This is a genomic window from Halanaerobium polyolivorans, assembly GCF_020711195.1.
In the GTDB taxonomy this organism is placed as follows: Bacteria; Bacillota; Halanaerobiia; order Halanaerobiales; family Halanaerobiaceae; genus Halanaerobium; species Halanaerobium polyolivorans.
This window is the reverse complement of record NZ_JAJFAT010000004.1, coordinates 1-57671: the sequence shown is the minus strand read 5'-3', so window position 1 is coordinate 57671 and position 57671 is coordinate 1. Positions and strand designations below refer to the sequence as shown.

General features: G+C 33.8%; 51 protein-coding genes (1 of these 51 running past the window's edge). 44 read left to right on the top strand and 7 right to left on the bottom strand.

Annotated features, from left to right (window positions below; genetic code table 11):
- The 6 genes from phnC to LJ207_RS03920 form a co-directional block, all read left to right on the top strand.
- Positions 1–198: the 3' portion of a phosphonate ABC transporter ATP-binding protein gene (phnC, locus tag LJ207_RS03945; RefSeq protein WP_229344267.1), read on the top strand. 579 nt of this gene lie to the left of the window's left edge; only the last 198 of its 777 coding nucleotides appear in the window; its start codon lies beyond the left edge, outside the window; the stop codon is at positions 196–198.
- A gap of 6 nt (positions 199–204) precedes the next feature.
- Positions 205–1017: a phosphonate ABC transporter, permease protein PhnE gene (gene phnE, locus LJ207_RS03940; protein WP_229344265.1), complete on the top strand. Its 813-nt coding sequence runs from the start codon at positions 205–207 to the stop codon at positions 1015–1017.
- Entirely contained in the window at positions 1017–1829 is an 813-nt protein-coding gene (gene phnE, locus LJ207_RS03935) for a phosphonate ABC transporter, permease protein PhnE (protein WP_229344263.1), read from the top strand. Before phnE (LJ207_RS03940) ends, phnE (LJ207_RS03935) begins: the two co-directional genes overlap by 1 nt.
- A gap of 84 nt (positions 1830–1913) precedes the next feature.
- Positions 1914–2885, top strand: coding sequence for a phosphate/phosphite/phosphonate ABC transporter substrate-binding protein (gene phnD, locus LJ207_RS03930; protein ID WP_229344261.1), 972 nt, complete (start codon positions 1914–1916; stop codon positions 2883–2885).
- A 233-nt stretch (positions 2886–3118) separates the two neighbouring features.
- Entirely contained in the window at positions 3119–4531 is a 1413-nt protein-coding gene (locus LJ207_RS03925) for an aspartate ammonia-lyase (RefSeq protein WP_229344259.1), read from the top strand.
- A gap of 95 nt (positions 4532–4626) precedes the next feature.
- A complete protein-coding gene (locus tag LJ207_RS03920; protein ID WP_229344258.1) occupies positions 4627–6015 on the top strand; it encodes an MBL fold metallo-hydrolase in 1389 nt (462 codons plus the stop codon).
- A 71-nt stretch (positions 6016–6086) separates the two neighbouring features.
- On the opposite strand, the gene LJ207_RS03915 is transcribed toward LJ207_RS03920, so the two are convergent.
- Complete coding sequence (locus LJ207_RS03915) at positions 6087–6755, bottom strand: Crp/Fnr family transcriptional regulator (RefSeq protein WP_229344256.1); 669 nt, start codon at positions 6753–6755, stop codon at positions 6087–6089.
- A 206-nt stretch (positions 6756–6961) separates the two neighbouring features.
- Here LJ207_RS03915 and LJ207_RS03910 point away from each other — a divergent pair, with 206 nt between their 5' ends.
- The 5 genes from LJ207_RS03910 (at position 6962) to LJ207_RS03890 (ending at position 12660) form a co-directional block, all read left to right on the top strand.
- Entirely contained in the window at positions 6962–8167 is a 1206-nt protein-coding gene (locus LJ207_RS03910) for an ABC transporter substrate-binding protein (protein ID WP_229344254.1), read from the top strand.
- A complete protein-coding gene (locus LJ207_RS03905; protein WP_229344252.1) occupies positions 8168–8869 on the top strand; it encodes a GTP-binding protein in 702 nt (233 codons plus the stop codon).
- On the top strand, positions 8862–9896 hold the full coding sequence (locus tag LJ207_RS03900) for an ATP-binding cassette domain-containing protein (protein WP_229344251.1): 1035 nt from the start codon (positions 8862–8864) through the stop codon (positions 9894–9896). Before LJ207_RS03905 ends, LJ207_RS03900 begins: the two co-directional genes overlap by 8 nt.
- 183 nt (positions 9897–10079) lie before the next feature.
- Positions 10080–11882, top strand: coding sequence for a DAK2 domain-containing protein (locus tag LJ207_RS03895; protein ID WP_229344249.1), 1803 nt, complete (start codon positions 10080–10082; stop codon positions 11880–11882).
- A 1-nt stretch (position 11883) separates the two neighbouring features.
- Positions 11884–12660, top strand: coding sequence for a DUF1295 domain-containing protein (locus LJ207_RS03890; RefSeq protein ID WP_229344247.1), 777 nt, complete (start codon positions 11884–11886; stop codon positions 12658–12660).
- Positions 12661–12722: 62 nt separating this feature from the next.
- Here the strand turns inward: LJ207_RS03890 and LJ207_RS03885 are convergent, their stop codons facing one another.
- The 6 genes from LJ207_RS03885 to LJ207_RS03860 all read right to left on the bottom strand — a co-directional run bounded on the left by LJ207_RS03885 (position 12723) and on the right by LJ207_RS03860 (position 19162).
- Entirely contained in the window at positions 12723–13892 is a 1170-nt protein-coding gene (locus LJ207_RS03885; RefSeq protein WP_229344245.1) for a glycosyltransferase family 4 protein, read from the bottom strand.
- A gap of 80 nt (positions 13893–13972) precedes the next feature.
- Positions 13973–15373, bottom strand: a complete 1401-nt coding sequence (gnd, locus tag LJ207_RS03880; RefSeq protein ID WP_229344243.1) for an NADP-dependent phosphogluconate dehydrogenase — start codon at positions 15371–15373, stop codon at positions 13973–13975.
- An 11-nt stretch (positions 15374–15384) separates the two neighbouring features.
- Positions 15385–16041: a cyclase family protein gene (locus LJ207_RS03875; RefSeq protein WP_229344241.1), complete on the bottom strand. Its 657-nt coding sequence runs from the start codon at positions 16039–16041 to the stop codon at positions 15385–15387.
- A 24-nt stretch (positions 16042–16065) separates the two neighbouring features.
- Positions 16066–17595: a glucose-6-phosphate dehydrogenase gene (gene zwf, locus LJ207_RS03870; RefSeq protein ID WP_229344239.1), complete on the bottom strand. Its 1530-nt coding sequence runs from the start codon at positions 17593–17595 to the stop codon at positions 16066–16068.
- Positions 17596–17686: 91 nt separating this feature from the next.
- The gene (locus LJ207_RS03865; RefSeq protein ID WP_229344237.1) at positions 17687–18322 is read right to left on the bottom strand and encodes a lactate utilization protein; all 636 of its coding nucleotides are present in this window, start codon (positions 18320–18322) and stop codon (positions 17687–17689) included.
- A 33-nt stretch (positions 18323–18355) separates the two neighbouring features.
- A complete protein-coding gene (locus tag LJ207_RS03860) occupies positions 18356–19162 on the bottom strand; it encodes a glutaminyl-peptide cyclotransferase (protein ID WP_229344235.1) in 807 nt (268 codons plus the stop codon).
- A gap of 200 nt (positions 19163–19362) precedes the next feature.
- On the opposite strand from LJ207_RS03860, the gene LJ207_RS03855 reads away from it, so the two are divergent.
- From LJ207_RS03855 to smpB, 33 genes are all read left to right on the top strand, one after another.
- Positions 19363–19890, top strand: coding sequence for a tryptophan transporter (locus tag LJ207_RS03855; RefSeq protein ID WP_229344233.1), 528 nt, complete (start codon positions 19363–19365; stop codon positions 19888–19890).
- Positions 19891–19967: 77 nt separating this feature from the next.
- Complete coding sequence (locus tag LJ207_RS03850; protein WP_229344231.1) at positions 19968–20456, top strand: MarR family winged helix-turn-helix transcriptional regulator; 489 nt, start codon at positions 19968–19970, stop codon at positions 20454–20456.
- A gap of 20 nt (positions 20457–20476) precedes the next feature.
- Positions 20477–23179 carry an efflux RND transporter permease subunit gene (locus LJ207_RS03845; RefSeq protein ID WP_229344229.1) on the top strand — a complete coding sequence of 901 codons (2703 nt, stop codon included), beginning with the start codon at positions 20477–20479 and terminating at the stop codon, positions 23177–23179.
- A 26-nt stretch (positions 23180–23205) separates the two neighbouring features.
- Positions 23206–24027, top strand: coding sequence for an outer membrane lipoprotein-sorting protein (locus LJ207_RS03840; RefSeq protein ID WP_229344227.1), 822 nt, complete (start codon positions 23206–23208; stop codon positions 24025–24027).
- A 55-nt stretch (positions 24028–24082) separates the two neighbouring features.
- Positions 24083–25444: a DUF1302 family protein gene (locus LJ207_RS03835; RefSeq protein ID WP_229344225.1), complete on the top strand. Its 1362-nt coding sequence runs from the start codon at positions 24083–24085 to the stop codon at positions 25442–25444.
- A gap of 155 nt (positions 25445–25599) precedes the next feature.
- On the top strand, positions 25600–25770 hold the full coding sequence (gene fdxA / locus LJ207_RS03830) for a 4Fe-4S ferredoxin (protein WP_229344223.1): 171 nt from the start codon (positions 25600–25602) through the stop codon (positions 25768–25770).
- Positions 25771–25973: 203 nt separating this feature from the next.
- Positions 25974–27206, top strand: coding sequence for a serine hydroxymethyltransferase (glyA, locus tag LJ207_RS03825; protein ID WP_229344222.1), 1233 nt, complete (start codon positions 25974–25976; stop codon positions 27204–27206).
- 69 nt (positions 27207–27275) lie between these two features.
- Positions 27276–28091: a Cof-type HAD-IIB family hydrolase gene (locus tag LJ207_RS03820; protein WP_229344220.1), complete on the top strand. Its 816-nt coding sequence runs from the start codon at positions 27276–27278 to the stop codon at positions 28089–28091.
- Positions 28092–28170: 79 nt separating this feature from the next.
- Positions 28171–28833, top strand: coding sequence for a hypothetical protein (locus LJ207_RS03815; RefSeq protein WP_229344218.1), 663 nt, complete (start codon positions 28171–28173; stop codon positions 28831–28833).
- Between the two features lie 29 nt (positions 28834–28862).
- On the top strand, positions 28863–29837 hold the full coding sequence (locus LJ207_RS03810; RefSeq protein ID WP_229344216.1) for an ROK family protein: 975 nt from the start codon (positions 28863–28865) through the stop codon (positions 29835–29837).
- A complete protein-coding gene (hprK, locus tag LJ207_RS03805; protein WP_229344215.1) occupies positions 29830–30747 on the top strand; it encodes an HPr(Ser) kinase/phosphatase in 918 nt (305 codons plus the stop codon). The genes LJ207_RS03810 and hprK overlap by 8 nt, the downstream gene beginning before the upstream one ends.
- Before the next feature lie 25 nt (positions 30748–30772).
- Complete coding sequence (locus LJ207_RS03800; protein WP_229344213.1) at positions 30773–31711, top strand: glucodextranase DOMON-like domain-containing protein; 939 nt, start codon at positions 30773–30775, stop codon at positions 31709–31711.
- 31 nt (positions 31712–31742) lie between these two features.
- Positions 31743–32717, top strand: coding sequence for a squalene/phytoene synthase family protein (locus tag LJ207_RS03795; protein ID WP_229344211.1), 975 nt, complete (start codon positions 31743–31745; stop codon positions 32715–32717).
- A 54-nt stretch (positions 32718–32771) separates the two neighbouring features.
- The gene (gene rapZ / locus LJ207_RS03790) at positions 32772–33620 is read left to right on the top strand and encodes an RNase adapter RapZ (RefSeq protein WP_229344210.1); all 849 of its coding nucleotides are present in this window, start codon (positions 32772–32774) and stop codon (positions 33618–33620) included.
- Positions 33621–33653: 33 nt separating this feature from the next.
- Positions 33654–34931 carry a gluconeogenesis morphogenetic factor MgfK gene (mgfK, locus tag LJ207_RS03785; RefSeq protein ID WP_229344209.1) on the top strand — a complete coding sequence of 426 codons (1278 nt, stop codon included), beginning with the start codon at positions 33654–33656 and terminating at the stop codon, positions 34929–34931.
- Positions 34932–34975: 44 nt separating this feature from the next.
- Positions 34976–35899, top strand: coding sequence for a DNA-binding protein WhiA (gene whiA / locus LJ207_RS03780; RefSeq protein WP_229344208.1), 924 nt, complete (start codon positions 34976–34978; stop codon positions 35897–35899).
- Positions 35900–36054: 155 nt separating this feature from the next.
- Positions 36055–37101 carry a sugar-binding transcriptional regulator gene (locus LJ207_RS03775; protein ID WP_229344207.1) on the top strand — a complete coding sequence of 349 codons (1047 nt, stop codon included), beginning with the start codon at positions 36055–36057 and terminating at the stop codon, positions 37099–37101.
- Between the two features lie 90 nt (positions 37102–37191).
- The gene (gene gap, locus LJ207_RS03770) at positions 37192–38190 is read left to right on the top strand and encodes a type I glyceraldehyde-3-phosphate dehydrogenase (protein ID WP_229344206.1); all 999 of its coding nucleotides are present in this window, start codon (positions 37192–37194) and stop codon (positions 38188–38190) included.
- Between the two features lie 122 nt (positions 38191–38312).
- Positions 38313–39500, top strand: a complete 1188-nt coding sequence (locus tag LJ207_RS03765; RefSeq protein ID WP_229344474.1) for a phosphoglycerate kinase — start codon at positions 38313–38315, stop codon at positions 39498–39500.
- Between the two features lie 29 nt (positions 39501–39529).
- Positions 39530–40294: a triose-phosphate isomerase gene (gene tpiA, locus LJ207_RS03760; protein ID WP_229344205.1), complete on the top strand. Its 765-nt coding sequence runs from the start codon at positions 39530–39532 to the stop codon at positions 40292–40294.
- 63 nt (positions 40295–40357) lie between these two features.
- On the top strand, positions 40358–41902 hold the full coding sequence (gpmI, locus tag LJ207_RS03755; RefSeq protein WP_229344204.1) for a 2,3-bisphosphoglycerate-independent phosphoglycerate mutase: 1545 nt from the start codon (positions 40358–40360) through the stop codon (positions 41900–41902).
- A 64-nt stretch (positions 41903–41966) separates the two neighbouring features.
- Entirely contained in the window at positions 41967–43253 is a 1287-nt protein-coding gene (gene eno, locus LJ207_RS03750) for a phosphopyruvate hydratase (RefSeq protein ID WP_229344203.1), read from the top strand.
- Between the two features lie 177 nt (positions 43254–43430).
- Complete coding sequence (locus LJ207_RS03745; protein WP_229344202.1) at positions 43431–44615, top strand: HD domain-containing phosphohydrolase; 1185 nt, start codon at positions 43431–43433, stop codon at positions 44613–44615.
- A 124-nt stretch (positions 44616–44739) separates the two neighbouring features.
- Positions 44740–45318, top strand: coding sequence for a TetR/AcrR family transcriptional regulator (locus LJ207_RS03740; protein ID WP_229344201.1), 579 nt, complete (start codon positions 44740–44742; stop codon positions 45316–45318).
- Between the two features lie 4 nt (positions 45319–45322).
- Complete coding sequence (locus LJ207_RS03735) at positions 45323–46648, top strand: TolC family protein (RefSeq protein ID WP_229344200.1); 1326 nt, start codon at positions 45323–45325, stop codon at positions 46646–46648.
- Entirely contained in the window at positions 46638–48110 is a 1473-nt protein-coding gene (locus tag LJ207_RS03730) for an efflux RND transporter periplasmic adaptor subunit (protein WP_229344199.1), read from the top strand. Before LJ207_RS03735 ends, LJ207_RS03730 begins: the two co-directional genes overlap by 11 nt.
- Positions 48107–51187: an efflux RND transporter permease subunit gene (locus LJ207_RS03725; protein ID WP_229344197.1), complete on the top strand. Its 3081-nt coding sequence runs from the start codon at positions 48107–48109 to the stop codon at positions 51185–51187. The genes LJ207_RS03730 and LJ207_RS03725 overlap by 4 nt, the downstream gene beginning before the upstream one ends.
- 201 nt (positions 51188–51388) lie before the next feature.
- Entirely contained in the window at positions 51389–51610 is a 222-nt protein-coding gene (gene secG, locus LJ207_RS03720) for a preprotein translocase subunit SecG (RefSeq protein ID WP_229344195.1), read from the top strand.
- 183 nt (positions 51611–51793) lie between these two features.
- Complete coding sequence (locus LJ207_RS03715; RefSeq protein WP_229344194.1) at positions 51794–53746, top strand: sodium-translocating pyrophosphatase; 1953 nt, start codon at positions 51794–51796, stop codon at positions 53744–53746.
- A 66-nt stretch (positions 53747–53812) separates the two neighbouring features.
- Complete coding sequence (locus LJ207_RS03710; protein ID WP_229344192.1) at positions 53813–54241, top strand: PaaI family thioesterase; 429 nt, start codon at positions 53813–53815, stop codon at positions 54239–54241.
- Positions 54242–54258: 17 nt separating this feature from the next.
- Complete coding sequence (locus tag LJ207_RS03705) at positions 54259–54810, top strand: HDIG domain-containing metalloprotein (protein ID WP_229344190.1); 552 nt, start codon at positions 54259–54261, stop codon at positions 54808–54810.
- Between the two features lie 85 nt (positions 54811–54895).
- Positions 54896–57043, top strand: a complete 2148-nt coding sequence (gene rnr, locus LJ207_RS03700) for a ribonuclease R (protein WP_229344189.1) — start codon at positions 54896–54898, stop codon at positions 57041–57043.
- An 18-nt stretch (positions 57044–57061) separates the two neighbouring features.
- Entirely contained in the window at positions 57062–57544 is a 483-nt protein-coding gene (gene smpB, locus LJ207_RS03695; RefSeq protein WP_229344187.1) for an SsrA-binding protein SmpB, read from the top strand.
- Positions 57545–57671 lie beyond the last annotated feature (127 nt).

Here is a 57671-nt window from a genome sequence, read left to right as displayed (position 1 = left end):
GAAAAAAATATTTCTGCAATAATTAATATTCACGAAGTTAAGCTGGCTGAATTATTTACCAAAAGAATTGTGGGCTTGAGAGAGGGTAGAATTGTTTATGATGAAGAAGCAGCTAAATTAGATACAGATGCTTTAACCCTCATTTATGGAGAAGAAGACTGGGAATCTGAACGCCCTGCAGAAGATGAAAGTGAGTGATGGCAGATGAATTCAGAAAATCAAGCAGTTGAAGAAAGAACTTGGTCTAAACCAAAGCTTATTGATTCAGCTTTTTTAAGATGGACTATTACTTTTTTAGTAATTATTTATATTATTTTTGCAGTTAGATCATTTGAAATTAATGTTGATAGAATTATTAGAGGTCTTGATAGAGCCTGGGAAATGCTTTATGCTTTCTTACAGCCTGATTTTCTGGCCAGACAGAGCCATATTTTTCAGGGAGTTTTAGAAAGCATAACTATGACTGTTGTGGCTACGAGCCTTGGGATATTATTTGCAATTCCGGTTACTTTGGGAGCAGCAAAAAATATTTCACCACTGCCTGTATATTACTTCTGTAGAGGTATTTTAGTAGTTTTTAGAAGCCTGCATGTAGTTATTCTAGCTATTTTATTTGTTATTATGTTTGGTTTTGGTCCTTTTGCCGGTGTTTTAACAATGATAATAAACAGCATCGGTTTTATAGGTAAACTTCTTTCTGAAGATATTGAAAATATAAGTGATGAAACTTTAGAAGCTATCAGGGCTACCGGCGCTTCTTGGCCACAGCTGATTATTTATGGTGTCTGGCCTCAGGTTTCTTCAAGATTTATAGGTTTATCTATCTATAGAGCAGATATGACTTTCCGCCAGTCAACGGTTATTGGTCTGGTAGGAGCCGGAGGAATAGGGGCTGTTTTGGATACTGCAATGGGACGCTATGATTTTAATACTGCTGCAGCAATTTTGATAGTAATTATAATACTTGTACTGATCGGCGAATATGTTTCAAGTGCAATTAGAAGGAGGTTAACCTAATGCCCTGGAAAAATACAGATAATAAAAGTGAGTGGGTATTTAGAAGTAGAGAAGAATCTCTAAAAAGATTTTTGTTATTTTTGGCGGGGTTGACGGTGTTTTTAATCGCCTCAAAATTCATCTCTGATGCTACAATGTGGCCTTTTGTTTTAGATGCTCCAACACAGGCAATGGATTTTGTAACAAGAATGTTTCCTCCTGATCTAGCATATACAAATAGAATATTACCTGCACTTTGGGATACAATTAATTTGGCTGTTTTTGGAACTGTACTAGCTGCTGTAATATCTGTTCCAATAGCAGTTATGGCAGCTCAAAACACAACTCCTCATCGAATTGTAAGGGGTATTGCCCTGACTATAATAGTTACTTCTAGATCTGTTAATAGTTTGATCTGGGCTTTAATAATAGTTCAAGTGGTTGGCCCAGGTTTGTTTGCCGGGATGCTTGCTATTGCAGTGCGAGGAGTTGGCATGATTTCAAAATTATTTTATGAAACTATAGAAGAAATTGATCAAGAACCTATAGAAGCTATTAAGGCAACAGGTGCTTCTAAAGCTCAGGTTTTTTTATATGGTTATATTCCCCAGCTAATGCCTTCTTTTGTAGGGGTTTCTGTTTACCGCTGGGAAATAAATATCAGAGAGTCAACAATAATTGGAATTGTTGGTGGAGGTGGAATTGGCTTTTTATTAAATTCTGCTATTAATAGGCTGCGCTGGGATCAGGCTATTATGGTACTGATTACAATTTTAATAACAGTATTTATTGCCGAGTGGGTTTCAGCAAAGGCTAGAGAAGCAGTGGCTTAAATTATTTAAGTTTAAAAGTGGGGTGATAAAAAATTATCTATAGTCTTGATCAAATCAAATAATAACAAGGAGGAGAAAATTAAAATGAGATTTAAAAAGATATTTATAATAATGCTAATAATGATTTTTGCGGCTTCCTTTTTTGCTCTAGCTGCAGTTGAGGCATCTCAATTAGATCCTCGCTATAGCGATGAAGATGGAGATATGGTAGCAGATCCACCGGCAGATGAATCTGAATGGCTTGATCCAAGTGTTATAATTTTTGCCTATTCTCCTGTTGAAGATCCTGCAGTATATGAAGAGGTATTTGCAGATTTTACCGAACATCTTTCTAATGAGCTGGATCGTCCAGTTCGCTATTTTGGAGTTCAAAGTTATGCTGCCCAGGTTGAAGCAATGCGGGCAGGAAGACTTCATGTATCTGGTTTTGCTTCAGGAGCAGTTCAGGATGCTGTTAATAAAGCTGGTTTTGTACCTCAAACAGCAATGGGTGATGAGGATGGTATGATAGGTTATCGGATGGCTATAATTACTAGACAGGACAGTGATATTGATACAGTAGAAGATTTAAGAGGAAGAGAAATTCCTTTTGTTTCTGAATCATCAGGTTCAGGCTTTTTTGCTCCTCGAGCTCTTTTATATGAAGAATTTGATATGCTACCTGGCCGCGACTATGATTATACCTTCTCTGGTTCTCATGATAACTCTATTTTAGGAGTTTATCATGAAGATTATATTGCAGCTCCGGTTGCAGATGTTGTAATTGGTAGAATGTATGAAGGGGATCGGATTGAAGATCCTTCTGGCTGGCTTAAAACCGTTTATGAGTCACCACTATTTCCATCTACTGCATATGGTGTAACCCATAAACTACATCCCGATTTACAGCAAAGAATTAAAGAAGCATTCCTCAACTTTGATTGGGAAGGAACAATGCTCACTCAACAATGGGAAGATGAAGATCGTTTTGTAGAAATAAACTATAAAGAAGACTGGGAAGTTCAAAGAACTATTAGAGCTGGTAGTGAAGCAGTAGCTGAACTATTAGGTGAATAAATCTAATTTTATACTCAAAGAAAAAGGGCTGTTAAAGCAGTCCTTTTTCTTTTTAATCATTTTAAATTTATTTAAGCTTTAAAAATTTAAATAGCTCAAATCTTGAATATTTTTTGATATTCTGTTAGAATAAATAGCAATAATTACCTTATTTAATTAAAAACCCCAATCTGAGAAAAAAATTGACTGCATTTTTTTAAAAATTATATTAAATGAATCAGGAGTGTTAATAAATGAAAAAGGATACTAAAAACAATTATAGAATTGAATCAGACAGTATAGGTGAAAAAAAGCTTGCAGCTGAATCATATTTTGGTATTAATACTATTAGGGCTCTAGAAAACTTTTCTCTTAGCAGAAAAAAAGTGCATCCTGATTTAATAAAAAGTATTGCTATGATTAAATATGCTGCTGCCCAAACAAATCAAGAAATAGATCTTTTAGAAACAGATAAAGCTGAGGCAATAAAAAGTGCAGCTCAAGAAATTATTGAGGGTGAGTTTGATCATCTTTTTAAATTAGATGCTCTGCAGGGTGGTGCAGGAACTTCAAGCAATATGATGGTCAATGAGATAATCGCAAATAGAGCTTTAGAAATTATGGGTCATCAAAAGGGAGAATACAAATACCTCCATCCTAATGATGATGTTAATAAAGGCCAATCTACAAATGATGTCTATCCTACAGCTTTAAGAATTGCTGTTTTAAACTTACTTAAAAAATTAACTGAGTCAATAGCTAATTTACAGGATGCTTTACAGAAAAAGGAAAAAGAATTTGCAGGAGTGATAAAGCTGGCCCGGACCCAACTTCAAGATGCAGTACCAATCACCTTAGGTCAAGAATTTTCAGCTTATGCAGAAGCAGTTAATAGAGATAGATGGAGATTATATAAAATTACCGATCGCTTAAAAAAGATAAACTTAGGTGGTACAGCTGTTGGCACAGGTCTTAATACTAGCTGGGCATATATTTATAAAATAGCTAAAAACATTAGAGCTGTAAGTGGTCTAAGCTTGGCCCATTCAGAAAATATGATTGATATCACCCAGAACATGGATATTTTTGTTGAAGTTTCAGGTTTATTAAAATCTGCAGCAGTTAATCTTAATAAAATCGCTAATGACTTAAGACTACTTGCTTCAGGTCCCAAAGGTGGTTTAGCTGAGATCTCATTAAGTGAAGTCCAGGCAGGTTCATCTATTATGCCGGGTAAGGTTAACCCGGTAATTTGTGAAATGATAAATCAGCTGGTAATAGAGGTAATCTCCGGTGATCAGGCTATAACTTTAGCTGCCAAAGAAGGACAGTTAGAATTAAATGCTTTTGCCCCAAGTATAGCTCATCACCTCTTAACTATGATTGAAGAAATGACAAATGGGATTGATATTTTTATAAATAAAACTATTACTAAAGTTGAAGCAAATCCGGAACGCTGTCGAGAACTTTTAGAAGGTAGTTTAGCTCAATTAACTGCTTTGGTTCCTCATATTGGCTATGATAATGCAGTTAAAATAGCAAAGAAAGTTTTAAAGGATGATAATAAAAATATTAAAGAGTTAATTGTTGAGGAGGGACTATTGTCAGAAGCTCAGTTAGAAGAGCTTCTAACTGTAGAAAAAATGACCGGTTTATATAATCTGTAAATTAATTGCAGGTATTAAGCTTCTAATATAGAATAAATTAATTAGAATTTATTATATTTTTAAAAAAGTAAGATTATAAGTCAGAGGAGGAAAAAATGTTTTATAAAAAAATTAAGTCCAAAGGTTTAGCTCACTTTTCTTATTTTATTGGTGATGAAAATGAAGCAGCTGTTATAGATCCAAGAAGAGATATAGATATTTATCTAGAAGAAGCAGAAAAAGAAGGGGCAGAAATAAAATATATTTTTGAGACCCATCGTAATGAAGATTATATTATTGGCTCTAAAGCTTTAGCTTCTGTAACAGGAGCTGAGATTTTGCATGCTGATGGAGAATTAGATTACAAATATGGTAAAGAAGTTGAGCAAGATAAAAAGTATAAATTAGGAAGGTTGAGTATAGAAGCCCTTCATACACCAGGCCATACCAAAGGTTCTCATTCTTATATTTTAAATGATTATGATGATCAGCCCTGGATGATTTTTACTGGTGATATACTTTTTGCAAATGATGTTGGCAGGATTGATTTTTATGGAGAAGAAAATATTCCAGAAATTGCAGCTCTGCTTTATGATTCTCTTTATAATAAGATAATGCCGCTCGGAGATGGAGTAATAGTTTGTCCAGCTCATGGTGCCGGCTCAGTATGTGGTAGTCAAATAGCAGATAGAGAAATGACAACTATCGGCATCGAGAAAAAGTCGAATCCTTATCTTCAGTATCAAAGCAAAGCAGAATTTGTTAGTGAAGTAGGAGAAATGGAAGCAAAACCTCAGTATTTTAAAGCTATGGAAGCTGCAAACTTAGCAGCTCCAGCAAGAACAGACTTACCATTTGTAAAAGCTTTAAAAGCGAATATATTTGAAGAAAAAGCTGCTCAAAAAGATCATGTAGTGATTGATATTAGAAGTGAAAGTGATTTTGCCAGTGCTCATGTACCATCAGCTTTGTTTTTGCGGGATAATATCCTGGCTAGTTTTATTGGTTGGTTTATAGCAACAGATAAAAAGATCTTATTGGTTAGTGATGGTAGTTATCCAGAAGAGACGATTAGAACTCTTTATAGAATGGGTTATGAGAACATAGAAGGTTATCTTTACAGAGGAATGTTAAGCTGGAATATGGCAGCTAAAGAAAGCAGTTCAGTTACTACAGCAAATATTAGTGGTTTTTGTGATTTTATAAAAGATAAAAATAAAGATCAATACTTATTACTTGATATTAGAAAAGAAGAGGAAAAAGAGGAAGAAGGATATCTTGAAAGTGCAGTAGAGATTCCATTAAATGATCTTCAGGCAGATTTAAATAATTATCTAGCTAAGCTAGATTCTAAAAAAGATATATTTATATTCTGTGGGAGTGGAATTAGATCTATGACTGCTGCCAGTTTGATCAATGCTAAGCTAGAAGCTGAGGTCAAAGTTGTTTTAGGTGGTTTAACTGCCTGGGCTGAATCTAAATGTATACTCAAAATTAAAAAATAGCAGATAATATATAAATTAAATCATTAAAAGTCCTGATATAATATCAGGACTTTTCATATTTGTGCTTGAAATTATTCTACCTCTTTTAATTTATCTAATTCAAAAATATAAATTTTTTTACGAGAAGTTTTAATAAGTTTTTGGTTTTCAAACTTAGCTAAAACTCTAGAAACTGTTTCACGACTGCTGCCTATCATATTTGCCAGTTCTTTTTGAGTTAGTGAAAGATCAAGTACTATTTTATCTTTTTTCTTTTCCCCATATCTTCTAGCTAGAAAGACAAGCAGACCTGCTACTCGAGCAGAACTGTCTTTTAAGGCTAAATCCCTCACATTTTCCTGGGCTCTCCGCAGACGGTGGCTCATTTCTCTTAAAAGCTTGACGGCTATTTGGGGGTGGTCTAAAATCAATTCTTCTAATCTTTCTTGTTCAAAAACTAAAACCCGGGTTTTAGACATGGTAACAGCGGAGGCAGGGTAATTACCCTTATCAAAGGCTACTATTTCAGCTATAATATCATTTTTAGAAAAAATATTTAATATTTGCTCATCACCGTTTGCTATCATTTTAATTAATTTAACCTGGCCTTCTTCAATTATATAAAATTTATCTCCCTTTTCTCCCTCGAAAAAAATATACTCTCCTTTTTTGAAGGTTCTTTTTATAACAATCTGGTCGATTAACTCTATTTCACTATTTGTAAGTGAGCTAAAAAAGGGTATATCCTTGACAATACTCATTTTCTCACCCCGTTTAAATTATTAGTTATTTTTAGTATAATTATATCTACGAATTTAATGATATTAAATTAGAACATTAATTGCAAGAAAACTGTACTTTTTTGTAGATTTTAAAAAATTTTAAACAGAGTGAGCTGTATCACAGTACAAACCTGAGTAGAATGCTATACTTTAGATAATGAAAATTAAAGGAGATGTTAAAAATAATGAAGAACTTAAATATTAATGTAAATGATAATTTATACCAAATAACAGAAAAGTATCCCGCAGTAATCTCTGTTTTAACTAATAAAGGATTTAATCAGCTTGATAATGAAAAGAAAAGAAAAGACTTTGGTTCTAAAATATCTTTAAAACAGGCAGCAGCTTTAAAAAATATTGATTTGGCTAAACTTGTAGAATTAATGGAATCAGCAGTTAGAGAAAACAGCCAAAATAATTCTCAGTCAGAAACAATCAGGGTTGCAGGTTCACTTCCCTGTCCTGTAAAAAATTCCCTTACTGAGGAGTTAGAGAAAATCAGAGGTGAAATAGATTATAATCTAGAACTTGATTTAAAATCTGCCTCACAGGGTTTAGAGTGGTTAAAAAATGGTTTTGAGGATATTGAATCAGAAGATGAGCTTTTTGATATTTTTATTTCGGCTGGATTTGATCTTTTCTTTGACCGTGATTTAATGGATCGCTTCCGCAGACAGGATGTTTTTGCAGATGCAACTGGAATTGAAAAATTAAATAGTGACTTCGAAGAGCAGAATATAGATCTGCTTGATCCTGAAGGTGATTATTCTGTTTTATCAATAGTACCAGCTGTATTTTTAGTTAATGAAGAAGAACTAAATGGTAGAGATATTCCCAGAAGCTGGGAAGAAGTAATGAGTGAAGAATTTGCCAATAGTGTCAGTTTACCTGTTAGTGATTTTGACCTTTTTAATGCAATCTTATTAAATATCTATAAAAGCTATGGTAAAGAAGGAGTACGAAAATTAGGACGCTCAATGCAGAAAGCACAACACCCCTCACAGATGATCAAAGAGGGTGGGCGTAAAGCTCAGAATCAGGCTGCAGTAACAATAATGCCTTATTTCTTTACTAGAATGGCTAAGCGTTTTCCCCATATGCAGTTTATTTGGCCAGAAGATGGTGCAGTGATTTCACCAATTTTCATGTTAAGTAAAAAGCAAAAGAAGCAGAAGCTGAAAAAAATAATTGACTTAATGGCTTCAGAGAAAATTGGTAGAATTTTGTCTGAACAGGGCCTTTTCCCAAGTGTTTTAGCTGGAATTGATAATAACCTTCCCCAAAATGCTAAATTTATGTGGCCTGGTTGGAAATTCTTAAGAGAAGAAAATCCTGGTCAGCTTTTAAAAGAATTAGAAGCAGAATTTAATAATGCAGTGGGAGTGGTGTAAATGAACTTAGTAACTTTTTCTGGACCTCCTTCTTCTGGAAAAACCGCAGTAATTTTAAAAACAATAGAAGCAATTCAGGAGCGGGATTTAAAAGTCGGAGTTGTAAAATTTGACTGTCTTTATACAAATGATGATGAGCTTTATGCTAAAGCAGGTGTGCCTGTCAAAAAAGGACTTTCTGGTTCACTCTGTCCTGACCACTATTTTGTTAGTAATATTGAAGAAGTAGTACAGTGGGGTAGGGAAAAAGAACTGGATCTATTGATAACTGAAAGTGCAGGTTTATGTAATAGATGTTCTCCCTATATCAAAGATATTAAAGCTGTATGTGTTATAGATAATTTAAGTGGGATTAATACTCCCCGCAAAATAGGACCGATGTTAAAAACTGCTGATATAGTTGTGATTACAAAGGGAGATATAGTGTCTCAGGCAGAAAGGGAGGTTTTTGCTTCCCGGGTCAGCTCAGTTAACCCTGAAGCGATGGTTATGAATATTAATGGTTTAACAGGTCAGGGAGCCTATGAATTTTCTACCCTGCTCTATGATCAAAAAGAAGATGTTGAAACTGTTAAAGGAAAAAAAATGCGGTTTTCTATGCCTTCTGCTATGTGCTCTTATTGTTTAGGAGAAACCAGAATTGGTGAAGAACACCAGCTTGGCAATGTCAAAAAAATAGATTTAGGTGATAAAAATGCTTAATAAAAATAAATTAAAAAAATTAACTATCAAAGAGATTTTAGAAAAATATCCATATGCTGAAAGTTTTTTTGAAGAACAGCAATTTCCGCTTAAAGATAAAGAAAATAGAATTTCTGAGATCTTCATTTCTCTAAGCAGAGAAGAAAGAGAAGATCTAGTGTATAATCTAGATGAACTTCTGAGCAGTTTAACCTCATATATTAAAAATATGCAGGAATTTTTAGGTGAAAATGATTCTACTGTTGGACTTTTATCAATCCTTGCTGGTAAAAATAAGCAGGGTGAAAAAGAAAATTATCAAAAACTTGATATTAAAAGTGGAGAAATCATTTCAATAGTAGGTCCAACTGGCTCGGGGAAAAGCCGCCTTCTTGCTGATATAGAGTGGACTGCTAGAGGTGATACACCAACTGAAAGACATATTTTAATTAATGATGAAGTACCTGATAAAAAATGGCGTTTTTCGGGGGGCAAAAAATTAGTTGCCCAGCTTTCTCAAAACATGAACTTTGTTATGGATCTTTCAGTTATGGAGTTTTTAAATCTGCATGCAGAAAGCCGCTTAATAGATAATCAAAAAGAAGTTGTGCAAAGAATATTCAAAGAGGCAAATCAGTTGGCAGGTGAGCAGTTTGCTCGTGATGCTCAGATCACCAGTTTAAGTGGGGGCCAGTCAAGAGCTTTAATGATTGCAGATACAGCTATTTTAAGTTCTTCTCCCATTATTTTAATTGATGAAATTGAAAATGCTGGTATCAATAGAGAAAAAGCACTTGAATTACTTGTGGGTGAAGAAAAGATAGTTTTAATGGCTACTCATGATCCCATTTTAGCTTTGATGGGAGATAAAAGGATTATTATCAATAATGGTGGGATAATCGATATTATAGAAACATCAAGTGAAGAAAAAGAATTGATGCAGGAACTTAAAGTGCTAGATAAAGTCTTAACAAATCTGCGTGAAGATCTCCGCTATGGGAATAAGCTAAAAAAGTTAAGTCATAAACTAACTGCAGTAAATATTTAAACAAAAAATATTATAATCACTAAACCTTATTTTCTTGCAGCTGCGCTTAAAGAAAATAGGGTTTTTTCTTTTGTAATCAAAAAAGAAATTTTTGTAATTGAATAACTTTTAATTCTTATTAAAAAAAGGTATAATATGTTTAGAGAAAAGTATCTAAAAATTTTCAATCGGGAGGGATTGAAATTGCAAATTAACTATCTTGATGGTAATCGGCTCTATTATGCCTTTTTATCAGGCTCTAGAGAGGTAATTAAAAATAGAAAAGAATTAAATGAAACTAATGTATTTCCGGTTGCAGATGGTGATACAGGTACAAATCTAAGTCAGACTTTAAATGTTGTTAAAACTGAATTGGTTAAAGATGATTCTTTGAATGTTACCTTAAAATCAATGGGTGATGCTGCATTAAAGGGAGCTATAGGTAATTCAGGCATTATCTTTGCTCAATTTATTAATGGGCTTAAAAATAATTTAGCTAATAAGGCCAGTACTGATTTAAATGAATTTGCTGCTGCAGTAGAAAATGCGGTAGATTATACTTATCAAGGGATAAGCAATCCTGTTGAGGGAACTATTTTAACAGTAATGAAAGACTGGTCTGGAGCTTTAAAAGATTTTAAAAATAAAACAGATGACTTTGCCGAAGCTATGGAAAAATCACTTGATACTGCTTTTAAATCACTGCAAGAGACCAAAGATAAACTACAGGTATTAAAAGATGCAGATGTGGTTGACTCTGGAGCTCAGGCATTTGTCTATTTTTTAGAGGGAATTGTAGATTTTATCAAGTCCGGTAATATAAAAGAAATTAGCAGTACTCAGCTAGAAAACATTGAAAAGATAAGTGAAAAAGAGCTTAGTTTAGAAGAAGATATTAACCATCGTTATTGTACAGAAGCATATCTTGCAAATCTCAGTATTTCTACTGATAAGCTGCGAGAGGAAATATCATATTTAGGAGATTCACTGATTATTGCCGGAGATGAAGAAAAACTGAGAGTTCATATTCATACAAATAATCCCGAAGAACTATTTGCTGACCTTGAGCAACTGGCAGATATTATTGATCAAAAAGCAGATGATATGCTGCTTCAATATCAGGTAAAATATAATAAAATATCAGAAACAGCAATTTTGACTGACTCTATTGCTGATTTACCTCAAGAATTTATCGACAAACATCAGATTCATTTATTACCTTTAAATATTTTAATTGATGGTAGTAATTATCTTGATAAATTAACCATCAACAGCGAAAAGTTTTTTACCATGCTTGAAGAAGCAGAAGAATATCCTAGTTCTGCTCAACCGACTATAAAAACAATAGAAAATAAGTTGGCTTATTTAGCTGATCATTATCAGTCAATAATCGTGATTACTGTTTCTCAGAAGATGAGTGGAACCTATGATAATGTAGCAAAAGCAGTAGAAAAAATTAGAGCAGAAAATGAGAAATTGGAAATAAGTGTGATTGATTCAAAAAGCAATTCTGGTGCTCAGGGATTATTAGTTATGGAAGCTGCTGAGCAGCTGAGTAATGGCAAAAGTTATCAGGAAATAGTAGAATATTTAGAGAAGATAAGAAAAAATCTATATATATATGTTAGTGTAGATGATTTTAAATATATGGTTAAAGGGGGCAGGGTTAGTCCACTTAAAGGTAAAATAGCTAATTTCCTCAATTTAAAACCCATTATTTCTATAGATCGAGAAGGTAATGGTGTTGCTTTTGCTAAGGCTTTTAGTAAAAAAGGTAATTTTAAAAAAATTAATGCTATTTTAAAAGAACATCAAGAAGAGCGTGGTATAAAAAGATATGCTATTGTCCATGGTGATGATCAAAAAAGAGCAGAAATGTTTGCTGATAGTTTCCAAGAATTATTAGGACAAAAAGCAGACTTTGTAGAAGAAATTTCTCCTATTGTAGCAATTAACGCAGGAAGAGGTAGTACAGCAGTTGCTGTTTTGATGAGAGAGGAAGGATAAAATGTTAACTTCAATTTATTTACAGGTTTTATTATTTATCTACGCATTTTTTACAGCTTTTTTTCTCTTGGCTGTTTATAAAAGTGATAATTCTATTATTGATATTGCCTGGGGCTTAGGCTATGTGTTTGCAGCAAATTTTGCCCTTTATATTACTGATAACTTTAATCCCAGGACAATCCTTATAACCTTAATTGTTAGTGTTTGGGGTTTGCGCTTAGCCTATCATATAATGAAAAGAAATTGGGGTAAAGGAGAAGACTATCGATATCAAAAATGGCGTGAGAATTGGGATAATTTTTATTTGAAATCATATTTTCGTATCTTTATTTTACAGGCAACTCTACTTTTTATAATTGCTTCACCTATTATTAAAGTTATCAATTCTCCATATCAGGCTTTGAAAATAAGTGATTTTATTGGTTTGGCTGTTTGGGGAATAGGTTTTTTCTTTGAAGCTGCTGCTGATAAACAGCTGCAGGATTTTATAAAAAAACCAGCTGAAGAAAAAGATGGCCATATTATGAAAGAAGGGGTCTGGAAATACAGCAGACATCCCAATTATTTTGGGGAGACTCTAATCTGGTGGGGGATTTTTATTATAACCCTTTCAGTCAGTGGAGGCTGGAAATTTATTTACAGTCCAATTTTAATTACCTATCTGCTTTTGTTTGTTTCTGGAGTGCCCCTCTTAGAAAAAAGATATGCAAATGATGAAGAATATCAAAAATATGCGGAAAAAACCAATAAGTTTTTTCCCTGGCTGCCCAAAGAATAAGCTTTTAAATTATTTAAGAGATGGCTTAAAAGCCATCTCTTTTTAAATGGTTAAATATTTAATTACTTTAAGATTGAGTCATAAACCTCTAATAGTTCATCAATTACTCTTGCCCAGGAAAATTTATTTAAGGCATAATCTGCTGCATATTCTCCCTTCTTTGCCTTATCTTCTTCATTAATTCCTTGCTTGATCTTAGCAGCTAAATCATCAGAATTATCCATTTCAAATAATCTGCCAACCTCTGGATTAATAAAATCCGGCAGTCCACCAGCTCTTGAAGCTATAACTGGAGTACCACAGGCCAGAGCTTCTACTGCAACCAAACCAAAAGGCTCTACTCGAGAGGGAACTATTGATAGATCAGCACTGCTGTATAAAGCAGGTAATTCATTTTGCTTTAAATTACCGAGGAAATAAAGCTTTTCTAAATTTAATTTTTCTGCCTTAGCTTTTAGCTGAGCTGAAAGTTCACCACTACCAATGATCAAGGTTGTTATACCTGGGAACTCTTTTTCATATTTTTGAGCTGCTTCAATTAATAAATCAACCCCTTTAAACTCTGTTAATTTGCCAACAAAAGTTATCAAATAAGAGGGGTCTTCTTCAATTTCAGGCACATATTTTTGCAGTAGTTCCAGTCGATCAGGCTCTAGAACTTTAAATAAATTATCATCAACTCCATTTAAGATTTTTCTTAGTTTAGCTTCAGGAGGAGAAAAATACTTTTTTACATCCTGGTGAACCTGATCAGAAATAGTTATGATTTTTTCAGCATTTTTGGCTCCTTCTAAAGCAATTTCTCGATAGCGTTGATCTTCTTTAAAACCTTTAAGGTCTGTACCATGGGCTGTAATTATATAAGGTAGATTTGTACTTTGAGCAGCATAGGGAGCAACCCAAAGATGTTGAGCGTGGATTAGATCTGCCTCAAATTCTTCTGCTGCTTTATTTATTATTTCTTCAAAACTATTTAGATAACTTTCTATTTCTGCTTTAGTTAAATTATAAAATTGATTATTGCTTTTTGGATGAGTTGTAAAACAGGGAAAATCTTCATAAACTAAAGTTTCAACTGGAAATTGATATTGATTATTCTCAACTTTTTGATTATCCACAGCAATTACTTTTACTTTGTGGCCTTTATCTAAAAGACGCTGGGCAATATTTTTAGTGTAGATACCACTACCTGAACCTTCCAGTGGAAAATGATTAACCAATAATATTCTCATAATATTTAGCTCCTTTCCCTAAAATATTTATCAATTATAAAAACCCTCTTTCAGAAAAGAAGAGGGCTTTCAAGCTTGGATTAAGCTTCCCATTCAGTATGAAAAACTCCTTCTTTGTCTCGGCGCTGATAAGTATGGGCACCAAAAAAATCTCTTTGAGCTTGAATCAAATTGGCAGGCAGGTTTTCTGATTTTAAACTGTTAAAATAATCAGAAGCTGCATGGAGAGCTGTTAATGGTAATTCAGATAAGGCGGCTGTAGTAAATATCTCTTCTAAGTCGGCTCCTGCTGCTTTTAATCTATCTTTAAAGAACTCCGCTTTGATCAGGGTGTTGAGATTATTATTATCAGCAAATGATTTTTGAATAGCTTCTAAGATTGCAGAACGGATAATACAACCATCTTCCCAGATTCTTGCTATTTCCTGATAATTAAGTTGATAATTATATTCTTTTGAAGCTGACTGCAGCAGTTTGAATCCTTCTGCATAAGCTATAACAGAAGCAAAATAAAGAGCCGATTTTAGTTTGGGAATTATTAGCTCATTTTCTACCTTTGCTCTATCTGGACTGTGAAATTCTTTTGAATTTTCTACTCGTTCTGTTTTGAGAGCAGAGAGTAAGCGAGCATTTACCCCAGCATTAATGGTAGGTACTGCCACACCTAAATCAAGCGCATTTTGCACACTCCATTTTCCTGTTCCTTTATGTTTTGCTTTATCTAAAATAAGGTTTATTAACTTTTCGCCATTTTGGGGATCTTCTTTTTTTAGAATCTTGGCTGTGATTTCTACTAAATATGACTGAAAATCTTGATTCCACTCAGCAAAAATTTCGCTCATTTGGGAGGGCTCTAAAGCCATAACTTTTCTCATATAATCATATATTTCAGCAGTTATTTCCATGATCCCATATTCAATGCCATTGTGAATCATTTTTACATAATGGCCTGCAGAATCTGGACCAAGATAACTTACACAGGCACCTTTTTCTGTTTTGGCAGCTGCATCTTTTAAAATTGCTTCAACTTCTTGATAAGCCTCCTTATTTCCTCCCGGCATTATTGAAGGCCCGTGAAGAGCTCCATATTCTCCACCACTGATACCTACTCCTAAATAACGAATACCTTTTTCAGCAAGTTTTTTTGTTCTTCTGTTTGTATCCTTAAAATGAGAGTTACCCCCATCAATTATTATGTCATCATTTTCAAGATAGGGCAGCAAACTTTCTATTACTAAGTCCACTGGCTCACCAGCCTTAATCATCAACATTATTTTGCGTGGTTTAGTAAGTGAAGAGAGGAGATCTTTTAAATCATAACTTGCTTTGATATTCTCAGTTTTAACTTTCTTTTCCATAAACTCTTTTGTTTTAGATTCTGTCCTGTTATAGACAGCTATAGAATGATTTTCAGCAATGTTTAAAGCTAAATTTTGGCCCATTACCGAAAGACCAATTAAAGCAATCTCATATTTTGGCATATTTAGCCCTCCTAATTATAGCTTTTCAAAATTTCTTCTATTTCACCTTGATCAAAAAGATGGGCTCTAGCAGGTAGGCCATCACTATTTGCTATTTTTAACAAGGAGAGTAAAAGCACATAATCTCCTGCAGGAACAACATTTAATCTTAAACCTTCAAGAATTATTACTCCATTTTTAAGTAATTTTTTATGAGTTGGATGTTCAGCTTGATTTCTTTCAATCCCATTAGAGTCAATTCCAATCCCCTGAAGATTTTTTTCTAAAAGATATTTTGCCCCAGATTCTGCTAAATAAATAAATTTTTCTGGTGTTTTTTCTAAATAATTTTTGTCTGAATTTCTAGTTTTTAAGATTAAAAAGACATTATTTTTAATCTGATACTCTTTTAAGTCAGCTGCAGTGATTTTTTCTTCAATATCGCTTAAATCTAAGAGCTGAGCCTGATAAAAAGGGTTTTGCTGTAGAAAAATATTGCTGTCTTCTCCATCTTCTAACATATGCAGAGGTGCATCAATATGAGTACCAGTATGGACATTCATCTTTATTTCACTTTCATGAGCATCTCCATCGCTGTAATCTCTGACCACTTTTAATTCTGGTCTAATTTCAGCTTTGCCCTTGTAAACAGGCATATCTTTTTTTATTGTCATAGAAATATCATACATTGTTTTGCCTCCTATAAATGCAAATTATTTTAACTTTTTGTCCCACCACTGTCTTCCATCATCGGCTAATAGATCATCTGCGGCTTTTGGTCCCTGGCTTAAAGCAGGATATTGGTGCAGCTTAATATTTTCTTCTTCACATTTCTGCATAAATTTATCTATAAACTTCCAGGAATAATAAACTTCTTCCCAGCTTGTAAATAAGGTCTTATCACCAAGAATCATGTCATGAATTAAAACTTCATAGCTTTCTGGTGAATTAAAAAGTTGTTCACAGCTGTGGCAGAATTCCATTTGAACAGGTAGAATTTTATTAATGCTGCCTGGTTTGCGGGTATTAAACTGCAGAGAAATACCTTCTTCTGGTTGGATTTTGATTAAAAGCAAATTGCTTTCACTACCTTTGTCTTTAAGGTAGGACTGGTGGAAATCATCATTAAATTCTACAGCAATAGCAGCTTCTTTTTTAGCCAGTCTTTTGCCTGACTTAATATAGATTGGTACATCCTGCCAGCGCTGATTATTCAAAAAGAGCTTTAAGGCAATAAAAGTTGAGGTCATTGAATCATCAGGGATATTATTTTCTTCTCGATAAGCTTTAATGATTTTATCTTCTTTTTGGCTGCTTGTATATTGACCTCTTACTATGTGCTTATCGAAATTATCAAGGTTAATTTCTGCCAGTTCTTTAAAGACTTCTACTTTTTTTCGAGAAATTTCCTGGGCTGATAAATCATCAGGTTCTTCCATAGTAATCAAGGAGAGGATCTGCAGCATGTGATTTTGAATCATATCTTTAATCACACCTGTATCATCATAATATTTACCCCTATTTTTTACTCCCTCTGATTCGTTTAAATAGATTTGAATGTTATCAATATATTCTTTCTTCCAGAGGGCCCTAAAGATAGGATTACTTAATCTAATTACCATTATATTTTGAATCATTTCCTTACCTAAATAATGATCTATTCTAAAAATATTTTCTTCTGAAAAAATATTGTTTAAATTCTTATTTAATTTTTGTGCAGATTTAAGATCACTACCAAAAGGTTTTTCTATAACGAGTTTTGAGTCTCTATCTTCAAAAGCAAGGTTTAATAAATCAAATTTTTTTAGCTTTTCTGCTATTTCAGTAAAAAAGCCTGGAGCAGTAGCTAAATAGAAGAGGCGGTTATGAATTTTTTCTCCAGCAGATTTCTCTTTTAGAACTTCTTTTAGAGCCAAAAAGTCTGCTTCATCTTTAAAATTAAGCTCAAAATATTCTATATTTGCAGCTAATAACTGCCAGATTCGTTTATCAAGCTTAAGCTTTGAACTCAAAGAATTTTTGATTGCAGCCAGATATTCTTCCTGGCTGTCATAACGCCTTCCTGTGGCAATAATAGTAAAATTGTCTGGAAGTATATCCTTTTTGAGCATATTATAAAAAGCTGGCAGTAATTTATTATGTGCCAAATCTCCAGTTCCGCCAAAAAGAACGAATTGAAAATAATTTTCTATATTTTTTTCTTTTTCTACTTGCTTTAATTTTTTGATTAATCTAGCATTCATTTCCAGCCACCTTCCTTAAAATAGATTGGCTTATTTAAATCAGTATTCTTAAATTAACACAAATACTAGTTTAAAACTGTAAATGAATTTACTAATAGCCTAATTCTTCTCCAATCAGGATAAGCTTTATTCTCCCTGTTTGACTTGAACGTCTGGTAATTACAGTCTGACAACAAATAGTATCTTCTACTTGACATTCATGGCAGCGAGCTGTTTTAGCACAGGGAGTTTTTTTATCTAAGCGCATTACATTTTCAGGTGCAGCATGATTTTTTACCCTTTTTAAGGCTGCAGCTTCATCAATACAGACTTTATTCATTCCGGCAACAATAATAACATTTTTAGGGCCATAAAGCAGAGCAGCTAAGCGATTACCTGTACCATCTATATTAATGAGTTTTCCATCCTGAGTAATTGCATTAGAGCTCATTAAATAATAATCTGCATTTAAAGCTTGATGATATATTTCTTCTTTTTCAGCTCGGTTTTTGGCTTTAGACCTGTCGATTAAATTCAGCTCAGTTTTTTCTAGCTCTGCCAAAAGATTAATTTCTTTTAAGCTCATTGAGCCTCCCCAGGAAACTGAAGAATTTTCTTTAATTAAGCTCATTACTTTAGCAACTGCCTCGCTTGCATTATCACAATAATAACCTTCCATATTCCTCTGCTTAAGTTTTTTGATTAGATCTTCTGCTTTTCTTTGATAAAATAGTTTTTTTGTTTCCATGATTTAATCACCCTTCTTTTTAAAATTTTTAAATTAGTCTATTAAAACAATTTCAAAGCTCTTAGGCCATAATTTCCCAGTCACTATAAAACTTCCTCTTTCTTCTAAATAAGCAATCCCATTTAAGACATCAAGTTGATGCTCATATTGATCTTTATCTATAATATTTTTTAGATCAAGATAAGCTTTAACTTGAGCTTTTTTAGGATCAATCTTCACAATATAATCCTCTAACCAGATATTTGCATACAAATACCCATCTAAGTACTGGAGTTCATTAATGTTTTGCAGGGGAACTCCATCAGCAGTTATGGCAATTTTTTTTACTATTTCAAAAGTATCTGCTTGCCGGTAATAAATAAATTGGCTGCCATCACTCATAATTAAATAGTTTTCATTTGCAGTTAAACCCCAACCTTCTCCCTGATAATTAAATGTTTTTATTAAATTAAAATCTAAATCATAAACAAAGGCAGTATTTTCTCGCCAGCTTAATTGATATATTTTATTATCAAAAATTGTGATTCCTTCAGCAAAATAATTTTTCCCAAGTTGGATTGATTTAATTATTTCACCACTTTGATAATCTGTTTTGCGTAGAGAAGAACTTCCATACTGACCTGTACTTTCATAAAGATATCCTTGGTGGAAAACTAAACCTTGGGTAAAAGCATCAATTGCATGAGGATAAACATTTATTATCTCATAATTAATTGCTTTTAGTTCTGAATCTAGATTTTCGTTTTGCAGGGAAGCAAAAATATGTATTTGCGTTAATATTAAACTATTCAGCAGGAGCAAGAAAACCATTATAATAATTATTTTAACTGTCTTTTTCATTTTGACTCCTTTACAAATGCTTTAATTGTGTGAGCTTTTAAAAGTGCTTGATTAATTATTATTTTCTTTATTGAGCTTTTAAAACCTTTATTTTTGCTCTTTTAAAATATTTTGACATAAAATTCTTAATAATATATAATATAATCAATTAATAGTTGAGTTGAGTTTAGAAAAAAATATAAGAGGAGAGATGAGTTGAGATGAGAACAAGAGATTTAGCACAGGCGGCTTTATTGGTGGCAGTGGCAATGATTTTGAGGACTTTAACTCCCCCCTTGGTATTGGGTATGAAACCTGATGTAACCCTGGCGATGATGTTTATTATTTTAATTATCAAAAGGGATATTAAATTAGGTTTTTTGGTAGCTTTGTCTACCGGTTTGTTTACAGCTTTAACAACCACTTTTCCCGGGGGACAGGTAGCAAATATTATAGATAAATTACTTACCTTTGTAATTGTATATAATTTAATACCTGTTATTACAAAGTTTGCCTCAAAAAGAGTTGCTGCAGGGATTACAACTGCAGTTGGAACAGTTATAAGTGGAAGTTTGTTTCTGACTATAGCTTCTTTATTAGTTGCGCTACCGGCTCCATTTATGGTTTTATTTTCAACAGTGGTACTACCGGCAGCAGTAATTAATACAGTAACAGCAGTTGTACTCTTTAGTGTGGTTGATTTTGCAATGGATATCGAATATAACCAGGCCGAAAATGAAGCTGTATAAAAAATTATATTATAATTTTTGGAGTCCTTAATTAAGGGCTCTTTTTTTGAAAATATAGTTGCATGTGCAACTAATATATGATATTATATAAAAAACAAGTTGCAGCTGCAACTAAATCTGAGGTGATAATTATGCAGGTAGATGCTCCAATTGGAAAATGGATAGCAAAATTATATAAGCATCATGATCAATTTGTTGACAAGTTAATGGAGCCACTCAATATTAATCATAGTGAAGGGAATATGCTGGTTCATCTATATAAAGATGGAGATGGAATAAACCAAAAAGCTTTAGAAGAGAACTTGGGAGTAGATAAAGCTACAGTTTCTCGCTCAGTTAACAGTTTAATTGAAAAGGGTTATATCCGTAAAGAATCATCACCAAAAGATGGTAGGGTGAATTTAATTTTTTTAAGCAGAAAAGCAAAAGAAAAGCAGCAAAAAATCAAAAGTATTTATCAAAAATGGTTTGATTATTTTTTAGAAGAGATACCTAAAAAAGATGCTAGAAAAGTAATTGAAACTTTAGAAAAGATGTATGAAATGGTACAGGACAAAGTAGATTAGAGTGCTCGGGAGGTATAGTGATGAAAAGAATTTTAAAGCATAATAAGTTGATAGTAACTGTAATCTTAGTGATTACAATATTTTTTGCCTTACAGTTACCAAAGATAGAAATAAATAATGATATTGAGGTCTTCTTACCAGATGATCATGTTTCTAAAGTTACTACTGAAGAAATAGAGGAGATATTTGGTGAAAATGATGGTGTAGTGACTGCAGTTAAGTTTCAAGAAGGTAGTATTTTTGATTATCACAATCTAAGTAGAATAGAAAATATGACAAAGGATTTAGAAAACATTGCAGAGGTTGATGAGGTAACCTCACTGACAAATGTTGAGTTTATAGAAGGAACAGCAGAAGGAATGTTGGTTGAGGATTTAGTCCCTGAACTACCCAGAACAGAAAGTGAGAAATATCAGATTAAAGAAAATTTATTGAGCTGGGATCTTTATAAAAATAATCTTTATTCAGATGATTTTCAAGCTACCCAAATTTTAATCACCCTTAATGAAGGGCTTTCAACAGAGGAAGAAAATGCTGCATATTATAAAATTGAGGAAGTAACAGAAGAACATAATAATAGAGGTTTAGAAAGCTATATTTCAGGAGCTACAGCGATTAATGTCAGAATGGGAGATAGTATGTTAGAAGACATACAATATTTAATTCCCTTTATTATACTTGTTTTAATATTAACCTTATATATATTTTTCAGAAAAATTTTGCCCGTTATTTTAATTATGCTCAATGTAACGATCAGCAGTATTTGGGCAGTTGGATTGATGGCTTATCTTGGTGTTAATTTAACCCTTGTCTCAACAGTGATACCTGTGTTATTGATTGCAGTTGGAAGTGCTTATGGAATTCATATTTTAAGCCATTATTATGATTATTTAGCCGAATATGATGGTCAGATTGATCAAGTTAAACAGGAAGAATTAGTACTTAAAACAGTTAAACAGCTAGGTAAACCGGTCTTTCTTGCTGCTTTAACTACAGCAGTAGGTTTTGGCTCACTTGCTTCAAGTGAAATTATTCCGATCAGAACCTTTGGTATTTTTACAGCTATAGGTATTTCAACCGCTTTTATAATATCTCTGTTTTTAATACCGTCTTTATTGATCTTAATTTTCTCATTGCAAAAAGATAGTTCCAAGCTTAATTATCAAAAAATAGATTATTTTGAATCAACGATTTTAAAATTACACAAATTTTATTCAAATAAGAGAATTTCCATAATTATAACTGCCCTAATCATTATTATAGTTTCAATTATGGGTTTAAATAGAATTGTAATAGATACACCTTTAATTGAGATGTTTAAAGAAAACAGCCAAATTAGACAGGCAGATGATTTTATCAACAAAAACTTTGCCGGTACAACTATTATGAATGTGATGATTGAAGGAGAAGATGTGGGTAGCCTTAATCATCCCCAAATATTAAAACCGATGGCTGATCTGCAAAACTATATGAGTTCATCTTTTGCAGAGGTTGGAAAAATGTCCTCTATTGCCGATTATATAAAAAGAATGAATCAGGTAATGCATTATCCGGATGAAGAGATTGCTGAAGAAGAAAGAAATGATCAGCAAGGAGTTGATGATGGGGCCAGCTTCTATAATCAAGAAGATGGAGTAGATAATAATGATAATGCTAGTTTTTATCAAGAGAATGATGAGGGAGATACAGGCAGTTTTTATGAGGAATCAGAATCTCAAAGTGATGAATCTAGTTTTTATGAGGCAGAGCCTGAAGCAGAGGAAGCTCTTGAAAGAGAGATAATGCCCGGTCCTGATAAAGATCAGAATTTGAGTGAATATGACTTTATGATGCTTTTAAATAGAGCCTTGGCAAGGGCTGATAGGCTAGATATCACAGCTGATGAGTTGGTTAATCTGCTTAATCAAGAAATGAACTTTCAGGCTGCAAATTATTATGAAATACCACATGATTTAGAAAAATATGGAGCTCAAAGAGAGGAAAATCTTCAAAATCTGATCTCACAATATTTATTGCTTTACTCAGGCAGCCTAGATGATATGATAAATGATGATTTAGAACCGGATAAAGCACAAATCTTAGTCCAACTTAATGACCCCAGTACCATTGTAGCTGGAGAGGTTAGAGAGGCAATTTTAAATTATACTGAAGATAATTTTCCTGATGGTTACCAAACCACAGTTTCAGGTAATGCAGTGATGGCCCAGGCGGCAAATGATTTAATTGTTAGCAGTCAGACAAGAAGTATTTTAATCTCATTTATAGTGGTCTTTTTAATAGTAGCCTATTCTTTTAAATCATTAATTGCTGGAATCTATGGGATTGTTCCCCTGGCCTTTGCTCTTTTGATTAATTTTGGTTTAATGGGTTATAGTGGGATTAAGCTTGATGTAGGAACAGCGATGGTAGCTTCTATTGCAATTGGTATTGGAGTAGATTATACAATTCACTTTCTCCACAGCTATCATAAAGAAAGACAAAAAAGTGATGATTTATTTTTAGTAACCCAAAATACTTTAACTTCAACAGGTAAGGCAATTATCTTTAATGCTATCTCTGTTGCAGCGGGCTTTCTTGTCCTTCTCTTTTCAAACTTTTATCCATTGGTTTATTTAGGGCTTTTGATAGCAGTTACTATGTTTTCTTCATCAATAGCTGCTTTAACAATTTTGCCTTTGATGCTCAATATATTCAAACCTAAGTTTATTCAAAAAGAAGTTTAACCCAAGACTAAAAGGAGGAATTAATAATGAGAAAATTATTTAGAAATTCACTAAAAATTACTGCTTTGATTTTGATGATATTAACGGTATTTAGTCTTTCTGCACTAGCTGTTGATGGTAGAGAGGTAATGGAAAGAGTAGATGAACGTGATACAGGTGATACCAGACATGCATTAATGGGAATGGATTTAATAGATGAATCTGGAGATGTGAGATCTAGAGTTATAGAAGTTTGGTCAAAAACAGCTGACCAAGAACTTGACTTAGATAAAACAGTAATGGTCTTTCATGAACCTTCTTCCGTTAGAAATACTCGTTTTTTACAGGTAGAAGTTGATGGAGATGATGATGACCAGTGGATTTATTTACCTGATTTAGGTAGGGTGAGAAGAATTTCTGGTGCCCAGGGTGAAGACTCTTTTATGGGATCGGATTTCACCTATGATGATATGAAATCAAGAGAACTAGATGATTTTGAATATGAGCTCTTAGGTGAAGAAGAATTAGGTGAATATGAAACTTATGTTGTAGAAGCTATACCTAAAAACCCGGAGGAAGAACAGTACAAAAAGACTATTTCCTGGGTTACAAAAGAACATTATATTCCGGTTAAAGTAGAAATGTATGATCATGATACAGGTGATTTATATAAGGAAATGACGGTTGAACACAATATAGAAAAAATTGATGGTATTTGGACTGTCTTTTCTACAACCATGAAAGATTTGGATTCTGGTCACAGCACCCGTCTTTATGTTCAGGAAAGAAATGGAGAACCATTGATAGAATATAATGTAGATGTTAGTGATCAAAGATTTACTCAGCAGTTCTTAAGAACAGGTCGGTAAATTTTACTTGAACAGAATAAATTGTGATTAGTTAAGTTTAAAAGGGAGTGATATAATGCTTAAAAAAGATAAATTAACACTATTATTATTCTTGGTTATTTTGCTGTTTTTTTCAGCTTCAACTGCAGCATTCGGAGGTGACTTTTATACTCAGGATACTCAGGTGAGTATTGATGGAGATATTTATCCTGAATTTAGGATCTTTAGTGATAGTGGTGATATAGAAGAAAACTTGCGGGGTGAACTTGATATTTCTTATCCTGGCAATATCCATGAGTTTAAAGTGCTGCTTGATTTTCAAGTAGGTGCTGCAGAAGAAATAGATTTTTCTGAAGCATTTTATAGATATTATGGAGATAATTTTGAAGTGCTGATCGGAAAAAATAGAGTAGTCTGGGGTGAGGGAGATCAGGTTCATGTTGTTGATCATATAAATCCCGAAGATTTAAGTGATTTTATAAATCCCGATTATTTAGACAGACAGCTTGGAGAAGAAATGATTAAGATCGACCGCTATTTTAGGGGTGGTAATGCCAATCTAGAATTTATCTATACCCCTGATTTTAATGGTAATCGTCTGGCAAATGATCCTGACAGCCCATTAGGTAACTGGATTATTAATCCTTTTGCTGCTGAGCTAAGTTTTGGTGAGATATTAGCTGCAACTGATTACAGAAGTGAAAAAGAAATAATAGACAAGGTAGAGTCTTCAATTCAAGATGAAGATAATCAATTTGCCCTTCGTTTTACAGACAGCCGCAGAGGGACAGATTATGGTTTCAGTTATTATAGGGGCTATTTAAGAGAACCTAGTTATGACAAGACTGCTATTGATAGTCTTAACAATGGTTTTGATCAAAGCGATTTTGAGACAGCACTTGATGAGGCTAATATCCACTATGATGAGGTAGATGCTTTTGGCTTTGAAATGGCCAGGGTTATTGGAGATATTAACAGCCGCTTTGAATTAGCCTATTTGAGAACAGATGACACTTCTGGTGATGATCCTCTAACTAGAAATAATAGGATCGCCTGGGTAGTTGGTGGAGACAGAAATCTACCCTATAATAACCTAAATTTAAACATCCAATTTACTGGTGAAAAAATTCTAGATGATGATGCAATAGCAGATAATGAATTGCATATAGACTATGATGAAGATGGTGACTATACAACTCATCGAGCTATAGTTAAGCTTGAAGACAGCTATCAGAATGAAAGAATAATACCTCAGTTAACCTGGATCTATAATTTCAAGGATAATGACTATAGTTTGGAAGCTGCCGTAGATTATGAACTACAGCAGGATTTAGAACTGCAGTTATCACATAAAATCTTTAGAGGAGATGAAGGTACCCCTTTTGGCCAATTTGAAGATAATGATTTTACTTCAATTGCGCTGAAATATAGTTTTTAAGCAGATGCTTAAATATAATAAATGAGCCATTAAGATATAATTATCCTCTAATTGTAAAACAGTTGACAATTTTATAGCGAATAGTTATAATAGTTTTGTGAAGTTTTTTTTAAGTTTATAAATTTTTAGTTGAATAGCAGGAGGTGAACTACTTAATGGCTCATGTGATTAATGATGACTGCATTCTATGTGGTGCCTGTGCACCTGAATGTCCTGTTGAATGTATTAGCGAAGGAGATACTCAATTCGTAATTGATGCTGACGAATGTATTGATTGTGCAGCATGTGTACCTGTTTGTCCTGTCGATGCTATTAGTCAAGCTTAAAGTTATTTAGATGCCGGAGTGTTTGCTCCGGTTTTTTTCTTTATTAACTATTGTTTTTTCTAACATAGAATAAGCTGAAATATTTTAGAGTTATAATTAAAGCAGGATTTGATTGTTTTTTAGAGAACTTTAACTATTGTAGGGATATAAAATTATTATATTATAAATTAAGTATGGAAACTAATTAAGGAGATGAACTTTGAATGCAGGAATTAAAAAAGGTCGACCCTGAAATTGCAGCTATAATTTCAGAAGAGGATAAAAGGCAGGTTCAAAATATTGAGCTGATTGCTTCAGAGAATTTTGTTAGTCCAGCAGTAATGCAGGCAGCTGGATCTGTTTTAACAAATAAGTATGCAGAAGGTTATCCAGGAAAAAGATATTATGGTGGTTGTGAAGTTATAGATAAGGCAGAAGAACTTGCAATTGAGAGAGCTAAAAAATTATTTGATGCAGAACATGCAAATGTTCAGGCTCATTCTGGCTCACAGGCAAATCAGGCAGTTTATTTTTCTCAAGTACCACAAGGTGGTACCATTTTAGCGATGGACCTTACTCATGGTGGTCATTTGACCCATGGTAGTCCTGTTAATATGTCTGGAGAATATTATAATTTTGTTCATTATGGAGTTACTAAAGATAAAGAGATTATAGATTATGAGCAGGTAAGAGCATTGGCTAAAGAACATAAGCCGGATATGATAGTTGCCGGAGCAAGTGCCTATTCAAAAGTAATTAACTTTCATACTTTCAAAGAAATAGCTGATGAAGTTGGAGCTTTATTCACAGTTGATATGGCTCATATTGCAGGACTTGTTGCAGCAGGTCTGCATCCAAATCCTGTACCTGTGGCTGATTTTGTCACAACTACAACTCACAAAACTTTAAGAGGAACCAGAGGTGGAATGATACTTTGTAAAAAAGAATATGCAAAGGCAATCGATAAGGCCATTTTCCCTGGTATTCAGGGTGGTCCTCTGATGCACATTATTGCAGCAAAGGCTGTTTCTTTTAAAGAAGCACTAACAGATGAATTTTTAGAATATCAGCAGCAGATTATAAATAATGCAAAAGTGCTGGCTGAAGCAATAAGTAGTTATGGAATGAGACTTGTTTCAGGTGGTACAGAAAATCATATGATGCTTGTAGATTTAACAAATATGGGGATTACAGGAAAAGAGGCAGAAGAAGCCTTAGATAAGGTAGGAATAACAGTTAATAAAAATACAATTCCTTTTGAAACAAGAAGTCCTTTTGTTACAAGTGGAATTAGAATTGGTACCCCAGCTGTTACAAGCCAGGGAATGAAAGAAAAAGATATGAAAAAAATAGCAGAATATATCTTTGAAGCACTGAAAAATATTGAAGATGAAGCAAAATTAAAAGAGATGAAAAAAGAAGTACATGCTTTCTCAGCTCAATTTACAATGAACTAAAAAGCACAAAATTTTGATCTCTAATGAGCCGGGGAGACCCGGCTATTTTTATAATAAAAGGTGGTAAAAATGAATATAAAATTAATATCTTTTGATTTAGACGGAACTCTTTTAAGTGATCAACACCAATTAGATGAAAAAACGATTGAAGCAGTCCAGGCTGTCCGCGCCAAAGGGATTAAAACTTTGATAGCTACTGGTAGAATGTATATTTCTGCTAAACCATATGTAAATTCTTTAGAAATGAAAGATCCAATTATAACCTATAATGGTGCTCTTGTAATGAATCCACTTTTGGATGAAGAAATTTATCATTCGCCAATTCCTTTAGCAATTGCCAAAGATATCAGCAAAAAGGTAAAAGAATTTGATTATTATTTGCAGACATTTCTTGATGATACACTTTATGTGGCAGAAAAAAATGATTTCACCCTCAAATATGAAAATATTGCTGGAGTAGAAGCTCAGGTTGTTAATGATCTGACTGATTTTATGGATAAAGGACCAACTAAAATGTTGATTATTGAAGAAGATGAAGCAGTTCAAATAGAAATCCAGAATTTTCTCTTAGATAATTTTTCTGATCAAATAGAAATTACCTCCTCTTATCCATCATTTCTGGAAATAACTAAAAAGGGTATTTCTAAAGCTGTACCTTTAGAAAGATATGCTGCAGAAAATAATCTAAAAAGGGAAGAAATCATGGCTTTTGGAGATGGACTAAATGATCTAAAAATGATTGAATGGGCTGGACAGGGAATTGCAATGGAAAATGCTCATCCTGCTTTAAAAGATGCTGCTGATGATATAGCCCAAAATAATAATCAGCTTGGAGTAGCAAAATATTTAAATGAAAAATTTGATTTAGGTTTAGAAATTAATTAAAATTATTATCATTCTACAAGAGAAAATAGATGTGTTATAATTAAAGCAGCATTTAAAGTTTAATCAGGAGGGGTTTGCCTTGGAAATATTCGCTGTTTTAAAATACAGTTTTAAAAAATTTTATGAAAACCTATTTAAACTTTTTATATTAGGAATTAGCTGGTTTATTTTAACTGCACTGTTTTTGTTTATGATATTTTTTGCTGTTTCAACTGGCTATTATCTTTTATTACCAATACCTTTGCTTTTATTAGGCCCCTTATTTTTAACAGCTTTACATGGAGTTAATCAACTTTTAGAACAGAGGGAGTTTTCTTTAAAAGAACTAGCTAGTTTTTTTAAAAAGAATTTTTGGCGGGGTGTTTTAGCCTGTATTTTTAGTATAATTATTTATCTTATCCTTTTGTTTGACCTGCGTTTCTTTTTGCTGCAGGGGCAGCAGAATACCTGGCTTTTGGCTTTTGCTTTTTTATTTGGTTATTTACTAATCTATTTTTCTATATATGAAGCTTATTTATGGGGTTTATTAGTTATTCAGCCAGAAAAATCACTTAAAGATATATTTAAAAATGCTGTTGTCTTAAGCCTAGATAATATTGTTTTTTCTTTAGTCTGGTTTTTAGCTTTATTTTTGCTTTCATTTTTTCTGTTTATAATTGGATTTGGCCTACCAACAGCATTTATTGGAATTATTGGCTCTATGATTTTAAAAGGCAATAAAGAAATGCTGGCAAAATATTAATTTAAGTAAATTTTGAGGGGAGAGTTGGCATGCAGGAGTATTATCTTGGTTTGGATTTAGGTGGTACAAAAATATTAACCGGCTTAGCGGATAAAAACGGTAAGATTTTAGCTCGTTCACGTAAAGATACTGAAGCTAAGCTTGGGGAAGAAAAGATCATTGCTAATATGGTTGCTAGTATAGAAGAGGTATTAGCTAAAAAAAATCTTCAAGCAGAAGATATAATTGCTCTGGGAATTGGAAGTCCAGGCCCCTTAGATGCTAAAAAGGGGATAATTATAGAAAACTCTAATCTACCCTGGAAAAATGTCCCCATTGTTGAGAAAATAGAAGCAGCAGTAGGAATTAAAACCCTACTTAAAAATGATGCTAATGCTGCTGCTTTAGGAGAAAAATGGTTTGGGGCAGGTAAAGAGGTTGATAATATGGTTTATATAACTATTTCAACTGGAGTTGGTGGAGGAGCTATAATTAAGCAAGAATTGTTTAGCGGAGTTAATGATAATGCCTGTGAAATTGGTCATACTGTGGTTGATCCAGATGGTCCCCTATGTGGCTGTGGAAACCACGGCTGCCTGGAATCTTTTGCTTCTGGAACAGCAATTGCTCGGATGGCTCAAGAGGCAGCTGCTGAAGGCAAAAGTAAAAAAATGCTCGATCTAGCAGATAATATTGTCGAAGATGTTGATGCAGCAATCTGTGCTCAGGCTGCTTATCAGGGTGATCAGACAGCAAAGGCTATTTTTGCTGAGGCTGCCTTTTATCTGGGGATTGGTCTAGCAAATTTAGTTAATATTTTTAATACAGAAATGATAATTTTAGGAGGAGGAGTTATGAAGTCAGCTGATCTCTTTTTAGATAAAGCTATAGCAACTATGAGGGATAATGCCTTACCTGGACCACTGGAAATTGTTGAGCTAAGAGAAGCTGAACTGGGATCTGATATTGGTTTAATGGGCGCTATTGCGGTAGCAATGGAGGATAGGTTGATAAAAAATGGCTGAAGAAAATGAAGTAATGGTCTTAGATATTTTTAATCGTTTTGATTTAGAAATTAAGGCTGGTCGAAGTGGGATTAAAAACAAAGTTAATGTTAGTGATATTAAAAGACCGGGAATAGAGTTAGCCGGTTTTTGGGAACATTTTTATCCTGAGAGAATTAATTTGATCGGCACAACAGAGCTTTCGTTTTTAAGAGGTTTAGATGAGGATGTTTTTATAGAAAGAATTGATGAATATATATCATATGATCCGGTTTGTATTATAGTAGCCAGGGGTGAAGAAATACCTAATTATCTGCTTAAAAGAGCTGAAGATAAAGGGATTCCTATTTTATCAACTCAAATTTCTACAACTAGATTTAGCAGTATGCTTTTAAATTATTTGGAAGAAAAATTGGCTCCTATAACCGTTATTCATGGAGTTTTAGTAGATATTTATGGGATTGGAGTTTTAATTAAAGGTGAAAGTGGAATTGGTAAAAGTGAAACTGCGATTGAATTGGTTAAAAGAGGTCATCGTCTGGTAGCTGATGATATAATTGAGATAAAAAAAATTGGGGAATTACGTCTTTCCGGGAGTGCTCCGGAAAATGCCCGCTATTTCTTAGAGATGCGGGGAATAGGAATCATCAATGTGAAAACTCTCTTTGGGGCTGGTGCTGTTAAACATGATGCTCCAATAAATTTAGCTGTTCGCCTGGAGAAATGGGTAGAAGGTTATGATTATGAAAGATTGGGTTTAGATGACCAAAAAACAGAGATTATGGAAATAGAAATTGATGAAATAATTATTCCTGTTAAACCTGGTCGTAATCTGGCCCTGGTACTTGAGGTTGCAGCAATGAATTATAGGCTGAAAACAATGGGTTATAATGCAGCTGTAGATTTTACAGAAAATATCATGAAAAAATAATCTATAACAGCAGAGGTGTTTAAAAATGACTTTAATTAGCAGAAAAATCTGGCAAATAATATTCTTCTTATCAATAGTTATTTTCCTTATTTCTTTTTTAATGACAGCTGTTTATGCAGCTGAATATAGGGTTGTTTTTAACCACCTTGATGCTCGAGGAGATGATTTTGGGCCAGGAAATTATGAATATCCTTTAAATCATATTTTTCATGAGGCAGATAATATCTTTGATATCCAGGCTTTAACAATTTTTGAATCAGAACATAGTTATCGCTTTCGCTTTTCTTTTGGCAGTTTAACTGATCCCTGGAATTCAGAGTATGGGTTTTCACTGCCACTAATTGAATTATATATTGATAATCAAAATTCAGGTGCTAATCAACCTTTTCATGAGGGAGCTAACATAACTTTTGCCGAAGATTTTAATTGGAATAAATTTTTAAAGATTAGTGGTTGGTGGGCCAGATTATATACTCCGGAAAGTGAAGAGGAGTTTCTTGATTTAAATGAACTAGCCCTTGATGATAAGCATCAGGCTCAAAGTGCAGAAATACTTAGAGATGGTGATGATTTATATCTTACTTTAGCCAAAAGTGAGTTAGGCTCATTAGATAATAGCTCAGTTGTGCTTTTAATAGGTAGTTTTGATCCCTTTGGTTTTGATTATTATAGAGATCTTTCTAGACGAAGACAGCTGTGGAAGATTTATACCGAAACAGATTTGGATTTAGATAAAGCTCCTCGAGTTATGGATATTTTAACTCCAGGACCTTATAATCAGCGAAATATTTTAAACAATGAACTGGCAGAAGTACCAGCAATTAGAGTTAAAGCTCCTCTGCCTGAAAGAAGAAGAGGAATTATAGAGTTTTTTATGATTGAAAATTTATTAATAGTTTTTGCTTTTCTTATTTATTTAGCTTTAATCAAAATAATTGCATATAAATTTGACTATAATAAATAATATCAGTTTATTTTCCCTTTGAGGTGAGAAGATGAGAGATGATCCAATTAAATTTGCTAAAAATATATTAAAAGATGTTTCTCGGAGTTTTGCTTTAACTATACCTATGCTTGATAATATAATTAAAGATGAGGTCTTGATTACTTACCTTCAGGATAGAATTTTAGATAATTTTGAAGATGAAATTCATCCAGCAGATATTGAGCTGCAGAAAAAAATGATGGATAAAGTGAGCAGAGTGTTTTCAACTGAAGATTATGATCGTCAGGCAGATTTTAGAGAGATCAAAGCCCAAAATAATTTGATTGCAGATCAGGCTTTATCTAAGTTAAATGATAACATTGATATTATCTATCAGGCATATCAAAATTTTGATTTAGAGATCCAAAAAAAATCACATAAGTGGCTGCAGGAAATGAATCTCGGCATGCAAAAATATTTAAATAAAACAGTAGAAACTTTTAGAGAACTGGATGAGTATTGTTATTATGTAGCTGGAACTGTTGGTGGGTTTTTAACCGAGCTGATTATTTACAAATTAGATCTTAGTCAAAAAGATCAAGCTATTCTTTTAGAAAACTTTAATGAGGCCGGCCTTTTTTTGCAAAAAGTTAATTTAATAAGAGATATTAAAGATGATCTAGAAAATAGAGAAAAACACTTTTGGCCTTTAAAAGAGTTAAAGCTAACCGAAGCTGAACTACTTGATAGAGAAAACGAAGCTAAAACAATGGCAGCTTTAGAAAAAATGCTGGAGGATCTAATCAAACATACAGCAGCTTTAAAAAAATATTATCAAGCTTTACCAGAAAATTTAAGCGGCTATAGGAAATTCTTTGCAGTTAATAATGCCCTCGGTTTAGCTACAGTTGAGAAGTTAAGAGACAATCCGGCTGTTTTTTATGGTGATAAAGCAGTTAAGGTCTCTAAATTAGCTTTTGCCAATATATTGCGAGCACCAGAAAAATATTTTTTAAAACATTGTTCTAAACACATCAGAGATTAAATAATTATTGTGGTTGTGGCAGTAAGATAAATTGAAAGGAGCTAAACTTTTAAAATGGATTTTTTATTGATCACAGGTATGTCAGGAGCTGGTAAATCACTTGCTTTAAATCATTTTGAGGATCGAGGCTATTTTTGTGTAGACAACTTACCACCTGCTTTAATTTCTAAATTTGCCGAAATCTGCTTACAGTCTAATTTAGACAAGATTGCCCTTGTCAGTGATATTCGAGGTAGAGAATTTTTCAATGATCTTTTTGCAGAACTGGGAAAATTAAAAGAGCTGGAACTAGATTATAACATCTTATTTCTAGAGGCTTCTGATGATATTTTGATTAGAAGATATAAAGAAAGTAGAAGGCGTCATCCACTTGATGAAGAGGGAAGGGTGCTTGATGCGATTCAGCAGGAGAGAAAAATCCTGGAAGAACTAAGAGGTAGAGCAAGTAAGGTTATTGATACCGGAGAATTAAAAATTGCAGAACTACAGGAGGAATTAGATAATTTATATATAACTCAAGATAATAAGAGTTGTCTGCAGCTTAGTTTAATATCTTTTGGTTTTAAATACGGAATACCTCGTGATGCCGATCTGGTTTTTGATGTCCGCTTTCTAGCCAATCCATATTATGTAGAATCACTTAAAGAAAAAACTGGGAAAGATAAGGTTGTCCAGGATTATATCTTAAAATGGCCTGTTACCGAAAAATTTTATGATAAATTTTTTGATTTGATTAAATTTTTAATTCCTCAATATAAAAATGAAGGAAAAAGTCATCTTTCAATTGCCGTTGGATGTACTGGTGGTAAACATAGATCTGTAACCACAGTCTTAAAATTATCTGAAGTTTTAGCAGATGAATCTCTAAACTATAATATTGAGCATCGTGATATAGACAAATAATGATGATTTATCTCAACAAAAGGAAGTGTAATTATGAACCTGCCTAAATGGTTTTTTCCAGGTTTGGGTGTGAAAAGATGGTTTATTCTAATGATTTTAGCTTTTGCATTAATAAGTATTGGTATAACACCATTATTAGGTTTTGATCTAGGTGTTTTTGTGACAGAATACTTAACTCTCCATTTAAATAATCTGCTTGGAGAAGGCTCAGAGATTGCTTTGAAATCTATTGCTGTAATGATGGTGGTAGGAGGATTATTTATCATATATTATGCTCTGATTAAAATAAGGTCAGAGTTAAATACTCATATTACACCACATGCTGAGATTTTAGACCTCTTATATGAGAAAAGAAGATCAAATAAAGGACCCCAAATTGTTGCCTTTGGTGGTGGAACTGGTTTAGCTAATTTATTAAGAGGTTTGAAAAAAAATAGTGATAATTTGACAGCAGTTGTCACAGTTGCAGATGATGGGGGCAGCTCAGGTCGCTTAAGAGATGAGATGGGGATCTTACCACCTGGAGATATTCGCAACTGCCTGGTTGCTTTGGCTGATCGAGAACCTCTCATGGAAAAACTTTTTCAGCACCGTTTTGAATCAAATGGAGGTCTGGAAGGTCATAGTTTTGGTAACCTATATATAGCTGCTATGACAGAGGTTTTAGGTGATTTTGAAGAGGCTGTAATTGCTTCTAGTAAAGTTTTAGCAATTAGGGGTAAGGTTTTAGCTGCCACAAATGAGAATATTAAATTGGGTGCTATTTATGAAGATCAGGAAAAAAGAATTGGTGAATCTGCCATTCCTTCTGATAATAAAAAGATTGATCGAGTATTTTTAGCTCCTGAAAACCCTCAAACAACTCCTGCCGTAAAAGAGGCAATTGCTGGAGCAGATGTGATAATCATCGGTCCAGGCAGTTTATATACTAGTATTTTACCCAACTTACTTGTGGATGGAATTGCAGACTCGATTAGAGAAAGTAATGCTCTTAAAATATATATTTGTAATGTGATGACTCAGGCTGGTGAAACTGATGCTTATACAGCTGCTGACCATGCTCAGGCAATTATAGAGCACTGTGGGGAAGGTATTTTCGATTATATTATCCTCAATAACCAGTCGGGAACTAAAGAATTAAGAAAAAAATATGAAGCAGAAGGTGCCTATCCAGTTAAAATAGATCGCAAACGCTTAAAAAAGATGGGTTTAAAGATTATTGAAAAAGATTTACTGAAAAAAAATAGTTATCTTCGCCATAATCCAGATGCCTTAGCAGAGTTGATCTATACACTTAATGCAAACAAATAATATTATAATTAAAATTACTAAATTTATTAAGAAGGTGTTTAAAGATGTCATTTACTGATCAGGTTAAAGAAGAACTAACTCGAGCAGAGAAAAAAGGTTATCAAGAACAACTGGCAGAATTAGCTGCTTTAATAAGAGTTGATGGCTCTATTCAGATTTCAAATAAACATCTTTCTTTAAAGGTTAAATTATATCATGGTAATTTAGCCCGGCGGATATATTCTTTAATCAAAGATCGTTTTGGATTTGATATAGAAATTAGAGTAAGACAGCATAAAAAATTTAATTTGAGTCACAGTTATGATATTATCGTTACACCACAACCAGGGGTAAGAGAGTTTTTGCTTGAACTGGGTTTTTTAACTCCTCAAAATAATTTGGTTTTTCACATCAAAGAAGAATACTTAGTTAATAGAAAGCTGGCCCAGGCTTATTTAAGAGGCATTTTTTTAGCCGGGGGTTCGGTTAATAGTCCTAAAAGTGAGTATCACCTTGAATTTCGCTGTGAAAGGGAAAGCTTAGCTGAAGATTTAATTAAATTGCTGGCTAAATTTGAACTTGAAGCTCATCAGACAGAACACAAGGGCTTTTATGTTGTTTATTTTAAAAGCTATGATGAGGTTATCAAAGTTTTAAATATTATCGGTGCCCATCAGGCAATGTTAAAAATGGAAAATGATCATATAGTTAAGCAGTTAAAAAATGATGTAAACCGCAGAGTAAATTTTGAAACAGCCAATTTAGAAAAGTCTGTTTCTGCAGCTATGGATCAGTTAGAAAATATCAGAATAATTGAAAGAGAAAAAGGTCTGGAGAATTTAAGCCCCAGTTTAAGAGAAATGGCCCAGATCAGAAGGGAAAATCCTTATGCTTCACTTAAAGAATTAGGTGAGATTTTAGATTTAAGTAAATCAGGGGTAAATCACCGTTTAAGGAGAATAAAAAAAATTGCTGAAAATTTAGCTTGATTTATTCTCAGATAATGATATAATAAAGGTGAAGGAAAAAACATTCTTAATTAAATACATTTAACTAGCTGATTATTAAGTCAGCTTTGTTTTTGGCTTTATCGGGACATTTTTGTTCCATTTGGACAAAAACGTTCCAACTTGGAGGATTAGTTATGAAAAAACTTTTTAAAATTCAGGAAAAATTGGTTCCCGAAATTGTAGAAAGAGCTCAACAGCGTTATAATATATTAAGAGGTATTTATTATAATCAACCTATTGGAAGAAGAGCTCTTGCTAGGATTTTGGAACTTAGTGAAAGAAAAATTAGAAATGATCTTGAATTTTTTGAAAAAAATGCTTTTATTAGAATTACTCCTTCAGGAACAAGAATTACTAGAATTGGCGAAGAATTTTTGATAGAATTAGATGAATACATAAAAGAACTGAGAAATATTAGTTATTTAGAAAAAAAGCTCGAAAAAATATTAGGATTGCAAAAAGTTAAACTTGTTAATGGGGCTGTGCCAGCTGATGATATTAAAGTAGAAATTGGTCGAATGGCTTCTCAGTTATTAAAAAAAGAAATAAAAGATGGAGATATTCTTGCTGTTACTGGAGGGACAACTTTAGCCCAGGTGGCCGCAGAAATGACATACAGCCCTGATCCCTATGATATTACGGTTGTTCCAGGTAGAGGTGGTTTGGGTGAAAATGTTGAAATTCAGGCAAATACAATTGTCGCCCAGATTGCAAAAAAATTAGGTGGTAGTTATCATCTGCTTCATATTCCTGATAATATTGCCCAAGAAAATATTCACCCTTTAATTAAAGAACCAAGTATTCAAAAAACTTTAGAAATCTTAAAAAAAGCAAATATTTTAATTCATGGTGTTGGTACTGCTGCAGATATGGCTGCCCGCAGAGGAATGAATCAAAAAGAAATAAAAGAACTGCTTGCTGCTGGTGCTGTTGGTGAGGCTTTTGGTTTTTATTTTAACTATCAGGGTGAAATTGTTTATTCTACAAGTAGTGTTGGTTTAAACTTGAGTGATTTAGAAACTATAGATAAAGTAATAGTTGTGGCTGGGGGAGAAAATAAAGCAGAAGCAATAATAGCAGCTGTCTCCAATGTATACCAGGATATCTTAATAACTGATGAAAATACAGCCAAGAAAATTATCTCTCTTAAGGGGGGTGAGGCCGAAGTAGGGGCTGAATAAATCAGTAATCCATTAAAGTTTTGAAGTTTTGCAATTTAAATTTTGCACAATAAATGTTTAATGTTCCATAATTATAAGGAGGTATTTTAAATGACAAAAAAAGTAGCAATTAATGGTTTTGGAAGAATTGGTAGAGGTTTTTTAAGACTTGTAGAAGGTAGAGATGCAGATTTAGAAGTAGTAGCAATTAATGACCTGGTAAATGTTGATAATTTAGCTTACTTATTGAAGTATGATTCTGTACACGGTCGTTTTGATGGTACTGTAGAGGTTAAAGGTGATGATACATTAGTTGTAAATGGTAAAGAAATTACTGTAACTGCAATTAAAGATCCCGCAGATTTACCATGGGCCGAACATAATATTGATGTAGTAATAGAATCAACTGGTGTATTCCGCCATAAAGAAAAGGTTATGAAACACATTGAAGCTGGAGCTAAAAAAGCAATTTTAACTGTACCAGCTAAAGATGAAATTGATAATACTATTGTACTTGGTGTTAATGATGATGATCTTAATGATGATGATTTAATTCTTTCAAATGCATCCTGTACTACTAATTGTTTAGCACCTCTTGCTAAAGCTCTAAATGATGAGTTTGGCATTAAAAAAGCTCTTATTACTACAGTTCATGGTTATACAACAAGTCAGGCAATCTTAGATATGCCGGCTTCAAAAACTAGAAGAGGTAGAACTGCAGCTGAAAATATTATTCCAACTACAACTGGTGCTGCTATTGCTACAACAAAAGTACTGCCTGAATTAGAAGGTAAAATTGATGGTATGGCAATTAGAGTTCCTGTACCTAATGGCTCCTGTGTTGACGGAGTATTTACTTTAGAAAAAGATGTTACAGTTGAAGAAGTAAATGCAATGTTTAAAGAAAAAGCCGAAGGAGAAATGAAAGGTATTCTTGGTTATACAGAAGAAGAGTTAGTTTCCAGAGATATTATGGGACAATTCGAATCTTCTTTAATTGATGCTGAGTCTACTATGGTTGTTAATGGTAATATGGTAAAAGTTATTTCTTGGTATGACAATGAGTTAAGTTATACAAACAGAGTTATTGATTTAGCTTTAAGAGTATAAATATATATACATTTATTTCAGGGTCAGGTTTAACCTGTCCCTGAAATTTTAATGTTAAGTTAATTATAAATAAATTTGAAGAATTTTTGCAGAATATATGGAGGTGGATTTTAATGTACAATATTAATAAAAAGACATTAAAAGATATGGACTTTAAGGGCAAAAAAGTATTAGTTAGGGTTGATTTTAATGTTCCCCTTAAAGATGGTGAAGTTACAGATTCAACAAGAATCAAAGCAGCTTTACCAACTATAGAATATTTGATTCGAGAAGAGGCAAAAGTGCTATTAATATCTCATCTGGGACGTCCAGGTGGAGAGGTAAATGAAGATCTTAGAATGGATGCAGTGGCTAAAGAACTGGCCAATCAATTAAATAAAGAGGTTAAAAAAGCTGATGACTGTATAGGTGAAGAAGTTAAAAAAGCAGCAGACAATTTAGAAAACGGTGAGGTACTATTACTCGAAAACAGCCGTTTCTATGCTGGAGAAAAAGCTAATGATCCTGAGTTTTCTAAAAAACTGGCTTCTTTAGCAGAACTTTATGTTAATGATGCCTTTGGTGCAGCTCATAGAGCCCATGCTACAACTGTTGGAGTTACAGAATATCTGCCAGCAGCTGCAGGATTTCTAATGCAGAAAGAGTTAAACGCCTTAGGTGAAGTAATGGCAGCTCCAGAAAGTCCTTTTGTTGCAATAATGGGTGGAGCAAAGGTTTCTGATAAAATAGATGTTATCAAAAACCTCATCAATAAAGTTGATACCTTAATTGTTGCCGGTGGAATTGCAAACACCTTCCTCTTAGCTAAAGGTTATGAAGTAGGAGACTCACTGGTAGAAGCTGATAAAGCAGAACTTGCCAAAGAACTTATGGCAGAAGCTGAAGAAAAAGGTGTAAACATTGTACTTCCGATAGATGTAGTTATTGCTGATGAATTTTCTAATGATGCTGAAACTCAGATTGTAAAAGCTGATCAAATTCCAGCTGGATGGCAGGTTTTAGACTGTGGAGGAACAGAAAGTCTCAAACAATACAAAGAAATTATCAAAAATGCTAAAACAGTTATCTGGAATGGTCCTTTAGGAGTTTTTGAAATGGAGAAATTTGCTCATGGAACAGTTGAATTAGCAAAAGCTCTTGGTCAATCTGATGCTCATTCAGTAATCGGTGGAGGAGATTCTGCTGCAGCTATTAATAAAGCTGGAGTAGCAGATCAAATGAATCATATTTCTACAGGTGGTGGAGCTTCCTTAATGTTCTTTGAAGGTAAAGAACTACCTGGTGTAGCAGCTCTTGACGATCTTGAGTAAATAGACATTCCTATAGAGGGGGAAATAAAATGCGTAAACCATTTATTTGTGGTAACTGGAAAATGAATAAAAACGTTGATCAGGCTAAAGCTATGCTAACAGAACTCAAAGCTAAAGTAGCAGAGGTAGAAGAAGTAGAAATGGGTATCTGCCCCACAGCTCTTGCCTTAACCGCAGTTAAAGAAGCAGCGGCAGGTAGTGATATTGTGACAGGAGCTCAAAATATTTACTGGGAAGAATCCGGTGCTTATACTGGAGAAATCTCTGCTAAAATGTTAGCTGATAGTGAAATAGAATATACAATTATAGGTCACTCTGAAAGAAGAGAGATCTTCGGTGAAAGTGATTTTGAAGTTAATAAAAAAGTTCATGCTGCACTTGAAAATGGAGTAAAGGCAATTGTTTGTGTAGGTGAAACTTTAGAAGAAAGAAAAGCTGAAAAAATTGAAGCAAAGGTTAACTTCCAAGTTGATGCTGCCCTAGCTGGATTAAGTGAAGAAGAAATTGCTGATGTAGTAATTGCTTATGAACCTATCTGGGCCATTGGAACAGGAGAAACTGCTTCTGCAGAAGAAGCAAATAGAGTGATTGGAATAATTAGAGATCACATTAGAGAAAGCTATCCTGAAGCAGCAGAAAAAATCAGGATTCAGTATGGTGGTAGTGTTAAACCACATAATGTTGAAGAAATCATGGCTCAAGAAGAAATCGATGGAGCTTTAGTCGGTGGCGCCAGTCTTAAAGCTGAATCATTCTCTGAAATTATTTTAAAGACTGAGGAAATATATAAATAAATTTGTAGTCTAAAGGTTAGAAACAAACCTATAAGACAAATAAGTTAATAAGGAGGTTAAATGATGGGTAAAAATAGACCACTTGCTCTTATCATCATGGATGGAGTAGGTATCAATGAAAATGCAGAAGGTAATGCTGTCTATCAGGCAGATACTCCTTATTTAGACAAACTTGCTGAAGAATATCCTCATTCTGTTTTAAAACCATCTGGAGAGGAAGTTGGACTTCCAGAGGGTCAGATGGGTAACTCTGAAGTAGGTCACCTAAATATAGGGGCTGGAAGGATAGTATATCAGGATTTTACTAGAATAAATAAAGCTGTAGAAAACAAAGAACTTTTAAACAATGAAGCTCTTAAAAAAGCAGTTCAGCATGCTAAAGATAATGATGGTGCACTACATTTAATCGGATTATTATCTGATGGTGGAGTTCACAGTCATATTAAACATCTTTTTGGTTTAATAGAAATGGCTGATCGGGCTGATTTAGATAAGGTATATATTCATCCGATTCTTGATGGACGTGATACACCACCTTCCAGTGGTACAGGTTATTTAAAAGAACTGGAAGAAGAAATAGCAGAAGTAGGTTTAGGGAAAATTGCTACAGTTAGCGGTCGTTATTACACTATGGATCGTGATAACCGCTGGGATAGAACTAAAAAGGCTTATGATGCCCTTGTCTTAGGTGAGGGTGTAAAGTCAGAAGATGCAGTTAGTGCTGTAGAAGCATCATATGAAGAAGATGTAGAAGATGAATTTGTTCTGCCAACAGTAATAACCGAAAATGGAGAGCCGGTTGGAACTATGGAAGATCACGATTCTGTGATATTCTTTAATTTTAGAGCAGATAGAGCTCGCCAAATAACAAAAGCTCTGACAATTGATGGATTTGATCAATTTGAAAGAGCAGCAGAACATCCTAAAGACCTCTATTATGTAACAATGACCGAATATGATGAGGAATTTGATTTGCCTGTAGCATTTGAACCTATAGAAATCGAAGACGGGTTAGGAGAAGTCTTAAGCCGGGAAGGATTAAAACAGCTTAGAATAGCTGAAACAGAAAAATATGCTCATGTAACATTTTTCTTTAATGGTGGAGTTGAAGAACCAAATAAAAATGAAGACAGAATTTTGATTCCATCTCCTCAGGTTGCTACTTATGAGATGAAACCTGAAATGAGTGCTTATGAGGTAACTGATACACTCTTAGAGAAAATTGAAGCAGATCAATATGATGTTATAATCCTTAATTATGCAAATGCAGATATGGTAGGCCATACCGGTTATGTTGATGCAGCAATAAAAGCTGTAGAAGCTGTAGATGATTGTCTGGCCAAGGTAGTACCTGCAATACTGGAAAAAGGTGGCCAAGCCTTAATCACAGCTGATCATGGTAATGGTGAACAGATGCAAGAGCCGGATGGAAGTCCGTTTACTGCTCACACTGCAAATCTGGTTCCACTCTACTATGTTGGTGGAGCTAAAAATAAAGGAATTGCTTCCGGTAAATTAGCTGATTTAGCACCTACTATGCTGGAAATTCTCGGAATTGAAAAACCTGAAAAGATGACTGGTGAATCTCTTCTGATTGACAAAAAATAACAATTAAATTGCTTAATACTTAACTTAAAGTTAAGTTTAAATTAATAAGGAGGTTATTAAATATATGTTTAATACAACAATTGTAAATGTTTATGCAAGAGAAATTCTGGATTCCCGTGGGAACCCAACTGTTGAGGTAGAAGTAGTTTTAGAAGATGGAGTAATGGGTAGAGCTGCTGTACCTTCTGGAGCTTCAACTGGAGCATATGAAGCAGTAGAACTAAGAGATGGTGGAGACCGTTATCTTGGTAAAGGTGTTTTAAAAGCAGTTGAAAACGTGAATGAAATCATTGCCCCAGAAATCGTAGGTTATGATGTAAGAAGTCAAATAGAAATTGATAAAATTATGTTAGAGCTTGATGGTACTGCTAATAAAGGTAAGCTTGGTGCAAATGCTATTTTAGGTGTTTCAATGGCAGTTGCTAAAGCAGCAGCAGAAGCTACTGGTACTTTCCTCTATAACTATATTGGTGGTGCTAAAGCTAATACTCTACCTGTACCAATGATGAATATCCTTAATGGTGGAGAACATGCTGATAATAATGTCGATCTACAGGAATTTATGATCATGCCTGTTGGAGCAGTAAGCTTCAGAGAAGCAATGCAGATGGGAGCAGAAGTTTATCACCATCTTAAAAAGGTTCTGCAGGACAAAGGTCTAGGTACCGGTGTTGGTGATGAAGGTGGGTTTGCACCTGATTTAGATTCCAACGAAGCAGCTTTAGAAGTAATTGTTGAAGCTATTGAAGCAGCCGGTTATGAATCAGGAGAAGATTTTTATATAGCTCTTGATCCAGCTGCAACAGAGTTTTATAAAGATGGTAAATATGTTTTAGCTGGTGAAGGTGTAGAAAAAACATCTGAAGAAATGATCGAATTCTATGCAGAATTAATTGATAAGTATCCAATAATTTCAATTGAAGATGGACTTGCAGAAGATGATTGGGAAGGTTTTGCTAAGATGACTGCCCAACTTGGTGACCGTCTACAGGTTGTTGGAGATGACCTCTATGTTACTAATACCGAAAGACTTTCTAGAGGTATTGAAGAAAAAAGCAGTAACTCAATCTTAATCAAGGTTAATCAGATTGGTACTTTAACTGAAACTTTAGAAACAATTGAAATGGCTACCCAAGCTGGCTTTACTTCTGTTGTTTCACACCGTTCAGGTGAAACAGAAGATGTTACAATTTCAGACTTGGTTGTAGCAATGAATACTGGTCAGATTAAAACTGGTGCTCCAGCTCGTTCAGAAAGAGTTGCTAAATATAATCAACTGCTTAGAATTGAAGAAAGTCTAGGCGAAGCAGCTCAGTATGCAGGTAAAGATGCTTTTTATAACTTAAAGTAAAAAGCTGCTAAATAAATAGAAATTAAGTAGAGAAATAGGGTTTTCCCTGTTTCTCTCTCTTTTTTTTATTCTAAACTGTTTTTTATCTTTAATAGATTTTTCTGCTTTTATATGATATTATAATACTGTAAATTTCTAAATTGTGTATTATATTGAATTTGAGTGGAGGTCTTCAGGATGAAAAATAGTCATTTTGAGAATGATTATAAAGTGGATGAATTAATTGAAAAATATGAGTTGGAATTAGAATATAGAATAAATTTTGAGAACCAGATTAATCAAATTACTGAAGCACTAACTCATTATCAGGAAAATAATATAGAGCAAGCTTTGGCTAAGCTTGGGATTACTACAGATATGGATAGAGTATATATTTTTGAATTTAAAGAAGATTTAAAAATCATGGATAATACTTTTGAATGGTGTGCAGAGGGTGTAATCCCCCAAAAAGATTATTTAAGTGATTTAGAAAGCAGTATTTTCCCCTGGTGGATGGAGAATTTAAAAGAAAATAAAGCTATTGTTGTTAATGATGTAGAAAAAATCCCACCGGTAGGAATAAATGAACAAAATATATTAAAAGAACAAGCTATTAAATCAGTTCTTGTTATTCCACTTTTTAATGATGAACTAATCGGTTTTATGGGCTTTGATGATACCAGAAGTACAAGAGAATGGAATTTGGCTGATATAGAACTATTAAATGCTGCTGGTAATTTAATTATTTCTTACTGGGATAAAAAAAGCAAAAATGATGAATTAAAAGAAAAAAATCGTGAACTTGAAGAAACTGTAAATACAATAATTCAAACTCTTTCTAATATAAGTGTTGAAAGAGATCCTTATACAAAAAGACACAGTGTTAGAGTAGAAACTATTGCTTCTCAAATGGCAGAAAAAATGGGTTTTGATAGTGAAACTATTAGAATAATTAAAATTGCCTCCTTATTACATGATGTAGGCAAGGTAAATGTGCCTAAAAGTATCTTATTTAAACCTGGTCCATTAACTGAACTAGAATATGAGATGGTAAAAAAGCATTCAGAAATGGGCTATGAAATTATCAGAAATATAAAACTGCCCGAAAAAATCAAAAATATAGTTTTACAACATCATGAAAAAAATGATGGTTCTGGTTATCCAAACAATTTAAAAGCAGAGGAAATCTTAATTGAAGCTAAGGTTGTTGCTGTTGCTGATGTATTTGAGTCAATGATTTCTCACCGCCCATATAGACCAGCTCATGACGTTTCTACTGCAGTAAAATTTTTAAAAGATAATCGGGTTAATTTATTTGATAAAGAAGCTGTAGACACCCTGATTGAGATGGTAGAAAAGAAAGAAATCGACATATTTAATTAATTCAACTTATCTAAACTAAACAAATATTAATTTTTTAGAAGTTTATGCATTTTTTACTTGCATAAACTTTTTTTTTGCTATATAATTCTTATAAACTGACCGGTTAGTCGAGAGGAGTGATTAAGTGAGTAATGAAACAAAACAGTGTATTTTAAATTCTGCTTTAAAAGTATTTTCAGAAAATAATTATCATGCTGCTTCGATGGCCATGATAGCTAAAGAGGCAGGAGTTAGTAAGGGGACTCTTTATTGGCATTTTGACAGTAAAGAAGAGCTCTTTAGAGAAATAGTTTTATCAGGTTTGGATTATTTTAATCAAAAGTTTATAAATATTGCAGAAGAAGAGATAAGTTCAGAAGAGAAAATCTATAAAATTATCAATTTTGGTGTAACAACTTTAATAGAAAATTCTCAAATGGGAGATATTCTAAGAAATAATGTGCAGCTGGTAAGTGAAGATTTTCAAAAAAGAATTGAAATAAAACATAGAGAAAGTGTAGAGATTTTCAAGCAGATTATTGAACAGGGAATTAAAGAAAAAAGTATTAAAAAACTAAATCCAAGAAAAACTGCAGTTATGATGCTGACTGCTTTATTTACTTCAAATTCTGAATGGTTGATTGATCAAACACCTGATAGTAAACAGCAGGTTGAATTTATCTATAGTTTTTTAATGGATGGTATCAGCAGAAAGGAGAATTAAAAATATGAAAATAAAGCAAATTACAGTTTTTTTACTTATATTATTAATTTTTGCAAGTATTACAGCTGCAGCTGCTCAGGATTTATCTTTAGAAGAGGCAGTAGAGCTTTTAGTAGTGGAAAATAGGCAGCTGGAAAATGCCCGTAAGGATATAGAAAAAGCTGAAAAAGATATCAGTTTAACTACAAGGAGTTATTTCCCCAGTTTAGAACTGCAGAGTTCTTATACTAGATTAGATGAAGGACAATCACCTTTTGGAGAATTAGATGATGTAGAATTTCCATTTGATATAGAAACACCAAATGAGAACTACAGAACCTCTATTAATTTAACTCAGCCGCTTTGGTTAGGTGGTAAGGTAGGTCTGCAGAGAGAAATTGCAGCTTATGGCTTGGAAATAGCAAAAGCTGATTATCAAAGTCAGGTTGAAGAAGAGATTTTCAATTTGATTCAGGCTTATTATGGAGTCTTACAGGCTCAAGGTTTGGTCCGAATTAGAGAAGAAGCACTTGAAATTGTGAATGAACATTTAAGAGTTGTAGAAAGAAGATTAGAATTAGGTACCGCTATTCGCCAGGATTTACTGCAGAGTCAAATTGAAGCAAGACGAGCTCAGGAAGAGCTTAATTCTGCTCAAAATAATTTAAAAATTGCTAGAAGAAGGTTGGCTCAGCTACTAGTGAGTACTGAAGAATATTCTCCTATGAGACCTGAAATAGATTTTGAAATAATTTTAGAACAGGAAGAATTATTTGCACAAGCAGTGGAAAATGATCTGGAACTTTTAAAATTAGAATTGAACCGTAAAATTATTGAAACAAGGCAAAAACTAGAAAGGCAGCATTATAGACCTGATATAAATCTCAGTGGTTCTTATAACTGGGAGGGAGATGAATTTTTAGATGAAGATAGCTGGTCAGTTACAATTGGTGGCAGTATCTCTCTTTATGATGGAGGTAGAGCTAAAATTAGTGCTGAAAAAGAAGAAAAAGAATTAGAAAAACTGGCTAACAATCGTCAGGACTTTTTAGAGAATCTTGATATAGAAATTGAATCTGTTATTTTAAGTGTTAAAGAAAATGAAGAATTAATCGAATTAGAAGAACTTTCTTTAGAAAATGCAGTTGAAAATTTTGAAATTGCAAATAAAAGTTATGAAGCTGGAGTAGCCAGTAATACAGATGTGATCGATGCCCAAAGCAGATATAATCAGGCTCAGATTTCTCTGCTGCAGGCAGAATATGATTATGAGATAGAATTATTTAACAGCCTTTATAAAAGTGGGCAAATTATAGACTATTTTGAGGATGTGATATTAGATGAAAAATAAAATAATACTTATATTGACTTTGATTTTGATTTTAAGTACAGCACCTCTTTCGGCAGCTACCACTGTTGAGGTTACTGAGGCAATTAGAGAAGATATAAGTCTTGATGAGATTGTAACAGGGCAGTTAACTCCATTTGAGAAGGTTAATATTCCTGCTCAAATTGGTGGAGTAGCAGAAGAGGTTAATGTAGAGATTGGAGATGAAGTTGAAGCTGGTTATGAATTAATAAAAATGGAGCAGGATACATTATTGATTCAAAAACGCCAGGCAGAAGCATCATTAGAGAGCGCCCAGGCCAATTATGATGAATTGATAACTGGAGCAACTGAAGAAGAATTAACAAGAGCTAGATCATCATATGAAGATGCAAAAGCTGCTTTGGAAAGTGCTGAGATAAACTATAATTTGATGCAGGAAATCTTCGAAGACCGAAGAAGTCTTGAACAGCAGCTTGTTAATGCAGAACAACAGCTGCAGAGCTCTAGACAAAGTTACAGACAGGCAGAGATAAATTATGAACAGGCTAAAAGGTCTTTTGAAAGATCAGAACAGCTTTTTCAGGATAATATAATTTCTAAACAGGAATATGAAAATGCAGAAGATGCCTATGAAAATGCTGAAACTTCTTTAAATCAGGCAGAGAGTGCTTTAAATTCTGCTGAAAGAAATTATCAGCTAACTAAAGAAACATTTAATAACCCAACTGAATTAAAGCAGCAGCTAGAAAATGCTAGAAGCCAACTTAATAGTGCCAGAACAAACCTTGCTGTATCTGAAGCTAATTTAAGAGAAGCTGAAAGAGGACCGCGTGAAGAAAGAATAAGGGCAGGTGCAGCTCAGCTTAAACAGGCTGAGGCAGGTTTAGATGAATTAGAAGATAATCTTAGAAAGACTATTATTACTGCTCCTTTTGATGGCCTTGTTTTTCAGGTTAATGTAGAAAAAGGAGAAATGATTGGTTCTGGTCAAGCTATTATCAATTTAATTAATATTGATCAGCTTTATGTAGAAATAGAGCTTACAGCTTCTGCAGTTTCCAGGATAAATAAAGGTGATATGGTGGAAGTTAAAGCAGAAACAATGCAGCACTATGTTGAAGGAGAAATTACAAATATAGCTCCTCAGGCAGATCCTTCTACCAGAAGTTTTTTGGTCAAAGTTAAAATAGATAATTCGGAACATAGTTTAAGGCCAGGCATGTTTGCTGATGTAAGATTGCTTAAAGGTGAAGCTGGAGATGCTGTTGTAGTACCAATTGAAAGTATAATGGACCTAACAGAAGAGACCCCTTATTTATATGTAGTTGAAGAAGGTAGAGCAGTAAGGAGAGAGGTAGAAGTAGGACTGCAGACAGATACTCAGGCTGAAATTATTTCTGGATTAGAAGCTGGAGAAAGTGTAATTATTAGAGGCCAGCAGCGGCTTGAAGCTGGAGTAGAGGTTGAGGTGATAAGTCGATGAAAATCTCAGAATTCTCGATAAAAAGACCTGTCACCACTGCAATGATTATTCTGGTAATTATTTTAATCGGGATAGTAGCTTTAACCAATCTTAGTCTTGATCTTTATCCAGATATTACTTTTCCCGGAGCAGCAATAGTTACCAGTTACAGTGGGGTAGGCTCTGAAGAAATAGAAAATTTAGTTACAAGACCAATAGAAAGTGCTGTCTCTACTGTTGAAGGAGTTCAAGCAGTTCGATCTACTTCAGCTATGGGATCTTCCACTGTGGTGGTTGAATTTAACTGGGGTAGAGATATGGATTTTGCTGTACTTGATTTAAGAGAACAAATTGATATGATTAGTGGAACAGCTCTACCTGATGGTGCAGATAGCCCGCTAGTTTTTAAATTTGACCCTGCTATGATACCAATTATGGTTTATGGGGTCAGTGCAGATGGAATTGGTTTAGCTGAGCTGAAAGAAGAAACTGAAGACCAGTTAATTCCCCGTTTGGAGAGAACCCCTGGTGTTGCTCAGGTTAATCTCCAGGGAGGTTTAGAAAGAGAAATAATTGTTTCTTTAAAAAGAGAACGCTTAAATCATTACAATCTTGATTATGAGACCATTAGAGGTATTATAGCTCAAGAAAATGTAAATGTATCTGCTGGTGATGTCAGACAGGGAAATAGAGAGCTGCTTGTTAGAACAATAGGTAAGTTTTCTTCTATTGAGGAAATTAGAGATGTTAATATCCCAGTAGGAGAAAGAGGTTTTGTTAAATTATCTGATATTGCCGAAGTGGAAGATGGTTTTGCTGATGTTCAAACTATTTCTAGAACTGATGGTAAAGAGAGTATTTCTCTTTCTATTCAAAAACAAACAGATGCCAATACTGTAGATGTTGCTGAAGCAGTTAAACAAGAAATGCAATCCATTCAGAGAGATTATCCTAACTATAATTTCGCTGTAGCTTTTGATCAATCAGAGTTTATTGTAGATTCGATAAATTCTGTGAGTAGAAATGCAATCATAGGTGGGCTATTAGCAGTATTAATACTTTATCTGTTTTTGCGTAATATCAGAAGTACTTTAATAATTGCTACTGCTATGCCTGTTTCGATTATAGCAACTTTTGTTTTAATGTATTTTGCAGATGTTAACTTGAATGTTATCTCACTTGGTGGTTTAGCCCTCGGAGTGGGGATGCTGGTTGATAATGCGGTGGTTGTTTTAGAAAATATATATCGTTATCGTAGTATGGGTCAGGGAAAAATTGAAGCTGCTAGAGAAGGTAGCTCAGAGGTTGGAATGGCAATAGTGGCTTCAACTATGACAACTGTGGTAGTATTTTTGCCCATAGTTTTTGTTGAAGGACTTGCTGGTGAGTTATTTAAAGATTTGGCCTTAACAGTTGCCTTTTCTTTGCTTGCTTCTTTATTAGTTGCCTTAACACTTATTCCCATGCTTTCATCTAAAATATTGAAAATAACACAAAATGAAATAGACAGAGGTAAAAAAGAGGGGAAAATAAGGAAAAAATACCGCAGTCTCTTAACTTCAGCCCTAAAGCGGAGATGGATAATAATTGGAATTTTATTAATCTCTTTAGTGGGAAGCCTTGCTTTGCTGCCAGGGATTGGTTTTGAATTTATCCCAACTACAGATCAAGGTGATATTTCTATAAGCTATAATCTGCCTGTAGGAACTATACTTTCAGAATCTGATCGAGCAGCTGCAGAGATAGAAGAAATCTTATTTGATATTCCTGAGGTTGAGACAGTTATAGTAAATGTTGGTTCAGCTAATATGATGCAGACTGCTGCCAGCAGTCATGCAGGGAATTTTAATGTTTCACTTCTACCAGCAGCAGAAAGGGATAGAACAACTGTTGAAGTTATGGAAGAAATAAGGCAGAGAGTTAATATTCCAGATCTTGAAATCAATGTTTCTGAACAGACTGGTCCAGGTGGTGGTGATGATAGGCCGGTTAATGTTCGGTTAAGAGGCGATAACCTGGAAATTCTTGAAAGAGAAATTCAAAGAGCTGTACTGGCCATTGAAGATGTAGAAGGTTTAGTAGAAATTGAAGATAGTTTTGATGAAGGTCGACCAGAATTACATTTAAAGGTAGACCGTGCCCTTAGTTCTAGATTTGGTTTAAATGTAAATCAAATTGCCAATACAGTTAGAAGTGCAGTTAGTGGAGATGTTGCCAGCAGATATGAGGTTGATGGTGATGAATATGATATTAGGGTGCGTTTAGAAGGAGAACAAATTGAAAGTTCAACCCAACTTGAAGATTTAACAATTCGCAGTCCAAATGGTAATATGATCCCTTTAAATCGTTTAGTTAGGAGTGAAATTACAGAAGGACCGGCAGAAATATTAAGACGCGATCAGGAAAGATTTGCGGAAATAACTGCTGATATTGAAGGTAGAGACTTAGGCTCTGTAGTTGGAGATATTCAGCAGAGATTAAATGAAATAGAATTGCCTGAAGGTTATAGATTTACTTATGAAGGTGAATTTGAAGATACGATTGAGGCTTTTCAGAGCTTAATATTTGCTTTTGCTCTTGCTGCAGTGCTTGTATATATGGTAATGGCGTCTCAATTTGAGTCACTTGTTCACCCCTTTACAATAATGTTTACAATTCCAATGGCTATTATTGGTGTGATCTTAGGGCTCTTTATCAGTGGAAGTATAATTTCTGTACCATCATTTTTAGGTCTGATAACCTTAAGTGGAATTGTTGTAAATAATGCTATAGTAATGGTTGATTATATTAATCAACTGCGGAGAAGAGGTCAGGATAAAATAGAGGCCATAATCAATGCAGCTACAATAAGATTAAGACCGATTATGATGACAGCTTTAACAACTATTCTTGCTTTATTACCGATTGCTTTTGGTATTGGTGAAGGTGCAGAAGCGACTCAACCGATGGGAGTTGTTATAGTTAGTGGACTTAGCTTCGCTACCTTCTTAACACTTTTTGTGATTCCAATAGTTTATTCACTATTAACTGACTTAAGAGAAATAGTAATTGCTAAGCTAAAAGGAATAGATAGAGAAGAAGCATCCAAATATATTTAAAAATATAATTCCTGTACCATAGCTAAAGTTCAATGGTGCAGGAATTTCATTGTTTCATTTTTCAGAATATTAGCTGTTCAATAATACTGCAGTTTTTCTCTTTAAATTATTGTTTTTTTATCTTTAGTATGTTAAAATTAAAGCTGTGTTGAAAGATATCGATTTAGCAATATTTTACTAATTACTGGAGGTGAGATTAGAGTGTTAGTTCTTAAAGTAATTCATTTTATTATAGCTATCGCTGTAATTGTTGGTGTTCTGCTGCAATCAGGTAAAAGTGCAGGTCTCTCCGGAGCCATTGATGGAGGAGCAACAACTTTTTTTGGTAAATCAGGTAGAAAGATGGAGGATAAGATCAGTAAAGCTACTACAGTGGCAGCTATATTGTTTATGTTAAATTCTCTACTTCTAGCTATTTTATAAAATTTTAAATAAAAGATTAATAAAAGCAGCAATTTTTTCTGTTCTAAAATAAACTTAATCTAATATTTAAAATTATAAACTATTATAATATAGAAATTTTATTTGTGATTTTTAAAATTTATATTAATTTAATTCATTCAATTTATAAGCTGAAATAATATTAATTTATAAGGAGGTTGGTGCATGAGTTTTTATACACCCCTGGCAGGAATAATTGCCTTGGTTTTTGCATTTATTCTTACAGGAAAAGTTAAAAAAGCAAGTATGGGTAGTGAACGGATGGCAGAATTATCACGTGCAATCAATGAAGGGGCTATGGCGTTTCTGGGGCGTGAATATAAGATGCTGTCAGTTTTTGTTGTTGTAGTAGCAATTATTATGGCATCTGTGCCTAATTTGGGCTGGCAGACAGCTGTATCATTTATATTGGGAGCTTTCTTTTCTGCTTTAGCTGGATTTATTGGGATGCAGATTGCAACTCAATCTAATGCCAGAACTACAGAAGCAGCCAAAAGTGGCCTTAATGAGGCTTTAGATGTTGCTTTTTCTGGTGGTACAGTAATGGGAATGTCTGTTGTTGGTTTGGGTACTTTAGGTTTAGGAATTCTCTACATATTTTTTGCAGATAATGTTGAATTTATCCGTGGTTTTGCCTTTGGAGCTAGTTCTATTGCTCTTTTTGCCCGTGTTGGTGGTGGTATTTATACCAAAGCTGCTGATGTTGGGGCTGATTTAGTTGGTAAGGTAGAAGCAGGAATTCCTGAGGATGATCCTCGTAATCCTGCTGTTATTGCTGATAATGTTGGTGATAATGTTGGTGATGTTGCTGGTATGGGAGCAGACCTTTTTGAATCTTTTGTTGGTTCAATTATAGCTGCGATGACACTTGGTGTAGCAATGGGTGAAAATTATGTTATTTTACCTATGTTAATAGCTGCAGTTGGTATTATTGCTGCAATTATAGGAACTAGGTTTGTTAATGCTAAAGAAGGTACTAATCCTGCTAAGGCCCTGGAGAGAGGAACTTTAACAGCTGCTTTTCTAACTGTTGTTGCAGCTTATTTCCTTGTTCAAAACTTAGTTGGTGATTTTGGTGTCTTTGTTGCTATTGTTGCTGGCTTAATTGCTGGTACTTTAATCGGTCGGATTACTGAATACTATACATCAGAACACTATGGACCTGTAAAACATATTGCAAGTCAGTCTCAAACAGGTGCAGCTACTAATATTATTAGTGGTCTAGCTGTTGGGATGAGAAGTACAATGTTTCCAATCCTGGTTATTACTATTGCAATTTATTTTGCTTTTCACTTTGCAGGTTTATATGGTATTGCCATGGCTGCAGTAGGTATGTTATCAACAACAGGAATTACTCTTTCTGTTGATGCTTATGGTCCAATAGCTGATAATGCTGGTGGAATTGCCGAGATGGCAGAACTAGATTCTTCTGTTCGTGATATTACAGATAAGCTTGATTCAGTTGGTAATACAACAGCTGCGATTGGTAAAGGTTTTGCAATTGGTTCAGCTGCTTTAACAGCTTTATCACTTTTTGCTGCTTTTTCCCAGGCTGTTGAACTGGATTCCATTAGCTTAACTAATCCTCAGGTAATTATTGGTCTCTTTATTGGTGCTATGCTGCCCTTCCTATTTTCTGCAATTACAATGGAAGCTGTAGGGAAGGCCGCTTCTCAGATGATAGAAGAGGTTAGAAGGCAGTTTAAAGAAATGCCAGGAATTATGGAGGGTACTCAAAAACCTGACCACAGAAAATGTGTTGATATTAGTACAACAGCTGCTTTAAAAGAAATGATTTTACCAGGACTATTAGCAGTAATAGTTCCAGTAATAATTGGTCTCTGGGATGTTCAAGCTTTAGGTGGACTGTTAGCTGGTTCCCTTTCTTCAGGTGTTTTATTAGCTATCATGATGGCAAATGCTGGTGGAGCTTGGGATAATGCTAAAAAATATATTGAATCTGGAGCTTTTGGTGGTAAGGGTACAGAAACTCACTCTGCTGCAGTTGTTGGAGATACAGTAGGAGATCCTTTTAAGGATACTTCTGGTCCTTCCTTAAATATTCTTATTAAGTTAATGACTATTGTTTCTCTTGTATTTGCTCCTTTATTCATGTAAAATTAAAATTAGTAGTAAAGTTATTAAACACCCTCCTTGTAGTAATTTACTGCTGGGAGGGTTTTTTTGAAGAAAGGTAGTGATTTTATGCCTGAAGTAGATGATGCAATGTGTTTTGCCTGTGGGGAAGATAATCCAATTTCTCTTGGGCTTAAATTCAAAGAGACTTCCCCTAATATTGTGGAAGCAGAATTTATTGCTCTTAAAAATCATCAGGGATTTGATGGAATTATGCACGGTGGTTTAGTGGCAACATTGTTGGATGAAGCTATGGCTTATGCAGTGGGTGTTAAAGGTATAAAAGCCTATACAGCTGAATTAAATATACGTTTTAAAAAGGCATTAAAAATTGGTGAAAAGGTAATAATTAAGGGTAAATATGAAAGATCACTTAAAAAATCTATTGCCGTAATTCACTACTGTTCAGCTCAAATTATTGATAGCTCAAATAAATTAATTGCAAAAGCTGAGGCCAAATTTGTAGAAAAAACTTAACTTAGGAGGTTTTAATTATGCAGAGAGAAGAAGCACTTGAATTGATGAAAGAAAATATTAAAGAAAAAAATCTTCGCAAACACTGTCTGGCAGTGGAAGCAGTTATGGCAGAACTTGCCGATTATTTTGATAAAGATCAAAATAAGTGGCGTTTGGCCGGTCTTCTTCATGATATAGATTATGAAGATACTGCTGATCAGCCAGCTAAGCATAGCCAGCTCGGGGCTGATATGCTTGCAGAAAGGGGTATGGATGAAGATTTAGTTAATGCTGTTAGAGCTCACAATGGTATGCATGGTTTAGCTAGAAAAACTTTGCTGGCTAAAGCCCTTTATGCAGCTGATCCTTTGACCGGATTAATTGTAGCTTCTGCCTTAATTCATCCTGAGAAAAAATTAGAAGCTTTAGATAGTGAATTTGTTTTAAATAGATATTCAGACAGCTCTTTTGCAAAAGGAGCAGATAGGGATGTTATAGCATCCTGTCAGGAGATGGATTTAAAGTTGAAAGAGTTTGTGGGGCTTTCATTATCAGCAATGCAGGATATTTCTGATCAGCTGGGACTTTGATTTTAGCTTTTGAATTATCTCAGTTTCGAAATTAACTTAACTTAGTATTTTTAAAAAAGGCAAAATGACTGGAGATGATTAATAAATGAGTGCAAGAAGTGAATTATTGAAAAGATTAAAAGAAGAAGTCCATAAACCACTTTCAAAAGAAGAAATTTATAAAAGCTTTGATATCAGCCGGGATCAGCAGCAGCTGTTTTCTGAACTGCTTGATGACCTTTTAGAGTCGGGCTATATTTATCAAAATGAAGCAGGTCTGCTTGGAATTCCTGAAAAATTTAATTTAATTGCAGGTAGGATTGAAAAAACTGCTTCTGGTAATGCTTTTTTAATTCCAGATGATCCTGAAAAAGATGATATCTATATTTCTTCATCAAATATGAACGGGGCTATGCATAATGATAAGGTATTTGTGCGTTTAGTTCGCTCAAGTAGGGGTAAAAGCCAGGCTGGGGAAGTTGCAGAAATAATAGAAAGAGTTAACAAAACAATTGTTGGTAATTTAGAAAAGTACAAAAATTATGGATTTTTAATCCCTGATAATAAAAGAATTTGTAATGATATCTTTATTCCGCCAGATGCTTTAAATGGGGCTCAAAATGGGGATAAGGTTGTAGCTAAAATTAGCCGTTGGCCTGCCCAAAATCGGAATCCAGAAGGTGTTATCACTGAAATTTTAGGTCATAAAGATGATGCTGGAGTTGATATTGAAGCCATTATTCGTCAGCTTGATCTACCAGGTGAATTTCCTAAAAAGCTCAACAAGGAATTAAAAAATATAGCTGATCAGGTTGATGAAAAGACAATTGCAGCTGATGAAACTCGGGTTGATTTAAGAGACTTAAAGCTGGTTACTATTGATGGAGCTGATGCAAAAGACTTAGATGATGCTGTTTCTATAGAAAAGTTATCAGATAAAAAATATCGCCTGGGAGTTCATATCGCAGATGTAAGCCATTATGTCAAAAAAGGCAGCCTACTTGATCAGGAAGCATATTCTAGAGCTACCAGTATTTATCTGGTTGATCGGGTTATTCCTATGCTGCCGGAAAAATTATCAAATGGAATTTGTAGTCTTAACCCTCATGTTGATCGGATGACATTAACAGTATTTATTGAATATAAGCTGTGTGGTAAAATAGGGATTGAGATTTCAGATCACCAAATAGTTAAATCAGTTATTAAATCAAATCACAGGATGACCTATGATGATGCTCAGGCAATAATTAAAGATAACGATGAGAAAATCAAAAATAAATATAGTGATTTTGTTGCAGAAATTAATATGATGAACAAACTTAGAGAAAGATTACGCAAAAATCGCTTTGAAGAAGGAAGTATGGATTTCAATTTTACCGAGGTTAAGGTTGAATTAGATGAAAAAGGAAAACCAATTAAATTAAAGAAAAGACCTCATCGGGAAGCAGAACAGTTAATAGAAGAATTTATGATTGCAGCTAACAGAATTGTTGCTGCAGAAATGTCATGGCGAGAAATGCCCTTTATCTATAGGATTCATGAAGAGCCTGATCTTGATCGGATGATTCAATTTAAAGAGTTTATTCATAATTTTGGTTATGAATTAAAGGGAATTAAAAATGGGGTTCACCCTCGTTCACTACAGGCCATATTAGAAGAAGTAAGAGGAAGTAAAGAAGAAAAAATCATTGAGACTGTTATGTTGAGATCTTTGAAAAAAGCTGTTTATTCAGAAAAAAATATAGGTCATTTTGGACTTGGAGTTACCCATTATACTCACTTTACTTCACCGATTAGAAGATATCCTGATCTAACAGCACATCGAATCATTAAAGAAACAGTAGCTAAAGGTTATTTAAGTCAAAAGCGACAAGATGAAATTGATGCTGAACTACCTAAGATTGCTGACCACTGCTCTCTCCAGGAAAGAAGAGCTACAGATGCAGAAAGAGATTCAGTTGATCTTAAAAAGATTGAATACATGGAAGATAAAATTGGTGAGGAATTTGAGGGTATAATTAGTGGGATAACAGGTTTTGGTATTTTCGTTGAATTAGAAAATACTGTTGAAGGTTTAATCCATATTAAAGAATTAAAAGATGATTATTATCATTATGATCAGGATCAATACCGTCTGAAAGGTGAAAGAACAAATAAGATTTATAGAATTGGTGATGAACTAAAGATAAAAGTAGTTAATGTCAATCGTGATGAGCGCGAACTTGACTTTAGCTTAGTAGAAAAGATTGATTAAGCAAAGGATGTGTTAAGCTTGGCTAAAAAAGATGAAGATATAGAGATAGTTGCCAGGAATAAAAAAGCAAGACATGATTTTTATATAGAAGAGGTCTATGAAGCAGGAATTAAACTGCAGGGAACAGAAATAAAATCTATTCGCAACCATAGGGTTAATTTAAAAGATAGTTTTGCTCTGGTTGAGGGAGGAGAAGTTTATCTGCATAATATGCATATAAGCCCTTATAAGGAGGGTAATCGCTTTAATCATGAGCCAGAAAGAAAGCGTAAACTACTGCTCCATAAAAGCCAGATAAGAAAGTTAATTGGCTATACTACTCAAAAAGGTTATACTCTTGTTCCCTTAACAATTTATTTAAGAAAAAATCTCTGTAAGGTTGAACTTGCTGTTGCCAAAGGTAAACAAAAACATGATAAAAGAAGAGATATTGCCAAAAAGACAGCTAAAAGAGAGATGGAAAAAGCTTTTAATAGAAGGAGAAAAGAGGGAGATTATTAGTTTTTCTCCCCCTTTTTTTTAAAAAAAATAGCCTAAGAAAATGAAATTAAGTTAGTGTAAAATTACTTTTGGAGATTCAAAACTGAATCATAAAAAAAATAGAAAGAAGACTCCCTTTTTGATAAAA

Bases quoted from the DNA above. Each gene is read 5' to 3' on its own strand.
- LJ207_RS03925 (WP_229344259.1), top strand. From the start codon at position 3,119: ATGAAAAAGGATACTAAAAACAATTATAGAATTGAATCAGACAGTATA.
- LJ207_RS03885 (WP_229344245.1), bottom strand. From the start codon at position 13,892: ATGAGAATATTATTGGTTAATCATTTTCCACTGGAAGGTTCAGGTAGT.
- LJ207_RS03820 (WP_229344220.1), top strand. From the start codon at position 27,276: ATGAATATAAAATTAATATCTTTTGATTTAGACGGAACTCTTTTAAGT.
- zwf (WP_229344239.1), bottom strand. From the start codon at position 17,595: ATGAATGCTAGATTAATCAAAAAATTAAAGCAAGTAGAAAAAGAAAAA.
- LJ207_RS03715 (WP_229344194.1), top strand. From the start codon at position 51,794: ATGAGTTTTTATACACCCCTGGCAGGAATAATTGCCTTGGTTTTTGCA.
- LJ207_RS03855 (WP_229344233.1), top strand. From the start codon at position 19,363: ATGAGAACAAGAGATTTAGCACAGGCGGCTTTATTGGTGGCAGTGGCA.
- LJ207_RS03850 (WP_229344231.1), top strand. From the start codon at position 19,968: ATGATATTATATAAAAAACAAGTTGCAGCTGCAACTAAATCTGAGGTG.
- LJ207_RS03835 (WP_229344225.1), top strand. From the start codon at position 24,083: ATGCTTAAAAAAGATAAATTAACACTATTATTATTCTTGGTTATTTTG.
- rnr (WP_229344189.1), top strand. From the start codon at position 54,896: ATGAGTGCAAGAAGTGAATTATTGAAAAGATTAAAAGAAGAAGTCCAT.
- LJ207_RS03730 (WP_229344199.1), top strand. From the start codon at position 46,638: ATGAAAAATAAAATAATACTTATATTGACTTTGATTTTGATTTTAAGT.
- LJ207_RS03875 (WP_229344241.1), bottom strand. From the start codon at position 16,041: ATGTATGATATTTCTATGACAATAAAAAAAGATATGCCTGTTTACAAG.
- LJ207_RS03725 (WP_229344197.1), top strand. From the start codon at position 48,107: ATGAAAATCTCAGAATTCTCGATAAAAAGACCTGTCACCACTGCAATG.
- phnE (WP_229344265.1), top strand. From the start codon at position 205: ATGAATTCAGAAAATCAAGCAGTTGAAGAAAGAACTTGGTCTAAACCA.
- rapZ (WP_229344210.1), top strand. From the start codon at position 32,772: ATGGATTTTTTATTGATCACAGGTATGTCAGGAGCTGGTAAATCACTT.
- LJ207_RS03810 (WP_229344216.1), top strand. From the start codon at position 28,863: ATGCAGGAGTATTATCTTGGTTTGGATTTAGGTGGTACAAAAATATTA.
- LJ207_RS03705 (WP_229344190.1), top strand. From the start codon at position 54,259: ATGCAGAGAGAAGAAGCACTTGAATTGATGAAAGAAAATATTAAAGAA.
- LJ207_RS03775 (WP_229344207.1), top strand. From the start codon at position 36,055: ATGAAAAAACTTTTTAAAATTCAGGAAAAATTGGTTCCCGAAATTGTA.
- LJ207_RS03845 (WP_229344229.1), top strand. From the start codon at position 20,477: ATGAAAAGAATTTTAAAGCATAATAAGTTGATAGTAACTGTAATCTTA.
- glyA (WP_229344222.1), top strand. From the start codon at position 25,974: ATGCAGGAATTAAAAAAGGTCGACCCTGAAATTGCAGCTATAATTTCA.
- hprK (WP_229344215.1), top strand. From the start codon at position 29,830: ATGGCTGAAGAAAATGAAGTAATGGTCTTAGATATTTTTAATCGTTTT.
- LJ207_RS03915 (WP_229344256.1), bottom strand. From the start codon at position 6,755: ATGAGTATTGTCAAGGATATACCCTTTTTTAGCTCACTTACAAATAGT.
- whiA (WP_229344208.1), top strand. From the start codon at position 34,976: ATGTCATTTACTGATCAGGTTAAAGAAGAACTAACTCGAGCAGAGAAA.
- gnd (WP_229344243.1), bottom strand. From the start codon at position 15,373: ATGCCAAAATATGAGATTGCTTTAATTGGTCTTTCGGTAATGGGCCAA.
- LJ207_RS03905 (WP_229344252.1), top strand. From the start codon at position 8,168: ATGAACTTAGTAACTTTTTCTGGACCTCCTTCTTCTGGAAAAACCGCA.
- LJ207_RS03910 (WP_229344254.1), top strand. From the start codon at position 6,962: ATGAAGAACTTAAATATTAATGTAAATGATAATTTATACCAAATAACA.
- LJ207_RS03735 (WP_229344200.1), top strand. From the start codon at position 45,323: ATGAAAATAAAGCAAATTACAGTTTTTTTACTTATATTATTAATTTTT.
- tpiA (WP_229344205.1), top strand. From the start codon at position 39,530: ATGCGTAAACCATTTATTTGTGGTAACTGGAAAATGAATAAAAACGTT.
- LJ207_RS03745 (WP_229344202.1), top strand. From the start codon at position 43,431: ATGAAAAATAGTCATTTTGAGAATGATTATAAAGTGGATGAATTAATT.
- gpmI (WP_229344204.1), top strand. From the start codon at position 40,358: ATGGGTAAAAATAGACCACTTGCTCTTATCATCATGGATGGAGTAGGT.
- mgfK (WP_229344209.1), top strand. From the start codon at position 33,654: ATGAACCTGCCTAAATGGTTTTTTCCAGGTTTGGGTGTGAAAAGATGG.
- gap (WP_229344206.1), top strand. From the start codon at position 37,192: ATGACAAAAAAAGTAGCAATTAATGGTTTTGGAAGAATTGGTAGAGGT.
- LJ207_RS03860 (WP_229344235.1), bottom strand. From the start codon at position 19,162: ATGAAAAAGACAGTTAAAATAATTATTATAATGGTTTTCTTGCTCCTG.
- LJ207_RS03900 (WP_229344251.1), top strand. From the start codon at position 8,862: ATGCTTAATAAAAATAAATTAAAAAAATTAACTATCAAAGAGATTTTA.
- LJ207_RS03890 (WP_229344247.1), top strand. From the start codon at position 11,884: ATGTTAACTTCAATTTATTTACAGGTTTTATTATTTATCTACGCATTT.
- LJ207_RS03920 (WP_229344258.1), top strand. From the start codon at position 4,627: ATGTTTTATAAAAAAATTAAGTCCAAAGGTTTAGCTCACTTTTCTTAT.
- phnD (WP_229344261.1), top strand. From the start codon at position 1,914: ATGAGATTTAAAAAGATATTTATAATAATGCTAATAATGATTTTTGCG.
- eno (WP_229344203.1), top strand. From the start codon at position 41,967: ATGTTTAATACAACAATTGTAAATGTTTATGCAAGAGAAATTCTGGAT.
- LJ207_RS03795 (WP_229344211.1), top strand. From the start codon at position 31,743: ATGAGAGATGATCCAATTAAATTTGCTAAAAATATATTAAAAGATGTT.
- phnE (WP_229344263.1), top strand. From the start codon at position 1,017: ATGCCCTGGAAAAATACAGATAATAAAAGTGAGTGGGTATTTAGAAGT.
- LJ207_RS03840 (WP_229344227.1), top strand. From the start codon at position 23,206: ATGAGAAAATTATTTAGAAATTCACTAAAAATTACTGCTTTGATTTTG.
- LJ207_RS03865 (WP_229344237.1), bottom strand. From the start codon at position 18,322: ATGGAAACAAAAAAACTATTTTATCAAAGAAAAGCAGAAGATCTAATC.
- fdxA (WP_229344223.1), top strand. From the start codon at position 25,600: ATGGCTCATGTGATTAATGATGACTGCATTCTATGTGGTGCCTGTGCA.
- LJ207_RS03800 (WP_229344213.1), top strand. From the start codon at position 30,773: ATGACTTTAATTAGCAGAAAAATCTGGCAAATAATATTCTTCTTATCA.